Below are 55667 nucleotides of genomic sequence, written 5' to 3' on the forward strand. Positions count from 1 at the left end.
GAACTGGTGGCCACCCCGATCTGGTGGAAGGGCACGGCGTTCTGCACCGCCAGGCCGAACAGGCTCTGGCCGGGGCCGAGGCCTATGCCCACGATCAGCAGCCGCCAGGCCAGGTCCAGCGTCGAGGTGTCGGGGCCGATGAAGCACATCAGGAAGACCCCGAGGATCAGCACGCAGCCGCCGCCGATCATGAAGGGCTTGTAGCGGCCGGTCTTGGTGACCAGCTGCCCGTTGATGGTCGATGAGGCGATCATGCCCCCCATCAGGGCCAGCATGGTCAGGCCGCTGGTGGTGGCGGGAATCCCCTGGCCCACCTGCATGTAGAGGGGCAGGAAGCTGGTGACCCCCATGAAGGCCATGGAATAGACGAAGGCCGCGCCGTTGGCGGTGGTGAAGGTGGGGTTCTTGAACAGCTCCAGGGGGATGATCGGGTCGCGGACCTGCTTCTCCACGAAGACGAAGGCGGTGAGCGCCGCGACCGCGAAGACCAGCATGCCGACGATCAGGGGCGAGGCCCAGGGATACTCCCGGCCGCCCCAGGTGATGGCCAGCAGCAGGGGGACGAAGCCGGCGATGATCAGGCCCGCCCCGCCCCAGTCGATGCGTCCGGTTCCGCGGATCGGCAGGGTCGGCATCTTCACCAGGATCATGGCCACGGCGGCCAGCGCGAAGGGGATGTTGCAGTAGAAGACCCAGCGCCAGCCGGCGATGACGTGGCCGAACAGGGTCACCGTCCCGTGGTCGGTGAAGAAGCCCCCCACCACGGGGCCGAACACGCTGGCGATCCCGAACACCGATCCGAACAGCCCGGAGAACTTGGCCCGCTCGCGGGGCGCGAACAGGTCGGCGATGATGGCGAAGGCGGTGGTGAACAGGGCCCCGCCCCCCAGGCCCTGGACGGCCCGGAAGACGATCAGCTGGGTCATGCCGCCCCCCAGCAGCGGCAGGTCGCCGAACTCGCCGGCCAGGCCCGCCAGCCAGGAGCCGGCCAGGAAGATGCCGATCCCGGCCAGCAGGATCGGCTTGCGCCCGTAGAGGTCCCCCAGCTTGCCCCAGATCGGCACCATGACCGTGGAGGCCAGCAGGTAGGCGGTGGTGGCCCAGGCGTAGAGGTGCAGGCCCGAGAGTTCGGCGATGATCCTGGGCATGGCCGTGCCGACGATCGTCTGGCTCATGGCCGAGAGCAGGAAGACGATCATCACCGATATGAGCGTCAGCCGGCGCTCGTCGTCGCTATAGACGTGGGGCTCGTTCAATTGGCGTTTCCCGGCGGCGAAATGGGCCGCCCCTAATGATCTAATTTTATGGTCGCAGCGCCCGGGGGCGGCGGGAAATGCCGCCGCCCCCGTATCCGATGTTACGGAACGCTATCAGACTTTTCCACCGGCGCGGCCTGGGCCTTGCGCTGCTGGGCGCGGCGCGAGGCCATGTTCAGCCCCTCGACGAGGCCCGAGAAGGCCATGGCCGCGTAGATGTAGCCCTTGGGCACGTGCACCCCGAAGCCGTCGGCGATCAGGGTGGCGCCGATCATCAGCAGGAAGCCGAGCGCCAGCATCACCACGCTGGGATTGGCGTTGATGAAGTTGGCCAGCGGGTTGGCCGCCACCAGCATCAGGGCCACGGCCACGATCACCGCGGTGACCATGATCGGCAGGTCGTCGGTCATCCCCACCGCCGTCAGGATCGAGTCGATGGAGAAGACGATGTCCAGCAGCAGGATCTGGATGATGGCCGCGCCGAAGTTGATGGCGATCGGCGCCTTCTTGTCGAGGACGTCGTGGCTGGGGGTCGGATCCATGGTGTGGTGGATCTCGTTGGTGGCCTTCCAGACCAGGAACAGGCCGCCGGCGATCAGGATCAGGTCGCGCCAGGAGAAGGCCAGCTCGAACGCCGGGTGCCCGTCCGCGCCCACCGGCCCCGTCCAGGGCAGTTCGAACACCGGGGCGGTGAGGCCGACGATGAAGGCGATGGTCGAGAGCAGGACCAGCCGCATGATCAGGGCCAGGCCGATGCCCAGGCGTCGGGCCTTGGCCTGCTGCTCGGGCGGCAGCTTGTTGGACAGGATGGAGATGAAGACCAGGTTGTCGATGCCCAGCACCACCTCCATGACGATGAGGGTGATCAAGGCGGCCCAGGCGGCCGGGTCGGCGGCCAGGGTCATAAGGCTCTGCATGGGGGTCCTCTATGGGTTTCCCCACTTTTCTAGACTATCCCGCGCCAGCACCTACTGCGAATGGTTCTCAAAGTCGCGTGAGTCGGCCGGGTCGCCGTGACGGGCGCCCCTACGGCGCCGCTTTTCAGGGCGCTGCGCGGTCGATGCCCGAAATGTGACCTGCCGCTAGGGCCGGCGTCTCTTCTTGGGCGTGGTCGCGCCAACCGGCGCCGAGGTCTTGGAAGGCCGCCCGTTCGTCTGTTTCGGTTTGTTTCAGGCGCCGGGGTTCTAAGTATCGGCGTGTCGATCTTTGGTATCCATGAATGACGCCGTCATGGCTTGCCAGCTTAACAACAGGAATTTCACGCGAATCGCGTGGTTAGTTTCCTTGTCGTTAAGGGTTTGATTTCCAATTTTCTGGCGTCGACTTGCCTGCGGGCGGCCTAACGGCCCCATGAAGCTGTGGATGGATCGGTGGGCGACTCGGCGACCTTCCGACGCACACGCCGAAAAGCTCTTTGCTTTCGCGCCGAGGGTGAGTATCCCTAATCGCAGTTCGCGTGGGGAGTTCCTCTTAACATGCTAAAACGGACCAGAACCGTTCTCGGTTCCCTGGCCGCCGCGGCGGTTATGACGCTCGCGCCCGTCACGGGCGCTGTGGCCGACACCTACTGGCAGTGCGTGCCCTTCGCGCGCCTGGTGTCCGGCGTCCAGATCTTCGGCGACGCCTGGACCTGGTGGAAGCAGGCCGCCGGCAAGTACGAGACCGGCTTCTCTCCCAAGTCCGGCGCGGTGCTCTGCTTCAAGCCCAACGGCAAGATGCAGCTCGGCCACGTCGCCGTGGTCAGCCAGGTGCTCACCGACCGCGTCATCCAGATCACCCACGCCAACTGGTCGCGCATCGGCGGGACCCGCGGCCAGGTGGAGAAGGACGTCACCGTCATCGACGTCTCCCCGGCCGGCGACTGGTCCCAGGTCAAGGTCTGGTACGATCCGGTCCGCGACCTCGGCTCCACCACCTATCCCACCTACGGCTTCATCTACCAGGACTCCGCCGCCCAGCGCATGGCGAACTCGGGTCTGAACGCCGCCGGCAACACCGCCATCGCCATGGCCCAGGGCGCCGCCAGCCAGATGGCCTCGGCCGTCCGTCCCGGCGCCGGTCCCTTCTCCATGCTGAGCCAGGCCGCCGACTCCACCGACAAGATCGCCGCCCTGATCATGGCCGCGACCTCGCAAGGGTCCTCCGAAGCCAAGTAGGCCCCATGCTGACCCTGATCCGCCGCGGCGCTTCGGCCTCCACCCCCGAGACGCCGGGCCCGGGCTGGGTCCTGCCCCCCGACACCCTCTGGATCGACCTGCTCAACCCCACCCGGGAGGAGGAGCTGGCCGTCGAGCGCGCGCTCTCCGTCGACCTGCCGACCCAGGAGGAGATGGCCCAGATCGAGCCCTCCTCGCGTCTCTACCAGGAGGACAAGGCCACCTTCCTCACCGCCACCCTGCTGTCCCACAGCCAGGAGGACCGGCCCGCCGGCACGCCGGTCACCTTCGTCCTGGCCCGCGGCGTCCTGGTCACCCTGCGCTACGCCCCGCTGAAGGCCTTCACCGTCTTCGCCGCCCGCGCCGCCGACAACCGCGACCTCACCACCGGCGCCGAGGCCCTGCTGGAGCTGCTGGACGCGGTGGTGGAGCGCCTCGCCCACGTGCTGGAGGCCTGCTCGGCCTCGGTGCAGGAGAGCTCCAACGCCATCTTCGACCGCCCCCGCGGCGGCGCCTTCGAGCCCCTGCTGACCGGCCTGGCCCGCACCCAGTCGGTGACCTCCATGGCGCGGGCCAGCCTGGTGAGCCTCGGCCGCCTGGCCAGCTTCGCGACCCTGGCGCCCGAGATCGCCGCCGCCCCGGCCTGCCAGGCCCACCTGGTCTCCCTGCAGCACGACCTGCAGTCGCTCACCGAGCATTCCGGCTCGCTCTCCTCCCACATCGCCTTCCTGCTGGACGCGGCGCTGGGCCTGATCAACATCGAGCAGAACGGCATCATCAAGTTCTTCTCGGTGGTCTCGGTGGTGCTGATGCCGCCCACCCTGGTGGCCTCGATCTACGGCATGAACTTCCACCACATCCCCGAGCTCTCCTGGGCCCTGGGCTACCCCTGGGCGCTGGGCCTGATGCTGCTCACCGGGATCGGCCCCTTCCTGTGGTTCAAGAAGAAGGGGTGGTTCTGACCGCCCCCGGGCTCGGGGCGTCTCGGAAAATCCTGGTCTTCGACAAGAATCGGCCTCTGTGGCGGATTGTCGCAACGGTTCCTTAAGCGCGCTCGGCGAACCTGTTGGCTTCCACGAGTTCTCCGCCCCACATGCCCGCTCCGGCCCTTCTCCTTCGTCCGCTCGACTCCGATGGCCTGCGCCTGGCGCTGGACAAGCATCGGCGATTCCTCGAGGGGCGCAGCGGCGGCCGCCGGGCCAATCTGGCCTATGTCGACCTCACCAACCGTCCCCTGGACGGCGCCGACCTGCGCGACGCCGACCTCACCGGGGCGCGGCTGAACGGGGCGTCCCTGGCCGGCGCCAACCTGGCCGGGGCGGTGCTGTTCGGCGCCGACCTGCGCGACACCGACCTGCGCAACGCCAACCTGGCCAAGGCCGACCTGCGCGGCGCCTGCCTGCGCGGCGCCAACCTGGCCCATGCCGACCTGTCGGGCTGCGACCTGCGCGAGGGCCGCATCGCCCTGCAGGACAAGGCCGAGGGCTTCCGCATCCTGCAGCATGAGGACCGCCCCGGGGAACTGACCTTCGCGGTGCTCTCCGGCGCCAACCTGGCCGGCGCCCACATGCACGGCCTCTCGGCCATGGCCGCCGACTTCACCGACGCCGACCTGTCGGGGGCCACCCTGGGGGGCGCCCGGCTGGTGAAGGCGGTGCTGGACGGGGCCAACCTCACCGGCGCGGACCTGGCCGGCGCCGACCTGTCGGGCGCCTCGCTCAAGCGCGCCATCATGGTCCGCTGCGACGTCTCGATGTCCAACATCAAGGGCGCCGATCTCACCGGCGTGCTCCAGGCCCCGGCGGTGGCGGTCTATATCGACGACCAGCCCCTGGAGAAGATCCTCGCCGCCCACGAGGCCTTCTGCGACTCCGCCGGCAGCAGCGGCCAGGTCGCCCGCCTGCCGGAGACCGACTTCCGCTCCGCCGGGGCGCTGAAGGGCCGCAAGCTCAGCGGCCTCTCGGCCCCGGGCTCCATCTTCTTCGGCATGAACCTGCAGGGGATCCAGCTCCAGGGCGCCGATCTCTCCGGCTGCGACCTGCGCGGCGTCAACCTGCGCCAGGCCGACCTGCGCGGCTGCCGCCTGGCCGACGCCCTGCTCACCCGCGCCGACCTGCGCGGCGCCAAGCTGGGGCCCCTCACCATCGACGACGGCCGCATGGTCCGCACCGACCTGTCGCGCGCCATCCTGCGCGGCGCCGACCTCACCGGCGCCTCGGCCCCCCGCGCCCGCTTCTTCGACGCCGACCTCTCCGGCGCCAAGCTGTCGGGGGCGAACCTCAAGGGCGCCGAGCTGGAGGCGTAAGAACCCCGCTCCTCCCGGCGAAGGCCGGGACCCAGATTCATCCTGGGCGGTAAGAGGTGATCCGCAGTCCGATTTCCGGCTTCTCATCAGATCGGAGTGGGTTTCACCTGGGTCCCGGCCTTCGCCGGGATGTGCGGATTTGGTCCCTACATCCCGTGCTTCAGCGGCTGCAGGTCCTGGAACACCGCCTCGCGCTTCTCGGCCTTGGCCTTGAAGGCCTCGCCCATGTGGGCGCCGGAGAACATGCCCGTCTGCCAGACGGCGATATAGTCCAGCCCGTCCTTGATGGTGTGGTCGCGGGCGTAGTTGATCATCACCTTCGAGCCGGTCACCGCCAGGGGCGCCTTGGACGCGATCTCGCGGGCCGTCACCAGGGCGTGGTCGAGACAGGCGGCGTGGTCGGGGAACACCTCGTTGACCCAGCCGATCTCCTTGGCCTTCCGGGCGGGCATCCGGCGGCCGGTATAGGCCATCTCGCGCACCCAGCCCTCGGGGATCAGCTTGCAGAGCCTGGGGAAGGTGCCGACATCGGCGGTCATGCCGATATTGATCTCCTGGATGCAGAAGAAGGCGTCCTCGGTGGCGTAGCGGATGTCGCAGGCGCTGGTCATGTCCACCGCCCCGCCGATGCAGCCCCCCTGGATCGCCACGATCACCGGGATCCGCGCGTCGTCCAGGCAGCCGAAGCAGTCCTGCAGCCACGCGATATGATGCCGCTGCTGCTCGGCGTTGATGTGCCGGTCCTGGTTCTGGGTGGCCGAGGTCGACCCCCCGCCGCCGAACACCGCCAGGTCCATGCCGGCCGAGAAGTGCTTGCCCGTGGAGCTGATCACGATGCAGCGCGCCCGGGCGTTGTGGTCGATGTCCTTCACGATCACCGGCAGCTCGTTCCAGAACTCCCGGATCATCGAGTTCATGGCCTCGGGGCGCTTGAGCTGGATGTGGGCGACCCCGTCCTCGATGGTGACGGCGAAGCAGGTGAAGTCGGTCTTGGTGACGTCGGTCATGGGGTTTCCTCTCGTTGGAAACATCATCGTCCCGTGACGCGGGGAAAGGGAAGGCCTTGAACTAGAGTGTCATCCCGCATGCAGCGCCGCAGGCGCGGAAGTGCGGGACCCAGAAGCACCGAACTTTCCGGCACGCCCCGTGCGTCTGGGTCCCGGTCTTCCGCGTGCCGCGGAAACCGGGATGACACCCAGGGCTCATCCGTAGCGCATCTTGCCCAGCGCGGCGGCCACGTCCCTCAGCAGGTCGCCGCCCTTCAGGCCGGCCTTCCACTTCTCATAGGCCATGACGTTCTCGATCCGGCTGTCGACGAAGGCCAGGGCGTCGGCCCGGCCCGACCCCAGCCGGATCGCCAGGGCCGAGGCGAGGATGCCCGAGAGGATGGCGCGCTTGGAATAGTGGTTCTCGTCGGTGGCGGTGTCGCCGGCCCAGCGCCACAGGACATCGGCGCTCTCCCACAGCAGCCGCAGGGCGAGCGGAATGTTCAGGGGCAGGGCCAGCCAGCCGGCCCAGCGGCGCACGGCGGCCTCGTCGGCGGCCGCGGCGTCGAGCCGGGCCTCCACCGCCGCGCGGATGCGGGCGCGGATCTTCAGGGTCTGCGGATCGGTCCCCGCCAGGCGGGCCAGGGCGGCTGCGTCATGGCGCCGAGACAGCAGGGCCGCCAGGTCCGCCGGCCCATGCGGGACCAGCAGTTCGGTCTCCGGCCCGCTCAGGCCACAGGCCTTGCCGGCGGCCCGCGCCATGGGCCAGGTCCAGCCCTGGGACGGGGCGAGCTTGAGGGCCGCGTCCAGAATCTGTTGTTCGGTGGCCTCAGCCCAGTCGGTTTCGTGCGCCATGGCCCACAATAACGCGGTCGAAGGCCCCTGTCCGCCGTGGACATCACCCTCCGTCTCTGGTATTTCGCCGCCCTCATCCCGGAGGCTCTTGGCTTCTGGGGGCAAGGCTATTGTCCGTTCGCCGCCGCCTGACCCCAGGACTGGCCGAGCGGGAACGGGTAACAGGAGAGATAACTCTGGTTCAGATTTTCGTCCGCGACAACAACGTCGATCAGGCCCTGAAGGCGCTGAAGAAGAAGATGCAGCGCGAGGGCTCGTTCCGCGAAATGAAGCGGCACGTGCACTATGAGAAGCCCAGCGAGAAGCGCGCCCGCCAGAAGGCCGAGGCCGTTCGCCGCGCCCGCAAGCTGGCCCGCAAGCGCGCCCAGCGCGAAGGCCTGATCCCGGCCCCGAAGAAGGCCCCCGGCGCCCGGTAGGGAGCTGAGCCTCTTCGAAGCTTAAGTATTTGAAAGGCCGTGCGGATCACCGCGCGGCCTTTTGCTTTTGCCGAAATCCCATGCTCACGCTGCGAACTTCCGTCGCGTGGCGCCGTGCTTGCTGGTGAAACCGCGTCCGGCCTCCTATCTTGAGGTCTGACGGACAAATTCCGGAACGGTCTGGACCAAAATGAACCTGCGCAATCTCGCCATCTGGGGCGTCATCGTCGTCGTCCTCATCGGCCTCTACAGCATGATGACCGGCGGCGGCCACGCGGCCGGCTCGGGCCAGATCACCTACAGCCAGCTGCTGTCCAAGGTCGCCTCGGGCGAGGTCAAGCAGGCGACGATCCGCGGCGCCAGCGTCGACATCAAGGATGCGGCAGGCAAGACCTTCTCGGCCATCACCCCCAACAACCAGGACGACCTGGTCAAGCGCCTGGAGGGCCAGGGCGCCGACATCGAGGTCAAGCCGATCGGCGGCGGCCTGGTGGGCCTGCTGGTCCAGAGCCTGCCGATCCTGCTGCTCGTGGGCGTCTGGATCTTCTTCATGCGCCAGATGCAGGGCGGGGCCCGCGGGGCCATGGGCTTTGGCAAGTCCAAGGCCAAGATGCTCACCGAGAACAAGAACCGCATCACCTTCGACGATGTGGCGGGCGTCGACGAGGCCAAGGAGGAACTGACCGAGATCGTCGAGTTCCTCAAGGACCCCCAGAAATACCAGCGCCTGGGCGGCAAGATCCCCAAGGGCGCCCTGATGGTCGGCCCCCCCGGCACCGGCAAGACCCTGCTCGGCCGCGCCGTCGCCGGCGAGGCGGGCGTGCCCTTCTTCTACATTTCCGGCTCCGACTTCGTGGAGATGTTCGTGGGCGTCGGCGCCAGCCGCGTGCGCGACATGTTCGAGCAGGCCAAGAAGAACAGTCCCTGCATCATCTTCATCGACGAGATCGACGCCGTCGGCCGCCACCGTGGCGCGGGCCTCGGCGGCGGCAATGACGAGCGCGAGCAGACCCTCAACCAATTGCTGGTGGAGATGGACGGCTTCGACCCCTCCGAGGCCATCATCGTCATCGCGTCGACCAACCGTCCCGACGTGCTGGACCCGGCCCTGCTGCGTCCCGGCCGCTTCGACCGCCAGGTCGTGGTGCCGAACCCGGACATCGGCGGGCGCGAGCGCATCCTGCGCGTCCACATGAAGAACGTGCCGCTCGCCGCCGACGTCGACGTCAAGACCATCGCCCGCGGCACCCCCGGCTTCTCCGGCGCCGACCTGGCCAACCTGGTGAACGAGGCCGCCCTGATGGCCGCGCGCAAGAACCGCCGCATGGTCCTGCAGCGCGACTTCGAGGACGCCAAGGACAAGGTCATGATGGGCGCCGAGCGCAAGTCCATGGCCATGACCGAGGAGGAAAAGCGCCTCACCGCCTATCACGAGGGCGGCCACGCCCTGCTGGCCCTCTCGGTCCCGGCCACCGATCCGGTGCACAAGGCCACTATCATTCCGCGCGGCCGCGCGCTGGGCATGGTCATGCAGCTGCCGGAACGCGACCAGCTCTCCATGTCCTATGAGCAGATGACCTCGCGCCTGGTCATCCTGATGGGCGGCCGCATGGCCGAGGAGATCATCTTCGGCAAGGAGAAGATCACCTCGGGCGCCTCGTCCGACATCGACCAGGCCACCCGCCTGGCCCGCGCCATGGTCACCAAGTGGGGCTTCTCCGACAAGCTGGGCGTCGTCTCCTACGGCGAGAACCAGGACGAGGTCTTCCTCGGCCACTCGGTCTCCCGCACCCAGAGCGTCTCGGAAAAGACCGCCAACCTCATCGACGAGGAGGTCAAGAAGCTGGTCCAGACCGCCTTCGACGAGGCCCGCCGCATCCTGACCACCAAGCTGGACGACCTGCACACCCTGGCCAAGGCCCTGCTGGAATACGAGACCCTGTCCGGCGACGAGATCATCGCCGTCCTCAAGGGCGTCGCCCCCAACCGCGACGACAGCGATAGCAAGCGCCCCATGGGCCCCGCCGTCTCCGTCCCCCTCTCCCCCCGCGCCGACCCCGAACCGGCCTGAGGCCCAGAGGCCTGACCTACCCGAAGGGGAGCCCACGGCTCCCCTTCGTCATGTCTGGGGACGTCCTCCGAACATCCTCGTCCCCGGGCTTGTCCCGGGGACCTACGATCTCCGTCTAGGTCCGGATCGCACGACCCTGGTGCGCGCGCCGTTCGTGTGGTTCGTGGTTCAACGCTTTCGACCGCGCCGTCGCTGGCGCCTATCAGGCGGTCCACGAACCCCACGAACAAGGACGGCTCCAGATGCTCCCCCACTGGGGGAGCTCCCGGCCGAATGGCCGGGTGAGGGGGACTTTCACTCTTGTTTGGAAGCGTCCGGCCGGCCGCCCCCGCGTCTATCGACGCGCGCCACCTCCCGCGCTTCGCGCTGGGTCGTGATGACACTGTATGAAAGAGCCCAACCCCATCGCCGTCAGGGACCGCGTTCGGCTTGGGCCGCGTCGGCCAGTGTCGGGGACGATCCATTTCATACAGCGTCACCGCTATTCTCAGATGGGCTCCGGAAGGCGCTCTGGATGCAGCCTGAACCCAAGGGCTCCAGCCACCTTCAAGACGGTGTCAAACTCCGGATGCCCCTCGGCGCTGAGCGCCTTGTAAAGCGCCTGACGGGATAGTCCGGTCTCTTCCGCCAGTTGTGACATCCCCCTGGCGCGCGCCACGACCCCCAGCGCATGGGTGATGAGGGACGGATCGCCGGATTCGAAGGCGTCCTCCAGGAACGCTTCGATGGCTTCAGGCGTGTCCAGAACTGCGGCTGCGTCAAAGCGGCTCGTCTTCAGGGGCATCAGATCACGTCTCCAGTTCCCGGGCCATTTCCTTGGCGCGTTTGATATCCCGATCCTGCGATGACTTGTCGCCACCGCAGAGCAGGATCACGAGGACTTCGCGTCGTTGCACAAGGTAGGCGCGATAGCCGGGTCCATAGTGGATCCGGAGCTCGGAGACGCCTTCGCCGACCGGCTCGGCATCGCCGAAGTTTCCAAGTTCGAGCCGCGCGAGGCGGGCCGCGATCTTGGCCACCGCCCTGCGGTCACGCAGCGTCTCGAGCCACGTCCGGAACACCTCGGTCTGGCGCACCTCGATCATGTGTCAACTATAGGCGACGAAAAGCCGCTCCTGTCAAGCGCGTGTCTCTTATGGGCGACAGTCCATGGCGGGGTCCGCTCTCGACCCGTTGCGGACCCTCGCGGGATCAACCACTCTCTTGCCCGGATACGAGGACCGATCTGTGAACCGAGCCGACGCCCTTCGCGCGAAGCAACCCCAGCTTTACGCCGACGTGCGGCTGTACCCGGCGTCTGAGGGCGGGCGCGAGGTCGACGCTCGCATGGGTTGGAGCTGCCTGTGCACGCCACACAACGATCAGCCCTCTGGCTTCGGAGGCTGGCCAGTCCTCGGAGATGATCCACTTGAGCCAGAGAGCGAACGTCGCTTGGGCTTCGTCTTCTTGACTGATGACGCCGCCCCGGCCCTGCGGGCGCTCGGGAAGTTCTACCTCTGGGAAGGGCGTTTCATCGGCGAGGCCGTCGTCGTCTTGCCTTGAACAGCGGAAGTCCTCGTCTTGGCCCCAGCGCAAGGTCTGCAACCCACCCATCTCGGACCTCGACGAGGTCCGCTTCTGGCCGCGGGCGAGTGGCGGCGATCACCCCCCTGCGGAGTTTTAGCTAGGTCCGCACGGAGTGGCACGTCATCGTCGTTCGGCTGTGACCGCTGCCCCGGGGCGGAAGGTGTTTGACGCCCAGACCTTCCTCACCATCTTGCCGCTCGAAAGTCGCCGCACATCGCAATGTCGCGGGAGCGTCTTCCCCGAGCACCTTCACCGCACCACCGTCGCGAAACAGCGCGAAGGTGCATTGGTAGCCGCGCCCCCGGGTGCGGCATGCCAAATCTTGGATGTGGAGGTCTGGGGCATCTGCGTTGCCTTTGCTGGCGTTGTACCAGAGTGAGCCGACCCAGTTGCCGTTGCCGATCAGCGCGTTCATCTCAAGGTCGTTCCAGATCGCCGCGCGAACCTCCCCCGCCGTCTCATCAGGAGGTGGCGACAAGGAAACGGCCGCCAGCAAAGCCAATAGTCTTAGCATCCAGCGATGCTACCCCAGCGGGGTCCGCTTTCCACCCGTCTCAGACACCGACAGGGTCCGGTTTGGGGCGATCTCGGGGAACGTGGCGGCGACCGCGCTTGGGTCCGCATGCGACCCCGAGCCGAGGTTCAACCTCAGCTCTGCCTACGGGCTCCAATAGGTGATGTCGCAGGTGCCGTCTGGCCTCAGCTTGACGCCTACATCCAGCGAGTCGGCGGCGTCATCACAGGCCGCGACATCCCCTTCTCGACGCGTCTCGCCATAACGAGGTGGCCCATGGGCGCAGCCGGCCAGCAACAGGGCGGGCAGAAGCGCGGCGGGGACTAGAAGCCTCTTCATCGGAGGAATCTTAACCCTCCAACGTCGGGTTTCCACCCCTTTTCGACATCCCGACCGTCCGCCGCGAGGCCGCCCCCTTCACGACCCCCAGGACATCGCCAGGGCGGAATCCAGTCTCTGGGCGAGGGCGGGGCTGACCGGCGTCATGGGAAGCCGGACCTCCGGACTGTCGATCAATCCCCTTCGCCAGAGGCAGTGCTTCAGCGGCGCCGGATTGGGCTCGGAGAACAGCAGCTCGGGGATCTGCGAGAGCAGGCTCCAGGCCTGATCGATGGTGGATCTGTCGAGGTCCAGAAGCCCCCGGAAACCCTGAGGATCGATGTGGGCCGAGGCCAGGACCCCGCCGTCCGCCCCGTCCCCCAGGGCGACCCCGAACCGCGCGTCGTCCCCCGCCAGCACGGCGAAGCCCGGCGGCTTGCAGCCGATGAGATCGCGGCTCTGCGCGAAGTCCGCGCAGCAGTCCTTGACGCCCCTCAGGTTCGGTCGCTCCGCCAGGCGCAGCAGGGTGTCGTTCTGCAGGTTCACGCCGGTCCGATAGGGGATGTTGTAGACGAGCAGGTCCGCCCCGGTGCTGTCGGCGAGCGCCTCGAAGTGGAGCCTGAGCCCCTCCTGGGAAGGACGGACATAGTGCGGGCAGCTGACCAGGACGGCGTCCGCCCGCCAGCTCTCGACGGCGCGCAGGGCCCGGGCGACGGCCGATGTCGATACGCCATGCAGCCCGAGCATGATCAGGGTCCCGGCGTCCGCCGCCGCGATCTCCTCGGCCACCGTGCGCACGACCCGCTGGGCCTCATCGGCGGACAGGGCCATGCCCTCTCCGGTGGTGGCGCAGAGGACAAAGCCGTCGACCTTGCCGACATAGGCGCGCGCCAGGCGGCGCAGGGACGCCTCGTCGAGCCTGTCGTCCTTGAACGGGGTCACGAACGGAAGCCAGAGGCCGGCATACCGGGGACGGGGATGGGTCATGATCGTCTCCATTGGCCGGAGACGAAGCACCTGGACCCCGTCGCGCCGGCGGGGTCAGTGAGGGTGTGATTGGCGCGTCAGATGGCGCGCGAAGACCAGCCCAGACCCCTGTGGAGGGGCTGTTTTTTCGCAACGGCCTTGGCCAGGGCGGCGGTCATGGGCCCACATCACGCAATCGCTCGGCCAAGGTCAAGCCGGAACCCAGACCCAGCGCGTCGCCCCATCCGCGCTTCGCGAGAGGGCGGCCGCCCTCAGACCGGCGACTTCTCCAGCATCTTCACGGCCTGCTGCATGATCCGGCGGCCCCAGCTGGAGAGGTCCTCGCGGGCGAGCTTGGCGCGGGCGGCCTCGAGGGCCGTGGAGCCATAGCGGCGGCGAAGCATCTGAGCTTCCTCCAGCGCCTCCTGGTTGAGACGCCGCCAACGCTTATAGAGACGCACCGGATTAACGATCATGGCGACCCCGCTCGATCCCGTGCTGCATAGCACCATCTCGTGACGGAATGGAGGCGAAACCCAAATTGGGCCACAAGTCTGGCGTGGAATCCCTGACGCTGCACGGTATTCGAGCGTTGCGCCCGCCTGGCGGGTGGATCGGCGCGCATCTTTCCCGGGGCCTTGTCCTTGCACCCCACCCTGGCGTCTGTCCTGATTGGGGAAACCGCCATGACCCGTCTGTTCACCCTGTTGCTGGCCGCCCTGGCCTTCGCGCCGCCGGCCCTGGCCGCCCCCTATGGCGAGGCCCGGGTGCTGCCTGTGCGCAGCCAGGCCCAGGCGCGCCCCGGCTATCACCTGGCCCGGCCCGACCTGCTGGCCACCGCCTCGGGGGTCCGCGCCCATGGCATGATCTGCCGCCAGGCGGGCCATGCGGGCCTGCCGGTCCGCCGGGTGCGGGTGCAGCATCTAGACCCCGCCGGCCGCGTCCTGGGCGCCGTCGAGGTGCGGGTGGACTTCGACTCCGTGCGCCGGTCTGCTAGCTGCACGGCCTATGACCTCGCCACCGCCTGGAAGATCGACCCCGCCGACACCGTCCTCGCCTCCGCCCTCTAGCGGAGCCCGGCCCGTGCGGGTGATGGGGATCGTCAACGCCACCCCCGACTCCTTCTCCGACGGCGGCCTATTCCTGGATCCGCAGGCGGGCCTCGACCACGCCCTGCGCCTGGTGGGCCAGGGCGCCGATATCCTGGACATCGGCGGCGAGTCCTCCCGCCCCGGCGCCGAGCCGGTGGGGGAGGGCCAGGAGATCGCCCGGGTCGCCCCCCTGATCGCCCAGGTCCGCGCCCGGTCCAGCGTGCCCATCTCCATCGACACCGTGAAGCCGGCCGTGGCCCGCGCGGCGATGGCGGCCGGCGCCTCGATCTGGAACGACATCACCGCGCTGGCCGCCCCCGGCGCCCCGGAGCTGGCCGCCGAGCTGGGGTGCGAGGTGATCCTCATGCACATGCAGGGCGAGCCCCGCACCATGCAGGCCGCCCCGCGCTATGACGATGTGGTCGCCGAGGTCTGCGCCTTCCTGACCGCCCGCGCCGAGGTCGCCCTGGCCGCCGGGGTGGCCCGCGACCGCATCTGGCTCGATCCGGGGATCGGCTTCGGCAAGACCCTGGCCCACAACCTGGCCCTGCTCTGCGCCCTCGACAGGATCGTGGCCCTGGGCTTCCCGGTCCTGCTGGGAGTCAGCCGCAAGAGCTTCCTGGCCCGCCTCGACCCCGCCGCGAAAGATCCCGCCCACCGCCTCGGCGGCTCCCTGGCGGCCGCCCTCATCGGCGCCGCGGCCGGCGTGGCGGCCGTCCGGGTCCACGATGTGGGCGAGACGGCGCAGGCGTTGCGGGTGTGGGAGGCGGCCCGCTGAGCTTTTAGATGCTCCCCCTCTGGGGGAGCTCCCGGCCGACCGGCCGGGTGAGGGGGACTTTGACTCTTGTTTCCAGCGGTCTTGCGAACCGCCCCCTCCGTCACGCGTCTGCCGACGCGCGCCACCTCCCCCAAACCGCGCTGCGCGCTGGGGGAGGATCTTCGCCGCGCCTACCCCCGCCCGATGAACGGCATCTTCGTCGCCATCACGGTCATGAACTGGACATTGGCCTCCAGCGGCAGGCTGGCCATGAACACCACCGCGTCGGCCACGGCCTTCACGTCCATCATCGGCTCGGGCGAGAGCGTCCCGTCGGCCTGGGGCACGCCGCGCGCCATGGCCGCGGTCATCTCGGTGGCGGCGTTGCCGATGTCGATCTGGGAGCAGGCGATGTCGAAGGCCCGGCCGTCCAGGGCCGTGGACTTGGTGAGCCCGGTGATGGCGTGCTTGGTGGCGGTGTAGGCGACCGAGCGCGGCCGGGGGCTGTGGGCGGAGATCGAGCCGTTGTTGATGATCCGCCCGCCCCGGGGGTCCTGGGCCTTCATCAGCCGGAGGGCGCCTTGGGTGCAGAGGAAGGCGCCGGTGAGGTTCACATCCACCACCCGCCGCCATTGGGCGAGGGTGAGGTCCTCCATCGGCACGGGCGGGGCGCCGGTCCCGGCGTTGTTGAACAGCAGGTCCAGCCGGCCAAACCGTTCCCGCACCTGGGAAAACAGCGCCAGGACCTGGGCCTCGTCGCTCACATCGGTGGCGATCGTCGTGCACATGTCGGCCTTGGTTCGTCGGGCCGTCTCCTCCAGCTCGCCGGGTCGGCGCCCGGCCAGGACAACGTGAAACCCGGCGTCCACAAGGGCTAGCGCGCTCGCCCGGCCGATCCCGGACCCGGCTCCGGTGACGATGGCGGTCTTGATGTCGGTGCTCATGGGGCGAGACCACCCGAGTCTTCCATCCACGACAACCGACGAATCCTGTATTTCCTCGAGGATGGCCGAACATCGCGGACGCGTCCTCATCATCGCCGGCTCGGACTCCGGCGGCGGGGCGGGCATCCAGGCCGACATCAAGACCGTCACCGCGCTTGGGGGCTACGCCGCCACCGCCGTCACCGCCATCACCGTCCAGAACACCCTGGGCGTCACCGGCGTCCACCCGATCCCGCCCGCGGTGGTGGAGGCCCAGGCCCGCGCCGTCCTCGACGACATCGGCGCCGACGCCCTGAAGACCGGCATGCTCGGCGACGTGGAGATGGTGGAGCGGGTGGCCGCGATCCTTGATTCCACAAGGGCTCCGGCCGTCGTCGACCCGGTCATGGTGGCCAAGGGCGGGGCCAACCTGCTGGCCGAGCGGGCCATCGCGGCGGTGCGGTCCCTGATGGTCCCCCGGGCCTTCCTCCTGACCCCCAACGCCCCCGAGGCCCAGGCCCTGACCGGCCTGGCGGTGGAGACCCCCGACGACCTGCGCCGCGCCGGCGATGCCCTGCTGGCCCTGGGCGCCAAGGCGGTGCTGATGAAGGGCGGCCACGTCGAGGGGTCCCGGGTGATCGACATCCTGATGACCCCCCAGGGCGAGACCAGCTTCGAGGGCGAGCGCCTGGAGACCCGCCACACCCACGGCACCGGCTGCACCCTGGCCTCCGCCGTGGCGACCGGCCTGGCCCAGGGCCTGGACCTGCCCCAGGCCGTCGCCCGGGCCTGGGCCTATGTCCACGAGGCCATGCGCCAGGCCCCCGGCTTCGGCGCCGGCCACGGCCCCCTCGACCACGCCTGGCCCTTGCGGGGCAAGGCGTGAGACACCGCGACGACCTCGAAGCCATCCTGCGGGCCACGCCGGGCCTGATGCACGTCATGGAGACCGCCCGGGCCCTGGACCTGCCCGACTGGCTGGTCTTCTCCGGGGCCATCTACCAGCCGGTCCTCAACCACCTGACGGGCCGCCCGGCCGACCACGGGATCAAGGACTACGACCTGGCCTATTTCGACCCCGACACCGCCTATGAGGCCGAGGACGCGGTGATCCGCAGGGTGGCGCAGGCCTTCGAGCCGCCCTTCCGGGAGATGGTGGAGGTGCGCAACCAGGCCCGGGTCCACCTGTGGTTCGAGGCCAAGTTCGGCGAGCCCTACGGCCCCCCCTTGGTCTCCAGCGCCGACGCCCTGTCCCGGTTCGCCAGCCCGCTCAACGCCGTGGCCGCGCGGCTGGAGGCCGACGGGTCCATGACCGTCCTGGCGCCCTTCGGCCTGGAGGACCTGTTCTCCATGACCTACCGCGCCAATCCCAATCGGCGGGTCAGCGGTTTCGCCCTCACCTCCGGCGCGGCCCAGAGGCGCTGGCCCGAGCTCACCGTCATTCCTCAGGAATAGGTCTTGCGGATCTCCATCCAGCGGTCGACGCCGGTCAGCGGTCCGAAGCCGTACTGGGCGTAGAGGCCGTGGGCGTCGCGGGTGGCCAGGTGCATGCGCCGGAAGCCCTGCAGGTCCGGATGGTCGCCGATGAAGGCCATGATCGCCTTGCCCAGCCCCGCCCCGCGATGGGCGCCGTCCACATAGACGTCGCACACCCAGCCGAAGGTGGCCCGGTCGGTCACCACCCGGGCCATGCCGGCCATGCTCCCGTCGGGGGCGTAGACGCCGATCGTGAGGCTGCCGGCCACCGCCTTCTCGAAGGTGGCCCGCGGGATACCGGTCCCCCAGTAGCTCTCGGCGGAGATCCAGTGATAGGCGCGCGCGATATCGAACCGCGCCGGGTCGTCGCTGACCGTGTAGCCGCTGGTGTGCAGGGTCTCCATGACCGCCTCCCTCCGCTGGAAAGCCGGCTGTTAGGAGAAATCGACCCGCCGCGCTAGGCCACCGCGGCCACGGTGGTGTCGGCGTCCAGCACGTCCTCGATGGCGCGGAACAGCTCGGCGGCCTCGACGGGCTTCATGACGAAGGCGTTCATCCCGGCGGCCAGGCACAGATTGACCTCGGCGCGGCCGGCCGAGGCGGTCAGGGCGATCACCGGGGTGCGCTGGTTGGGTCCGGGGGCGGCGCGGAGGATTCCCACCGCCTCCAGCCCGCCCATCCGTGGCATGTTGAGGTCCATCAGGACCAGGTCGAAGCGCTCCAGGGCCAGGGTATCCAGGGCCTCCTGGCCGTCCTGCGCCGTGGCGATGGTGTCCACCGCCCCCTGCAGGATCAGGGTGAAGGCGCGCCGGTTGATCTCGTGGTCGTCGACGATCAGCACCCGCAGCGCCGTCTGGGCCGGCGCGATGTCCGGGGTCTGGACCGGCGCCTGGGCGGCCCCCAGCCCGAGGGCCAGGCGGAAGGTCGAGCCGTGGCCCGGCGCGCTTCTGGCCGTCAGGTCGCCCCCCATCAGGCGGGCCAGTTCGCGGCTGATATTGAGGCCCAGGCCGGTGCCGCCATGGGTGCGGGCGACGCTGTCGCTGGCCTGGCCATAGGCGGTGAACAGGCCGCCCATCTGCTCGGCCGTCATGCCGGCGCCGGTGTCGGCGACCTCCAGGGCGAGGTCCCAGGTCCCGTCGGCGGCGGGGGCGGCGACCATGCGCAGGGTGATGGCGCCGGCCTCGGTGAACTTGAGCGCGTTGGAGAGCAGGTTGTTGAGGATCTGGCGGACCCGGGTGGGGTCGCCCGCCACCCAGGCCGGCAGGCGGTGGGCGCCCTCCAGGCGGAAGGCCAGGCCGCGGCCGCGCGCCACCGGCGCCCAGAACCGCACGGTCTCCAGCATCAGGCGCCGCAGGTCGAAGGCGATGGTCTCGACCCCCATGCGGCCGGCCTCGATCTTGGAGAGGTCCAGCAGGTCGTCCAGCAGGGCGCGCATCATCCGGCCGGAGGAGGCGATCAGCTCCAGGTTCGAGTCCCGCGCGCCCTCGGAGCGGGCGCCGCGCGCCTCGGCGGCGCCGGCAAGGATGGCGCTGATGGGCGTGCGCAGTTCGTGGCTGACCATGGCCACGAAGGCCGACTTGGCCGCGTCGGCGGCCTCGGCCCGGGCGCGGGCCTCGCTTTCGGCGGTGAGCGCCCGGGCGGCGGCCCGCCAGATCATGTGGGTGAAGACGACGATCAGGACGGCGGCGGCGGCCAGGGCTATGGCCTGGTGGATCTGCGCGCCCAGGGCGAGGGCGACGAAGGGGGTGGTGGCCAGATAGACCGCGAAGGGACTCGAGGCGGCCAGGAAGGCCAGGCGCGACTTCTGGCTGGTGAGGGCCGAGTTGAGCTGGCCGCCGCACAGCAGGCAGATCCAGCAGGCCAGGCCGAAGGCGCCGTCGCGCAACGGCCCGGCGGCGGCGAAGGCGCCGAACACCACGCCGTTTGTGACCAGCAGGGCGATCGCGGCCCAGGTGGGCGGGGTCCGACGGCCGAGGAGGAAGTATTCCACCGCCTGCAGGCCGCCATAGAGGGCCAACCAGACCAGGGCCCAGGGCCAGCCCGTGATGGTCCCGAAGCCCAGGGTCAGGCCGACGGCGAGTCCGGCGCGCATCCGCGCCTGGGACCGGCGCGCCGCGATGACCTCCATCAGGTCGGACGAAAGGGTCCCAGCCGCGGGCGGCATGTGGTGAGTCTCGGCGAATGGCGTTACGCCAATAGACGCTCGCCCAAGCTAAGCTTGGATGAATCCCGGCGGGATCGGTGGGCGGCGCGGCGGAATGTCGCGCCGCCCGGGATCCTATCGGCGATAGCCGTAGCCGTAGCGATCATAGTCGTTGGCCTCGACCCGGATGCGGGCCGAGAGGGTGTCGAACCGGCGATCGAGGTCGGCCCGCTCCCAGTTGGAGAGCCCACCCGCCCGATAACGGCTTTCCAGTCGGGCCAGGGCGGCGAAGTCGGCGCGCAGGCGGTAGGCCTCGGCCCGCGTGATCTTGCCGGTGCGGACGCCGCGATCGATGCGGCGATCCAGGTTGGCCTGGCGCTGATTGATGTTCATCCAGGCGCCGCCGTGGTTCCAACCGTCACGGTCGTTGTTCCAGCCGTCGCGGTCGTGGCGCTCATAGCGGATGCGGCTGGACAGGGCGTCGAAGCGGCGGTCGAGGTCGCTCCGTTCCCAGTTCGACAGGCCGTTCACCCGATAGTTGGCCTCCAGCCGGGCCACGGTGCGGAAATCGTCGCGCAGGGCGATGGCTTCCTGGCGGGTCAGGTCGCCGCTGCGCACGCCGGCGTCGATGCGGGCGTCGATATTGGCCTGGCGCTCGTTGATCGACATCCAGGTCTGGGCCGAGGCGGCCCCGGCCGAGAGGGCCAGGACGGAGGCGGCGGCGAGCATGGTGAGAGTCTTCATGGGATCATCTCCTTGGTGGTCTTCGTGTCCCTCGGTCGTGTCCCCCGATCGGCGATTTCAACGGCCTTCCGCCCAAAGGGTTCTGGCCAAGCTTGGCGCCGCCCCCGCGGAGAGTCCCCGCGGGGGCGGCGCCCGGACCTAGCGGCGATAGCCGCCGTAGCCCGCGCCGTAGTCCCGATCGTTGCGCTCGTAGCGCAGCTGCATCCGGATGGAGTCGAAGCGGCGATCCAGGTCGGCGCGCTCCCAGCGGGTCACCACGCCGTCGGCGCGGTAGCGCCAGGACAGGCGTTCGGTCACCCGGAGCTGCTCGCGCAGGCGGAAGGCTTCGCGACGGCTGATCTGGCCCGAGCGCTCGGCGCGGTTGATGCGCACCTGCAGGTCGTCGCCGCGCACGATGCCCTGGGGCCCGGCGCGATCGTTGTAGCCGCCGCCGCGCTCGTCGTAGCGGCCGCCGCGATCCTCGTAACGGTCGCCACGATCATAGCCGCCATAGGTCTGGGCGGCGGCGGGGGTGACAGCCGCGGCCAGGGCGGAAGCTGCCGCGATCGAAATCAGAATCTTCTTCATCTTCCATCCTCCTTGGATGTCCAGCGGCGCCGGAGGGCGTCGTTGAGGAGGAGAAGACCATTTCGAACCTGAAACCGATCTGAGGCCGCCGTTGTCTGGCGTTCAGCTTGGCTGGGGCCGGTCGGTCACGCCCTAGGCGGCGGCGGAATCCGCCGTCGTGGCCGCCGCCGCGTTCTGGGCGGCCTCGTTGAGGGCGCGGCTGATGGCCTCGTAGAGCTTGGCGATCTCGATGGGCTTGGCCACGTGGCCGTCCATCCCGGCGGCGAGGTATTCCTCCACCTGGTGGGACAGGGCGTTGGCGGTGAGGGCCACGATGGGGGTTCGCGGCCGGCCCTGTTCGCGTTCGGCGGCGCGGATGGCGCGGGCGGAGTCGATGCCGTCCATGACCGGCATCTGGATGTCCATGAGGATCAGGTCGTAGGCCCCGTCGCGCCAGGCCTCGAAGGCCTGCTTGCCGTCGGCGACGATGTCGATCTCCAGGCCCAGGGAGCCCATGACCGCGGCCAGGACCTGCTGGTTGGTGGGATTGTCCTCGGCGGCCAGCAGGCGCAGGGCGCCGTCCTCGGCGGTGTCGGCGGCGGCGGTCTGGGCGGGGGCGTCGGCGACCGCCTCGCCACGTTCCAGGGGCAGCTCGACGGTGAAGGTCGAGCCCCTGCCCTCGCGGCTGTCGACCCAGATCGCACCGCCCATCATCTGGGTGAGCTCGCGGCAGATGGCCAGCCCCAGCCCGGTGCCGCCGAACCGGCGGGTGGCGGAGTTGTCGGCCTGGACGAACTTCTCGAACAGATTGGCCAGCTTCTCGGCGGCGATCCCCAGGCCGGTGTCGCGCACGGTCAGCTTCAGGGCGCCGGTCTCGGGATTGAGGTCGAAGGCCGCGGCCACCTCGCCGGAGGGCGTGAACTTCACGGCGTTGGACAGCAGGTTGCCGACGATCTGGCTGAGGCGGTCGGCGTCGCCGCGCCAGGCGCCGTGGGCGGCCTCGGACACCTCGAACTTGAAGTCGAGGCCCTTCTTCTGCGCCATCACCGCGAAGCTCTCGCGGGCCGGGGCGATGGCCGTCTCCAGGTCGAAGTCGTCCATCAGCAGGGTCAGCTTGCCCGCCTCGATCTTGGAGAGGTCCAGGACGTCGTTGAGCACGGCCAGCAGCAGGCCGCCCGACTGGCGGATGACCTCCAGGCGCTCGCGCTGCAGCTCGCTCATCTCGCCCATGGACATGACCTCGGCCATGGCCAGGACGCCATTGAGCGGGGTGCGGATCTCGTGGCTCATATTGGCCAGGAACTGGGACTTCAAGGTATTGGCGGCGTTGGCCGCGTCGCGGGCCTCCACCAGTTCCTGCAGGGTCCGCTGCAGGGCCTGTTCGCGGGCGTCCAGCTTCTCCAGCAGGTGGTTGAAGCTGGCGGTCAGGCTGCGGAACAGGGCGTCCTGGGCCTCCACCTGGACGGGGGCGAAGCTGCCGCTCGCGGCCACGTCGTGCATGGCGTCCGAGAGTTTCTGCACCGGGGCGATGACCCGGTGGGCCAGGCCGCGGGCCAGGAACAGGGCCACCCCGACCCCGCCGAAGAACAGGGCGCCGGTCAGGGCGATGAACTGGGGCAGCATGGCGCCGAGCGCCGGCGGAGCGACCTTGACCACCAGTTCGCCGACCCGCAGGCCCTGGATCTTGACCGCGGCGTGGATCACGTCGGTTCCCGGGCTGGCGGCGCCGGCGCGGCGATAGACGGCCACGGTCTGGCCGGTTCCGTCCATCAGCCTGGCCTCGGTGACCGACTGAGCCTGGGCCAGGGCCGAGATGGTGGAGCGGGCGGCGGCGAAGTCCTGGACCGAGAGGGCCGGCCCGGCGGCGCTGGCGGTGATCTGCGACAGGGCGGTGTGGCTGAGGTGGCTCTGCTCGCGGGCGACGGCCCACTGCTGGAGCATGAAGGTGAGGCAGGCGGCGACCAGCACCACCATCGTGGTGACGAGCGCAATACCCGCCACGCGCGCATGGAACGTTGCGTTGTGTGCCGTTCCCGCCGCGCGAAGATGTTGGGTCATGAGGTGCGAAGTCCCGTCCAGCATTCGCGTTTAGGCCAATTCTCCTAACGCTTCGCTTCCAAGTACTCGCCCCTCAGGAGAATCTGTTGCGTCGTCGACACAGTCGCAACTTGTGCGCGTAGTTGTCGCAGTTAACGAAGCGTGAATCCCATGGACCAAGCTTAACCTCTGGTTTACCTTTGCTACGTTGAGTTAATCCTCTGGAAGGGGCTCCCCCATGGAAAAGGCCTTTGTCGCGCAACGCGTGGCGACCAAGTTGTTCACGACGGAAGCCGCGGTCGACGCGGCGATGATCGAAGCCACCGAACTGATGGCGGACCTGCTCAAGGCCCGCTCCGACGTGGGCACCTCGCTGGTGTTCGCCGACGACGTTCAGGTGAAGATGGTGGAAGCCATCCAGGCCCTGGGCGCGGCCCGGACCGCCATGGTCGGCGTTCACAATGAACTGACCGAGGCCAAGCTCCGCCTCGGCATCCGCACCACCCTCGGTGGCGTGGAAAACAAGCCCTCCTTCATGCGTAAGGCGGACAAGACCGCCATGCGCGAGGTCGGCTGACCCTCACGGGTTGCAATAGTTTAACTGTTTTTGCGCCCCTAATGTCTGTTAGGGGCGCAAATCATGCCGACAACACTGACGACGCAAATCATCTGGGCCGCCGTGCTGGTGGTTTGCATGTTCGGGCTCCTCAAGGGGGGGCCCGCGGAGCGATTTGGCGCCGGCCTGACCGTCGGGATCGCCATCGCCTTCCAGATCGTCAACATGGTCCTGCCGGATGAATCGCGCCCCGTGCCGCATCTCGTCCTGGACGGAATCCTCGCCCTCGGCTTCCTGGGTCTCGCCGTGCGCTACGCCAGTCTCTGGCTTGGCGGGGTGATGCTGCTCCAGGGGGTGCAGTTCAGTCTCCACGCCTATTTCTTCGTCACCAAGCTGACCCCGGGCCTCACCTATGCGGTGGCCAACAACCTGATCACCTGCGGGACCTTGCTTGGCATCCTGCTGGGCACCGTCGCCTTCCTGCGCCAGAGCCGGGCGGCGTCCCCCGAGAAAGCCACCCCTTCCGCCTAGGGCGCCGTCCTTGGCCGCGGCTCCAGGGTCGCCAGGGCCACCCCGCCGAGGATCAGGGCCAGGGCCGCGAAGGCCGTCCAGTTGAGCCGCTCGGCCAGGAACAGAACCCCCACCGCCGTCGCCCACAGCGGCGCCATGTAGATGGCCATGGACAGGAACAGCGGGCCCCGCCGCTGGATCAGATAGACATAGCCGATGGTGGCCAGCGCCGTGGGGAACACCCCCTGGGCGGTCACCGCGATCACCGAGGACAGGGGCGGCCAGGCCGGCAAGGGTCCGGTGAACACCGCCGCGATCGTGGCGAACACCGCGCCCCAGGCGCACATCATCAGGGCGCCCACCGCCGAGGGCACCGGCGGCGCCCGCTTGGTGACCACATTGGAGACCGCATAGAGGGCCGCTCCGGTCAGGGCGCCGATCAGGGCCAGGGCTTCCAGGGTCATGCCCCCGGTCAGGCGCGGGCCCACCAGCACCAGCAGGCCGACAAAGCCCAGGCCCACCCCGCCGGCCTTGCGGGCGGTGAGCTGTTCGCCGGAGACGAAGGCGTGGGCCAGGGCCGCGGTGAAGATCGGCGAGGCGCCGTTGCAGATGGCGTTGACCGCCGAGGGCAGGCGCTCGGCGGCGAGCGCGAAGAGGGCGAAGGGGACGGCCATCCCCACCAGGCCGTTGAAGGCGTAGAACCGCCAGGCGCGGTCGCGCCAGCCGGGCAGGGCCTGGCGCTGGAGCCCGAGGACGACGCCCAGGGTCGCCACCGCGATCCATAGCCGCAGGGCGGTGTTCCAGAACGGCGGGATGTGGGCCACGGCGATCTTCAGGGCCGCGAAGGCCGATCCCCAGGTGACCACCAGGGCGGCGAGAACCAGCCAGTCTATGGGTTTGGGGCGGGTCATGGCGGCTCCGGCGGCGGGGGCCGCGAGGTCAGGAATCACGCCTTGGCGCCCAGGCCAAGCCCGGGCGTTCCCAGCCCCGCTCAATCTGTCTTTCGAAAAATTACGCTTGCCCTGGCCGACAAACCGGCGTTTTTGCGCGCCGGGCCACGCCCCCCCAACGGGGCGCTGCTCATCTGTAAGGATGGGAGACATCGCTATGAACACCCTCGCCAAGCCGGCCATGCGTCCGGCTCGCCCCGAATTCTCTTCCGGCCCCTGCGCCAAGCGCCCCGGATGGAATCCCCAAAATCTCCAGAACGCGGTCCTCGGCCGTTCGCACCGCTCCAAGCTGGGCAAGGCGCGTCTGAAGGAAGCCATCGACCGCACCCGCGAGGTGCTTCAGGTCCCCGACGACTATCTGATCGGCATCGTCGCCGGTTCGGACACGGGCGCGGTGGAAATGGCCCTGTGGTCCATGCTCGGCCCCAGGCCGGTGCAATTGCTGGCCTTCGAGAGCTTCGGCAAGGACTGGGTCACCGACGTGGTCAAGCAGCTGAAGCTGCCCGCCGAGGTGCTCGACGCCCCCTATGGCGCCCTGCCCGACCTGACCAAGGTGCGCAAGGACGCCGACCTGGTCTTCACCTGGAACGGCACCACCTCGGGGGTGCGGGTTCCCAACGCCGACTTCATCGCCGCCGACCGCGAGGGGATCGTCATCTGCGACGCCACCAGCGCCGCCTTCGCCCAGGCCCTGGACTGGGCCAAGCTCGATGTCGTCACCTTCTCCTGGCAGAAGGCGCTCGGCGGCGAGGGCGCCCACGGCGTCCTGATCCTCGGCCCCCGCGCCGTGGCCCGGCTGGAAAGCTACACGCCGGCCTGGCCGATGCCGAAGCTGTTCCGCATGACCAAGGGCGGCAAGGTCAGCCTCGACATCTTCGAGGGCGCCACCATCAACACCCCCTCCATGCTCTGCGTGGAAGACGCCATCGACGCCCTGAAGTGGGCGGCCTCCATCGGCGGCCTCACCGAGATGCAGCGCCGCGCCGACGCCAATCTGGGGGCGCTGGCCGACTGGGTCGCCAAGACCCCGTGGGTGGAGTTCCTGGCCGCCGATCCGGCGACCCGGTCCAACACCTCGGTCTGCCTGAAGGTGGTCGATCCCACCGTCACGGCCCTGTCCGACGACGCCCAGGCCGACTTCGCCAAGAAGCTGGCCGCCCTCCTCGAAAAGGAAGGCGTGGCCTTGGACATCGGCGGCTATCGCGACGCGCCGGCGGGTCTGCGGATCTGGTGCGGCGCCACGGTGGAGACCTCCGACCTGGAGGCCCTGACGCCGTGGCTCGACTGGGCCTTCGCCTCCATCCTCGCCGACCTGCAAGCCGCCTAAGGCCTTAGCGCTCCCGCCGCCCGGACCGCCGCACGCGCCGGCGCCGGGAGCGCACACCCAAATCTCAAGGACACCGCCCCATGCCCCGCGTTCTCATCGCCGACAAGCTCAGCCCCGCCGCCATCGACATCTTCAAGCAACGCGGCGTCGACGCCGACGTGAAGACCGGCCTGACCAAGGACGAGCTGCTCAAGATCATCGACCAGTATGACGGCCTGGCCGTCCGCTCGGCCACCAAGGCCGACAAGGACGTCATCGCCGCCGCCACCAACCTGAAGGTCATCGGCCGCGCCGGCATCGGCGTGGACAATGTCGACATCCCCGCGGCGACCTCCAAGGGGATCGTGGTGATGAACACCCCCTTCGGCAACTCGATCACCACCGCCGAGCACGCCATCGCCATGATGTTCGCGCTCGCCCGCCAGCTCCCGGCCGCCGACGCCTCCACCCAGGCCGGCAAGTGGGAGAAGAACCGCTTCATGGGCGTGGAGCTCTACGCCAAGACGCTGGGCCTGATCGGCGCCGGCAATATCGGCGGCATCGTCGCCGACCGCGCCAACGGCCTGAAGATGAAGGTGGTGGCCTATGACCCCTTCCTCTCGGCCGAGCGCGCCGTGGAGATCGGCGTCGAGAAGGTGGAGCTGGACGAGCTGCTGGCCCGCGCCGACGTCATCACCCTGCACACCCCCCTCACCGACAAGACCCGCAACATCCTGTCGGCGGAGAACCTGGCCAAGACCAAGAAGGGCGTGCTGATCGTCAACTGCGCCCGCGGCGGCCTGGTGGACGAGGCGGCCCTGCGCAAGGGCCTGGATTCCGGTCACATCGGCGGCGCGGCCTTCGACGTCTTCGTCGACGAGCCGGCCAAGGAGAACGTGCTGTTCGGGGCCGAGAACTTCATCGCCACCCCGCACCTGGGGGCGTCCACCATGGAGGCCCAGGAGAACGTGGCCCTGCAGGTGGCCGAGCAGATGAGCGACTACCTGCTCACCGGCGCGGTCTCCAACGCGCTCAACAGCCCCTCGGTCACCGCCGACGAGGCGCCGAAGCTGCGGCCCTTCGTGGCCCTGGCCGAACGCCTGGGCGCCTTCGCCGGCCAGATGGTGGACGTCGAGGTCAAGGCCGTGGACATCGCCTATGAGGGCGAGGTCGCCAACCTCAACACCCGGCCCCTCACCGCCGCCGCCCTGGCCGGCGTCCTGCGGCCCATGCTGGAGGACGTCAACATGGTCTCGGCCCCGGCCGTGGCCAAGGACCGCGGCATCACGGTCTCGGAGAGCAAGCAGGACGACAGCCCCATCTATGAGAGCCTGGTGCGGATCACCGTCACCACGGCCATGGGCAAGCGCTCCTTCGCCGGTTCGGTGATGGCCGGCACCCCGCGGATCATCGAGGTCAAGGGCATGGACCTGGACGCGCCCTTCGGCTCGACCATGCTCTATGTGAACAACCTCGATAAGCCGGGCTTCATCGGCAATCTGGGCGCCATCCTGGCCGACGCCAACGTCAACATCGCCACCTTCAACCTGGGCCGGGTCTCCGCCGGCGAGGACGCCATCGCCCTGGTGGGGGTCGACCAGGAACCGTCGGAAGCCCTGATCACCAAGATCCGCGCCCTGCCGCACGTGAAGGAAGCCCGCACCCTGCGGTTCTAGAGCTTGATGGGCGGCCGCCTCCCTGCGAGGCCGCCGCCTAGCCCCCGCTGAGAGCCCCGAAGATCAGCACCTCGTCGCCGTCGCGCAGCGGTGTGGTCAGGTCGGCCACCGGCTGGCCGTTGGCGAAGACCCGCATGTGCCGGCGCACCCGGTCCTGCTCGTCGATCACCCGGAAGCGCAGGCCCGGGAAGCGGCGGTCCAGATCCTCCAGCACCCCGTTCACCGTGCCGCCCGTCGCCTGCAGGCGCGCGACGCCCTCGGTATAGGACTGCAGCTGGCTGGGGATCAGGACGGAGATCATCACAGCGGCGCGGCGGTGACCGAATAGATTTCCGGCAGGTGGGCGGCGATGGACCGCCAGGTCTCGCCCTCGTCGCCGCTCATCCAGACCTCGCCGTTGGTGGCGCCCAGATAGAGCCCCACCGGGGTGTTGGCGTCGGCGCAGAAGGCCTGGCGCTTGACGGTGAACCAGGCCTGGTCGGCGGGGAAGCCGCGATCCTGCCGGGTCCAGCTCCCCCCCGCGTCCGCCGTCCGATAGACCGCCGGCCTGCCGCCGGGGCTGGTGCGCGGCCAGACGTCGGTCCCGTCCATGGGGAAGACCCAGGCGGTGTCGGCGTCGCGGGGATGGGGGATGATGGTGAAGCCGATGTCGCCGATCTCGGCCGGCATGGCCTTGCCGATCCGCTCCCAGACCACGCCCGGCCGGTCGAGCCGGTAGATCCCGCAGTGGTTTTGCTGCCAGATCCGGTCGGGCTGGGTCGGGGCCAGCGCGATGTAGTGGGCGTCCTGACCGTATTCCGGATAGGGGTCGGGCATGAAGTTGGCCTCCACCCCCTGGTTCAGGGGCGCCCAGGTCGCCGCCCGGTCGGTGCTCTCGAACACCCCGCCGCTGGAGGTCGCCACATAGATGTGGGCCGGGTCGCGGGGATCGATGACGATCTGGTTCAGCAGGGAGCCGTCCGGGGTGCCGGCCTCGGGGGGCGCCCACTTCCAGTACATCGGGTGCTCGTTGAAGCCCTCGACGCTGTCCCAGGTCTCCCCGGCGTCGTGGCTGACGAACAGGCCCGGGGGCGAGACCCCGGCCCACCAGACATCGGGCTCGCTGGCATGGCCAGGCTGGAGCCAGAAGGTGTGGTCCACCGCGCGCGCGGTGGCCGGGTCGGCCGACTTGGGGAAGGCCGGCGGCCGCCGGGCCTCGGTCCAGGTCGTCCCGCCGTCGACGGACTTGAAGATGGTGGGGCCCAGATGGCCGGTCTTGGCCGCCATCAGCAGGGTGCGCCCGTCCCGGGGATCGAGCACCAGGTGGTTGACGATCTGGCCCAGGAAGATCGGACCCTGGGCCGACCAGGTCCGCCGCCCGGCGTCGCTGCGATAGATCCAGGCGCCCTTTCGGGTGCCGATGAGAAGCTGGATGGCGTCGGACACGGGAGCCCCCGTTCTGGTCAGGAAACACGATCATACGCCGCCGCGCCGATTGGGCGAGTCCCTGGGTCCGGGTTGGAAGGGGGAACCGGCTCCACCCTGGGGTGATTGACTCTTCCGCGCTCAAGCCTAGAACAAAATAGGAACAAAGGAACAGGAAGCCATGTCCGGTTTTCGCGATGAGCGGCTCGCCGCTCTCAAGGCGAAGATCGCCACCCTCGAGGCGGGCGGACGGGCGGACTCTGAATCCCTGTCCCTCGGCGATCCCCGTCTCGACGACTGCTTTCTCTCAGGCGGCCTGCCGCTCGGCTGCTGGCACGAGTTCGGGGCCGAGGGGCTGGAGGCCGAGACCGCCGCCTGTCCCGCCGGCTTCGCCGCCCTGCTGGCCGCGCCCCTGGCCCGGCGCGGAGAGGCGGTGTGGATCCTGCGCCGCGACGACCTCTTCGCCCCGGGCCTGGTGGGGCTGGGCTTTCCGGCCGAGCGGCTGATCCAGGTCTGCGCCCGGGACGAGGCCGAGGCCCTGGCCGTGGCCGAGGACGCCCTGTCCACCCCCGGCGTCGCCGCGGTCTTCGCCGAGGTGGAGGCCGTCAGCCTGACCGCCGGGCGACGCCTGCAACTGGCCTGCGAGAAGCGCGGCGCCACCGGCTTCGTCATCCGCCGGCGGCCCTATGGCGGCAAGACCAGGGCCGCGAGTGGCTCGGCGGCGGCCAGCCGCTGGCGGGTCGCCCCCGCCGCCAGCGAACCGGAGCCGGGGGAATTCGGCCTGGGGCCTCCCCGTTGGGCGGTGACCCTGGAACGCTGCCGCGGCGGCCGCACCGGCGCCTGGCTGTTCGAGGCCGGCGACGCCTTCACCTATGAGGCTTCTGATGGGACGCATCCTCTGCGCCTGGTCGCCCCTCTGGGCGATCTCCAACTGGCGCCGGCGCAACCCCTCCGCCGCATCGCCTAGAGCGCTTTCAGGCGAAGTGGGAACCGGTTCGCCGTCCGAAAGCGCGACCAGAAAAGAGTCTCCCCCGTTCGCGCTCATTGAGCAGGCCCGGGGCACGCGCCGGCTGTCCGCCGTGGACCGCGCGGGGCGGAAGCTCGGCCTGTTCGTGGGGCAGAAGGCGACCGACGCCGCCGCCATCGCCCCGGAGCTGGTCACCGCCGAGGCCGAGCCGGAGGCCGACGCCCAGGCCCTGTCGGCCCTGACCGACTGGTGCGTGCGCTTCTCCCCCGCCGTCGCGGCCGACGAACCCGACGGCCTGTTCCTCGACATCAGCGGGGTCGCCCATCTGTGGGGCGGGGAAGCGCGGCTGCTGGCCGACTTCCAGGCCCGGCTCACGGCCAATGGCCTGGCCTTCCGCTGCGCCATCGCCGACACCCCCGGCGCGGCCTGGGCCTTGGCCCACTATGGACAGGACGGCGCCATCGCCGAACCCGGCCGGCAGATCAGCCTGCTGGCGCCCCTGCCGCCGGCGGCCCTGCGGCTGGCGCCGGAGACCGCCGCCCAGATCGATCGTCTGGGACTGAAGGCCCTGGCCCAGCTCTTCGTCATCCCCCGCGCGCCGCTGGCCCGCCGGTTCGGGATCGAGACCCTGACCCGTATCGACCAGGCCCTGGGGCGGTCGAAGGAGGCGCTCAGCTTCCGCCGCCCGCCCAATCCCTGGTTCGCCAGGCTGGCCTTCGCCGAACCCATCAGCACGCCGGAGGACCTGGCCCGGGTCGCCTTCGACGTCGCCGCCAAGCTCTGCAAGCGGCTGGAGACGGAGGGGCAGGGGGCGCGGCGCTTCGAGCTCTGCTTCCATCGGCTGGACGGCCATGTGGCGCCGCTCACCGTCGGCCTGTCCCTGGCGGCCCGGGACCCGGCCCGCATCGCCAAGCTGTTCGCGCCGAAGCTGGAGACCATCGACCCCGGCTTCGGGATCGAGGTGGTGACCCTGGAGGCGGCCGAGGTGGAGCCGGTCTCCGGCCGCCAGGCGCGGCTGGATTCCCTGCTCGAGGCCACCAGCGCCGAGGGCCTCGCCCCCCTGATCGACCGGCTGGTCAACCGGCTGGGGGAGGACCGGGTCTGGAAGGCCCGCGCCGTGGAAAGCCACGTGCCCGAACAGTCCGCCGCCCCGGGGCCGCCGATGGCCACGCCGCTCGCCGGCTGGGACCCCGAGCGCCCCCGGCCCTTGCGCCTGTTCCGCCGCCCCGAGCCCCTGGAATTCGTCTCCGCCCCGGTCCCCGACGACCCGCCCCTGCAGTTCCGCTGGCGGGGCCAGCTGCACCGCGTGCGCCGCGCCGAGGGGCCCGAACGGATCGGCGAGGAGTGGTGGCGCGGGGCCATCGACGAGGTCCGGACAGATCATGTCCGCGACTATTACCGGGTGGAGGACGAGGCCGGCGGCCGCTTCTGGCTGTTCCGCGCCGGCCTCTACGCCGAGGGGGTGGCGCCGAAATGGTGGCTGCACGGGCTGTTCGCATGACCCGCTATGTCGAGCTCCAGGCCACCACCAACTTCTCCTTCCTGCGCGGGGCCTCCCACCCGCACGAACTGGTCCAGACCGCCGCGGCCCTGGGCCTCGACGCCATCGGCATCGTCGACCGCAACAGCCTGGCCGGGGTGGTGCGCGCCTGGTCGGCGGCCCGTGACCTGGGGCCGGGCGCGGGGTTCAAGGCCTTCACCGGCTGCCGCCTGGACTTCGCCGACGGCGCCCCCTCCCTGCTCTGCTATCCCAGCGACCGCGAGGCCTATGGCCGCCTGACCCGCCTGCTCACCGTGGGCCAGAGGCGCTCGATCAAGGGCCAGTGCGAGCTGCACTGGGAGGACTACCTGCAGCACGCGCAGGGCCAGCTCACCCTGGTGGTCCCGCCGCTCCGGCTGGACGACGCCTTCGCGGCCGATCTGGCGCGGATCGCCGGGGCCCTGAAGGGCGCGGTCTGGCTGGCGGCCTCGCGGCCCTATGGCGCCCGCGACGTCCACCGGCTGTCGAGGCTGGCGGCCCTGGCGCACGCCAGCGGGGCGCCGATGGTGGCCACCAACGACGTCCTCTATCACGGCCCCGAGCGCCGGGCCCTGCAGGACGTGGTCACCTGTATCCGCGAGACCTGCACCATCCAGGAGGCCGGCCTGCGGCTGGAGGCCAACGCCGAGCGCCACCTCAAGGGGCCGGCCGAGATGGAGCGCCTGTTCGCCCGCTTCCCCGGGGCGGTGGCGCGCAGCGCCGAGATCGCCGACCGGATCAAGTTCGATCTCGGCCAGCTCAAGTACGAATATCCCGACGAGCCGGTCCCCCCCGGCAAGACCGCCATCCAGCACCTGCGCGACCTGGCCTGGGAGGGCGCCAAGTGGCGGTTCTCCACCGGCATGGGGGAGAAGGAGCGGGCCACCATCGCCCACGAGTTGGACCTGATCGAGAAGCTGGGCTTCGCCAACTACTTCCTCACCGTCCACGACATCGTCAAATGGGCCCGGGACCAGGACATCCTCTGCCAGGGGCGTGGCTCGGCGGCCAATTCCTGCGTCTGCTTCTGCCTGGGGATCACCGCGGTGGATCCCACCAAGGCCGACCAGGACCTGCTCTTCTCCCGCTTCATCTCCGAGAAGCGCGGCGAGCCGCCGGACATCGATGTCGATTTCGAACATGAGCGGCGCGAGGAGGTGATGCAGTACGTCTATCGCCGCTACAGCCGCGAGCGGGCGGCCATCGTCGCCACCGTCATTCACTACCGCCCGCGCATGGCCATCCGCCAGGTGGGCAAGGCGCTCGGCCTCACCGAGGACGTCACCGCCGCACTGGCCGGCACGGTCTGGGGCAGCTGGGGCGACATGGTTCCCGACGACCACATCCGCCAGGTGGGGCTGGACCCCGCCAACCCGGAGATCCGCCGCGCCACGGCGCTGGCTCAGGAACTGCTGAAATTCCCCCGCCACCTGTCGCAGCACGTGGGGGGCTATGTGCTCACCAAGCGGCGGCTGGACGAGACCGTCCCCATCGGCAACGCCGCCATGAAGGACCGAACCTTCATCGAGTGGGACAAGGACGACATCGACGCCCTTCAGCTGATGAAGGTCGACGTCCTGGCGCTGGGCATGTTGACGGCGCTCAAGCGCAGCTTCGCGATGCTGCCGCCCCGGGAGGACGGGACACCCATCACCGACATCGCCCACATCCCCCAGGAGGTTCCCGAGGTCTACGACATGCTCTGCAAGGCCGACTCCATCGGGGTCTTCCAGGTGGAGAGCCGCGCCCAGATGTCGATGCTGCCGAGGCTGCGGCCGCGGAAGTTCTACGACCTGGTGATCGAGGTGGCCATCGTCCGGCCGGGGCCCATCCAGGGCAACATGGTCCATCCCTATCTGAAGCGGCGGGCCGACCCGTCCCAGGTGACCTATCCGCGCCCGTCGCCGGAATTTCCCCAGGACGAGCTGGAGAAGATCCTCGGCAAGACGCTCGGGGTGCCGCTCTTCCAGGAACAGGCCATGCGGATCGCCATCGAGGGCGCCCGCTTCACCGAGAACGACGCCGACGGCCTGCGCCGGGCCATGGCCACCTTCCGCCACCATGGCAATGTCGGGGAATACGGGACCAAGTTCATCGAGGGGATGCGGGCCCGGGGCTACGAGCCCCAGTTCGTCGAGGACTGCTTCCACCAGATCGAGGGTTTCGGCTCCTACGGCTTCCCCGAAAGCCACGCCATCAGCTTCGCCCTGCTGGTCTACGCCTCGGCCTGGGTGAAGTGGAAATGGCCCGACGCCTTCTGCGCCGCCCTGCTCAACAGCCAGCCCATGGGCTTCTACCAGCCGGCCCAACTGGTCCGCGACGCCCGCGAGCACGGGGTGGAGGTCCGCGCGCCCGACGTGATGTCCAGCGACTGGGACTGCACCCTGGAGCCTCTGGAGGGCCACCGCCTGCGGGCGGTGCGCCTGGGGCTGCGGCAGATCAAGGGCTTCAAGGAGGCCGACGCCCTGACCTTGACGGAGATGCGCGCGGCCGGCGTGCGCACCGTGGAGGGCTTCGCCCGCGGACTCTCGCGGCGGGCCATGGAGCTGCTGGCCGAGGCCGACGCCTTCGTGTCCCTGGGGCTCGACCGCCGCCAGGCCCTGTGGGCGGTGAAGGGCCTGCTGGGGGAGGCCAGGGTGGAGACCGAGGCGCCCCTGCTGGCCGGGATGGGCCGCCCGGAGGTCCAGGTGGAGCTGCCCCTGATGAGCCTGCCCATGAACGTCACCGAGGACTACCGCACCACGCGCCTGTCCCTGAAGGCCCACCCCTGCGCCTTCTTCCGCGACGAGCTGGCCCAGGCCGGCGCGGTCCCGGCGGCGGCCCTGAAACACATGCGCGACCGGCGCTGGACCTCGGTGGCCGGCATCGTCCTGGTGCGCCAGCGGCCGGGCACCGCCAAGGGGGTGGTGTTCATGACCCTGGAGGATGAGACCGGCATCGCCAATATCGTCATCTGGAAGGACGCCTTCGACGCCAACCGCCGCCTGGTGATGACCGCCGCCTTCCTGCAGGTCCACGGCCAGCTGCAGATCGAGGGCGACGTGGTCCACCTGGTGGCCAAGAGCTTCACCGACCTCTCCCACTACACCGCCCGCATGCGCGACGAGGGGCCGGCCGCCGACTCCGGCCGCAAGGCCGGCGGCCTGATCCACAGCCGCGATTTCCACTGAACCTAAATGCTCAAGCTTGACCGGACCCCGCGCCCGGCGAATGGTTCGCCCCATAAGCAGACCGGCCAACCGCATTTTCAGGCCACCGCCATTTCGGGGGATTCCATGAAGCTCGCCGTGCTCTCCGCGATCCTGGCGCTGCTTGCCGCCCCCGCCCTGGCCGATCCGGTCAAGGTCACGGTGGAGGGCGGCGCCGTCCTCGGCGTCGAGACCGGCCAGGTCGACGCCTGGCGCAACATCCCCTACGCCGCCGCCCCGGTGGGCGCCCTGCGCTGGGCGCCGCCGGCCCACGCTCCGGCCTGGAGCGGCGAGCGGGACGGGACCAAGGCCGGAGTCTCCTGTCCCCAGCCCATGCGTCCCGACGGCGCCCCGAACATGGCCGGCGCCAATGGGCCGGTGAGCGAGGACTGCCTGCAGCTCAATGTCTTCGCCCCCAAGGGCGCCAAGCGGGCCCCGGTCATGGTCTGGATCCACGGCGGCTCCCACCGCTACGGGGCCGGCTGGATTTTCGACGGCTCCAACTTCGCCCGCGACGGGGTGGTCCTGGTGACCATCAACTATCGCCTGGGGCCCCTGGGGTCCTTCGCCCACCCCGCCCTCACCGCGGCGGCCAGGCCCGGCGAGGCGGTGGGCAATTACGGCCTGATGGACCAGATCGCCGCCCTCGAATGGGTCCGACGCAACATCAGGGCCTTCGGGGGCGATCCCCGCAACGTCACCGTCTTCGGCGAGAGCGCCGGGGGCGGCAGCACGCTGGCCCTGCTGGCCACGCCTCGGGCCAAGGGGCTCTACCAGAAGGCGGTGGTGCAGTCGGGCGGCGGCTGGTCGGCGCCCGTCACCCTGGCCGCCAAGGAAGCCGAGGGGGTGAAGGCCGCCCAGAGCCTTGGCCTCTCCAGCCCCAGCGCCGACCAGCTCCGCGCCGTGCCGGCCGACGAGCTGGTCGCCAAGGTCGACGGTAGCTTCGGCCCCTTCGTGGACGGCCGGCTGATGAGGGAGACGCCCGCCCAGGCCTTCGCCGCCGGCCGGGCCAATGACGTGCCCCTGATCATCGGCTCCAACTCCGGCGAGGACTCGCTGATGGCCGAGTTCGGCCAGGACCCGGCCAAGCTGGGAGCCGCCCTGCCGGCCGGGGTGCGCGCCCTCTATGCCGAGGAGGCCGCCCAGGGGGACGCGGCCCTGGCCCGCGCGGTCTTCACCGACCGCGCGATGGGGGCGCCCGCCCGCTGGATCGCCGCCCGCGCCTCGGGGGGCAAGCCGGCCTGGCTCTATTACTTCTCCTATGTGGGCTCGCGCTTCCGCCCGATGGTGACGCGGGCCTTCCACGCCGCGGAGATCCAGTACGTCTTCGAGTACTGGGGCCGCCGCACGCCCATCAGCCTGATCAAGCCCGACGACCAGGCCATGGCCACCCTGATGCACGGCTGCTGGGTCACCTTCGCCAAGACCGGCAAGCCCGGCTGCGACTGGCCCGCCTATGATTCCAGGACCGACCGGCTGATGGAGTTCGGCGCCGCCAGCGGCGTACGCTCCGGCTTCCGCAAGTCGCGCCTCGACGCCCAGGAGGCCTTCGTCCTCCCCACTCTTGCTCTGAGCCAATGATGTCCAAGCGCCCGCCCAACTTCATCGTCATCCTGGCCGACGACCTCGGCTACGGGGACATCGGCTGCGACGGCGGCGCCATCATCCGCACCCCCAATCTCGACCGCATGGCCGCCGAGGGGGTGAGGTTCACCGACTTCTACGCCTCGGCCAATGTCTGCACCCCGTCCCGCGCCGGCCTGCTCACCGGGCGTTACGCGATCCGCTCGGGCCTGGCCCACGAGGTGATCCAGCCGGCCGACACCACCGGCCTGCCGCTGAGCGAGATCACCATCCCCAGGGCGCTAGGGGACGCCTATGCCAGCGCCCTGATCGGCAAGTGGCACCTGGGCCATGTGGCGCCCCACTGGCCGCCGACGGCCTATGGCTTCGACCGCTTCTACGGCCTGCCCTACAGCCACGACATGCGCCCCCTCTCCCTCTATGCCGGCGACGGTGCGGCGGTGGAGGTCACCGAGGCCAGGGTCGACTTCGCCCGGCTGACCCAGAACTTCTTCGAACAGACGCTGGCCTTCGCCGAACAGAACCGCGACCGGCCCTTCTTCGCCCTCGTGGCGCTCACCGCCCCCCATGTGCCCCTGCGCCCCAATCCCGACGACCTCACCGGTTCGCCGGCGGGCGCCTATGGCGAGGTGGTGGAGGAGATCGACCTCAATGTCGGCCGGCTGCTGGCGCGCCTGAAGGCGATGGGCCTCGAGGAGGACACCCTGGTGATCTTCACCTCCGACAACGGCCCCTGGTTCGAGGGCTCCTCGGGGCCGTTCCGCGACCGCAAGGGCGGCTCGGCCTGGGACGGCGGCTTCCGCGTGCCCTTCATCGCCCGCCAGCCGGGAACCCTGCCGGCCGGGGTGGTGACCGACGCCCTGTCCAGCAATCTGGATCTGCTGCCGACCCTGCTGGCCATGGCCGGAATCGCCGCGCCGGCCGATCGCGAACTGGACGGCGCCGACCTCAGCGCCGTGATGATCCAGGGCGCGGCCTCGCCGCACGACCAGATCGTGCTGTTCGACAACACCCACGTGGCGGCGGTGCGCACGGCGCGCTGGAAATATGTGGCGCGGTCCTACTACCGGACCATGGACATCCCTCTGGACCGCTATCCCCTGCTCTTCGACATGAGCCTCGATCCGGGAGAGACCTACAGCGTCGCGGCCCTGCATCCCGAGGCGGCCGCCGACATGGTCGCCCGCGTCGAGGCGGCGCGCGCCAAGTACGGCCCGATCGGCCAGGCCTTCCCGCCCCACGTCGCCCCGGCCAGCGCCGCCGACCACCCCGACTGAGGCGACCGCCTAGCTGGCGAGCGCCGTGTGGACCTCGCCGATGTCCTCGAGGGCGCTGACAAAGGCGTCGCGCCAGGCGCTGACGTCCTCGCGGCGGACATTGTCGAACATCATCCGCCAGCGCTCCTTGCGCTCGGCCAGCGGCATGGCGAGCGCCCGCTGCAGGGCGTCGGCGATCTCTTCGGGGCTGTTCGGATTGACGATCAGCGCCTGCTTGAGCTGGTTGGCCGCCCCGGCGAACCGCGACAGGATCAGCACCCCGGGGTTCTCGGGATCCTGGGCGGCGACATATTCCTTGGCCACCAGGTTCATGCCGTCGCGCAGGGGGGTGACCAGGGCCACTCGAGCGGCGCGGTAGACGCCGGCCAGTTCGTCGCGGCGGTAGTTCTTGTTCACGTAGCGGACCGGGTTGCGGTCGATGTCGGCATATTCGCCGTTGATCCGGCCCGACAGGGCGTCAAGCCGCGCGCGGATCTCCTGATAGGCCTCGACTCCCTCGCGGCTCACCGGGGCGATCTGCAGCATCAGCACCTCGCGCACCATCTCCGGATGGGCGGCCAGGAAGTGCTCGAACCCGATGAACCGCTCCTCAAGCCCCTTGGAATAGTCCAGCCGGTCGACGCCGACGATCAGGCTGCGGAAGGCGGTGTGGGCCATCATCACGTCATAGGTGCGCCAGGCCCGGTCGCTCTTGGCCATCTCCGCGAACTCGGCGGCGTCGATGCCGATGGGGAAGGCGCCGACCTTGACCGTGCGGCCGAAGGCCCGCAGGTCGTTGGGGCCCACCGCGGCGCCGCGGGCCTCGGTCAGGACGTATTCCTCGAAGGCCTGGCGGTAGTCCGGGGTCTGGAAACCCACCAGGTCGTAGTCGAACAGCGACTGCACCAGCTTCTGGTGGCCGGGCAGGGTGACCATCAGCTGATGGGCCGGCCAGGGGATGTGCAGGAAGAAGCCGATGCGGTTCTTGATCCCCAGCTTGCGCAGCTCGCGCGCCAGCGGGATCAGGTGGTAGTCATGCACCCAGATCAGGTCGTCGGGCTGGATCAGCGGCGCCAGGGTCTCGGCGAAGCGCTTGTTCACCCGCTCATAGCCCTCGCCATAGGACCGGTCGTAGGCCGTCAGGTCCTGGCGGTAGTGGAACAGCGGCCACAGGGTCTTGTTGGCGTAGCCGTTGTAGTACTCGCTGAGGTCGGACTCCTCGAGGTCGATGGTGGCCACCGTCACCCCGTCACAGCGCTCGACGTTCAGATGACCGGTGAATTCCGGCGTGGTCTTGCCGCTCCAGCCGAACCACAGGCCGGAATATTCCCGCAGCGCCGCCGACAGGGCCATGGCCAGGCCGCCGACGGTCTCGTCCCCCTTGCCGGTGGGCGGGTTGACCCGATTGGAGACGACGATCAGCCGGCTCATCGCGCGGCCTCCAGCCAGGCCAGGGCGGCGTCCACGCTGTCCAACCGCAGGCGCGCGGCGGTGGTCCGGGCGGGGCCCACCAGCACGCCGAAGCCGCCCAGGGCCTGGGCGGCCTTGAAGCCGTCCTCGTCGGTGAGGTCGTCGCCCACGAAGACCGGCTTGGCGCCGGCGAAGGGCGGGTGGGCCAGGAAGGCGGCCACGCTGTCGCCCTTGGTGGCGCCGGGGGTGCGCAGCTCCCACACCATGTCGCCGGCCTGCAGGGCCAGGCCCGTCGCCGCGGCGATACGCTCGGCCTCGGCGCGGGCGGCGGCGGCCTGACCGGGGGCGCCGCGATAGTGCAGGGTGGCGCTGACCTGCTTGTCCTCCACCAGCAGGCCAGGGTGCGCGGCGGCGAAACGGCGCAGCTCGACCAGGGCCTGCGGCAGGGCGGCATGGGGGATGGCCTGGGCCACCTGGCCGTCGGCGTCTCGGCGCACCAGGCCATGGACGGCGGCCACGGCGGGGACCCGGCCCTCGAGGATGCGGTCGACGTCGGCCAGGGTCCGGCCGCTCACCACCGCCAGCCGGCCGCCCAGGGCGCCCAGCAGGGTTTCGAGGATGCCGGTCCGTCGCGGATCGGGGGTGACGTCCTGCGGCCGCGCCGCGATGGGGGCCAGCGTTCCGTCCAGGTCGAGGAACAGGGCCGTGTTCGCCAGGGCCAGGGGCGCGGGCGGCGCGTCAGGTCGGAGGTCGAGTTCGGCGATGGCCATGAAATCCCTAACCCCAGTCACGCCGACAAAACGCCTGGCGCGGGGGATCGATCCTTTCGTTGCAGCGCTAGAACGAATGAGCAGGGCTTGACGTTGCAGGGGCGAACGCCGCTATGCGCGGTTTGAACCCCCGGCTCCGCGAAAGGTGACGCGATGGCGAAATCCCCCCTGGCCGACGTGATCGTCCTGTTCGGCGGCACGGGCGACCTGGCCCAGCGGATGCTGTTCCCCTCGCTGTATTTCCTCGACGCCGACGGCTTCCTGCCCGCCGAGTTCCGGATCATCGCCACCGCCCGGGCCGAGATGACCCGCGAGGCCTTCGCCGACCAGGTGCGCGAGACGGTGAAGTCCCGCGCCGGCGGCGTCGACGACAAGGTCTGGAGCCGCTTCGCCCAGCGCCTGGACTATGTGGGCGGCGACGCCACCCAGCCGGCGGGAACCGAGGCCCTGAAGGTCGCCATGGGTCCGGCCAAGACCCCGATCTTCTACCTGGCCCTGTCCCCCAGCCTCTATGGCCGGGTCTGCGGCGCGCTGGGGGCCGCGGGCCTGGGCGGACCGTCGGCGCGGATCGTGCTGGAAAAGCCCATCGGCCGGGACCTGGAAAGCTCCAAGGTGATCAACGACGCCGTCGGCGCGGTCTTCCCCGAGGAGAGCGTCTTCCGCATCGACCACTACCTCGGCAAGGAGACGGTGCAGAACCTCATCGCCCTGCGCTTCGCCAACACCCTGTTCGAGCCGCTGTGGAACAACCTGACCATCGACCACGTGCAGATCACGGTGGCCGAGACCGACGGGGTGGGGGACCGCTGGCCCTATTACGACGAGTACGGCGCCCTGCGGGACATGGTGCAGAACCACATGCTGCAGCTGCTCTGCCTGGTGGCCATGGAGCCGCCCTCGGACATGGCGCCGGAGTCCCTGCGCAACGAGAAGGTCAAGGTGCTGCGCTCCCTGCGGCCCTTCACCCGCGCCGATGTCGCCTCCATCAGCGTGCGTGGCCAGTACACCCCCGGCGTCGTGGGGGGCGCCTCGGCGGCGGGCTATGAGACCGAGCGCGGCCAGGCCAGCAACACCGAGACCTTCGTGGCCCTGCGCGCCGATATCGACAACTGGCGCTGGGCGGGCGTGCCCTTCTTCCTGCGCACCGGCAAGCGCCTGCCCGAGCGGCGCACCCAGATCGCCATCCAGTTCAAGCCGGTGCCCCACTCCATCTTCGGCGACGGCGCCAAGGCCGACCTGGTGGCCAATCGGCTGGTGATCGACCTGCAGCCGGACGAGGACATCGAGCTGACCCTGATGAACCAGGCGCCGGGCCTGACCCATGGGGGCATGCGCCTGCAGTCCCTGCCGCTGTCCCTGTCCCTGCTGCGCGCCTATTCCGGCCCCAACGCCCGGCGGCGCATCGCCTATGAGCGGCTGCTGCTGGACGTCATGCACGGAAACGGCACCCTGTTCGTGCGCCGCGATGAGGTGGAGCAGGCCTGGACCTGGATCGACGGCATCGAGGCCGCCTGGGCCGACAGCGGCATGGCGCCCCGGCCCTATGCGGCGGGCAGCTGGGGTCCCTCGGGCGCCTTCGCCCTCATCGAACGCTCCGAGCGGGCCTGGTACGACTAGGGGCCGGCTCCTAGCCGCAGGCCTCGGCCTCCCCCGACCCCAGGTCGATGCGGAAGCAGTGGCGTTCGCCGGTTTCGGTGTCGGTGACCACCACCTCGACCTCGCCGTCCTCGTCCGGGGCGGGATGCCAGCGATCGACGAACTCGAAGGCGGCGGTCTCGAAGTCGGGGCCGGTCACGTCGAAGGCGTGCTGGCGGCCCTCGGTGGCGGCGCGGGCGGAGAAATGACGGTCGGGCATGGGCGGCTCCTGAGATGACCTAACGCCGACGCCGGCGAAAGGATTCACCGGCGCGCCGGTCACCTGACGCTGGTCCAGGGCTTGCTCAGCATGTTGGCGCAGTTGATCAGGCCCACCAGTGAGTAGGTCTGGGGATAGTTGCCCCAGAGCTCGGCGCCGTCGAGGGTGATGTCCTCCGACAGGAGCCCCGCGGCCGTCCGCCGGCCCAGCATCTCCTCGAACAGGTCGCGCGCCTCCTGGGCGCGGCCCGACATGTGCAGCACCTCGATCAGCCAGAAGGTGCAGATGTTGAAGGCGGTCTTCGGCTCGCCGAAGTCGTCGGGCACGGCGTAGCGCAGCATGTAGGGGCCGCGCCGCAGCCCCTCTTCCACCGCCTTGATGGTGGCGGCCATGCGGGGGTCGTCAGGCGCCACGAACCGCACGTCCACCAGCTGCAGCAGGGAGGCGTCCAGCTCGTCGCCGCCGAAGGTGGCGGCGAAGCGGCCGAGCGTCTCGTTCCAGGCGCCCGTCTCGATGGTCTGCCGTACCTTGGCCGCGCGGTTGTTCCAGAAGTCGGCCCGCTCCATCAGGCCCAGCTGCTTGGCCGCATTGCCCAGCCGGTCGCAGGCGGCCCAGCACATCACCGCCGAATAGGTGTGGACGTTCTCGCGGCCGCGGAACTCCCACAGCGAGGCGTCGGGCTTGTCGTGCAGTTCGAAGGCGCGCTCCCCCACCGGCTCCAGGGCGCGGAAGTCCTCCACCGTCGCCGGCCGGAACAGCCGCTGGTCGAAGAAGGCCTGGACGGTGGAGAGCACGATCTGGCCATAGACGTCGTGCTGCAGGTGCTCGTGGGCCTGGTTGCCCACCCGCACCGGCCCCATGCCGCGATAGCCCGGCAGGTGCTCGGCGAACCGCTCCACCAGGGACGGCTCCAGCCCCACCCCATAGAGCGGCTGGACGTGGCCGCCCCTGGCCGAGTCGATGACGTTGCGCAGATAGACCAGGTAGTTTTCCAGCATATCGGCGGCGCCCAGCCGGTTCAGGGCCTGGACCACGTAGTAGGCGTCCCGCAGCCAGCAGTACCGGTAGTCCCAGTTGCGCTGGGAGCCCTCGTGCTCGGGGATCGAGGTGGTGAGCGCCGCGACGATGGCTCCGGTCTCCTCGTGGGCGCAGAGCTTCAGGGTGATGGCCGCGCGGATCACCGCCTCCTGCCACTCCAGCGGCACGGTCAGGGTCCGCACCCAGGTGCGCCAGTAGTGGGTGGTCTCGCTCAGCATCCGCTCGGTGGTGGCCGCCACGTCGGCGTCGAATCCCTCGTCGGGGCCCAGGAACATGGAGAAGGGCTCCTCCAGCCGGAACAGCCGCTCGTCATGGATGTGGGAGACCGGCGCCTCGGTGGTCAGCCTCAGGGTCATCTCGCCGCCGACATAGCGCAGGTGGTTGGAGCCGGTGGTCACCGCCGCCGGAGACTCGCCCCAGTTGACCATCGGCCGCATCCGGATGCGCAGGCGCGGCACGCCGCTGATGGGACGCACCCGACGGATGAAGGCCATGGGCCGGTAGATTCGCCCGAACTGCCGGTAGCGCGGGCAGAAGTCGGTGATCTCCACCACCCCGCCGGACTTGTCGGTGATCTCGGTCACCAGGATCGGGGTGTTGCGCAGATAGCTCTGCCGAACGCTGGCCATGTCCTCCACCTCGATGGCCCAGAATCCCTGGTCCTCCGACTTCTCCCCCGACAGCAGGGCGCAGAAGGCCGGATCGCCGTCGACCCGGGGGGCGCAGGCCCAGACAAACCGGCCGCGACGGTCGATCAGGGCGCTGGCGGCGCAATTGCCGATAGGAAAGAGGTCGAGAGTCTGGGTCATATGGGCCGAATCCTCGAGGGTGGTGATCGGTTCGCGGCGCCCGCCGCAGATGCGCCCTGACCACAGGAACGTCTTTTGATAGTCATCGATCTCATGAGCGCAACGCGATTTGGCAGGGAGGCCCGATGATCCGCGCCCGACACGCCCGCATTGTGGCGACCCTCGGTCCCGCCAGCCGCGAGCCCGCCCAGATCCGCGCCCTGGCCGAGGCCGGCGCCGACGTCTTCCGGGTCAATTTCAGCCATGGCGGCCACAGGGACCATGCCCGCACCATCGCCAATGTCCGGGCCGTCGAGGCCCTGGTGGGCCGGCCGCTGGCGGTGCTGGCCGACCTGCAGGGCCCCAAGCTGCGGCTGGGGGAGTTCGCCGACGGCCGGGTGCGGCTGAAGACCGGCCAGGGTTTCCGCCTCGACCGCAAGACCGTCGACGGCGACGCCAGCCGGGTCTGCGTGCCCCATCCTGAGATCTTCGCGGCCCTGAAGCCCGGCGCCGACATCCTGCTGGACGACGGCAAGGTGCGGCTGCGGGTGGAGAAGTGCGGCGCCGACTTCGCCGACACCGTGGTGGTCTCCGGCGAGGCGCTCTCCAATCACAAGGGGCTCAACCTGCCGGGCCTGGCCATCCCGATCCCGGCGCTCACCGCCAAGGACCTGGAGGATCTCAACTTCGCCCTGTCCGAGGGGGTCGATTGGGTGGCGCTCTCCTTCGTCCAGCGGGCCTCGGACATGGCCGAGCTGCGCCAGATCGTGCAGGGCCGCGCCGGGGTCCTGGCCAAGATCGAGAAGCCCGCGGCCCTGGAGGCGCTGGACGAGATCCTGGACCTCTGCGAGGCGGTGATGGTGGCCCGTGGCGACCTGGGGGTGGAGCTGAACCCCGAGGACGTGCCGGTGGTCCAGAAGGCCCTGATCCGCGCGGCCCGGACCCGCGGCATCCCGGTGATCGTCGCCACCCAGATGCTGGAGAGCATGATCAAGTCCCCCAGCCCCACCCGGGCCGAGGCCTCCGACGTGGCCGGCGCGGTCTATGAGGGCGCCGACGCGGTCATGCTCTCGGCGGAGACCGCGGCCGGCGACTATCCGGTGGAGGCGGTGACCATCATGGACCGCATCCTGACCCGGGTTGAGAAGGATCCCCGCTGGCCCGAGCTTATGCGGGCGGAATACCCGGTGGAGGACGCCGACGCCGACGCCCTGGTGGCCGCGGCCCGCCGGGCGGGGGAGGCGGCGTCCACCGGCTGCCTGGTGGCCTTCACCACCACCGGCCAGACCGCCCTGCGCCTGTCTCGGGAGCGCCCGCTGCAGCCGATCCTGGCCCTGACCACCCGCCTGGCGGCGGCGCGCCGCCTGGCCCTGGCCTGGGGCGTGGAGGCCCGGGTGATCGACGAGGTCACCGATCCGGAGGACCTGGTGAAGGTGGCGGTCAACATGGTCACCGACCTGGGCCTGGCGCCCCCCGGCCACCGGGTGCTGATCCTGGCCGGCCTGCCCATGGGCTCGCCGGGCGCGGCCAATATCCTGCGCCTGGCCCACACGCCGATGAAGCGCCAGGCGACGAGTCGTTCAAGCTTGAACGATATCGGCCCTAGCGGATCTTGACCGGCACGCCCGAGCGGCTGTGGGCGTGGACCGTGACCTTGCCCGAGGACCGCTCGAACAGCAGGTTGACCCGGGCCTCCCCCAGCCTCAGTCCGTCCACGGACAGCCGGTCGATGCCGATGGGCAGGCGCGGATCGACGATCTCGATCTCGCCGTCGGCCCCGTTCACGCAGATCCCCAGGCAGGCCTGCAGCATCATGAACACCGAGCCCGCCGCCCAGGCCTGGGGCAGGCAGGCGACCGGATAGTTCACCGGCGGCTCGCCGGCGTTGCGCGGGAAGCCGCAGAACAGTTCGGGCAGCCGCATCTCGAAGCTGGCGGCGGTCTCGAACAGGCCCGAGGTCAGGTTCACCACCCCGTCGCGTTCGCCATAGCGCGACAGGCCCATGGCGCAGACCGCCGTGTCGTGCGGCCAGACCGAGCCGTTGTGATAGCTCATCGGGTTGAATCGGGCCTCGCCGGTGGCCAGCGTCCTCAGGCCCCAGCCGGACTCGAACCGCGCCGAGAGCAGCTGCTCGGTCACCTTCTGCGCCCGCTCCGGCGAGGGCAGGCCGCAGAACAGCAGGTGGCCCGGATTGGTCGTCCGTGTACGGCACAGCTCGCCGTCGCCGTCGATGGCGATGCCGTAGAACTGCTGGTCCTCCATCCAGAACCGGGCCTCCACCGTCTCGCGGATGTGCTCGGCCCGGCCGGCCCAGCGGTCGTGGCTGTCGTCGTCGCCGCGCAGGCGGGCGAAGCGGGCCATGGCCCGGTAGGCGGAGAACGCATAGCCCTGAACCTCCACCAGGGCGATCGGCCCGTCGGGGAAGCGTCCGTCGGCATGGAAGACGCTGTCCTGGCTGTCCTTCCAGCCCTGGTTGGCCAGGCCGCTCTCCTGGCCCCGGGCATAGTCGATCAGGCCGTCGCCATTGGTGTCGCCGAAGTGCTCCATCCAGGCCGTGGCGGCCATCAGGGCCGGCCACAGGTCGTCGATCAGGGCCATGTCGCCGGTGCGTTCGGCATAGGCGCCGGCCAGGGCCACGAACAGCGGGGTGGTGTCGACCCCGCCGTAATAGCGGCCGAAGGGCACCTCGCCGAGGGCCGGCATCTCGCCCTTGCGGGTCTCGTGCATGATCTTGCCCGGCGCGGAGTCGCGGAAGGCCGAGACCTCCTCGGCCTGGTGGGCCGCCAGATAGGTCAGCACCCCCTTGGCCAGGGAGGGTTCGAACCACAGGATCTGCCAGGCGGTGATGATGGCGTCGCGGCCGAAGGCCGTGGAGAACCAGGGGATGCCGGCATAGGGATAGGGGCCGGTCTCCATGCGGGTGGTGAGCAGGGCCAGGTCCGCCCGGGACTTCTCCAGCCATTCGTTGAACAGCCGCCCGGAACTCTTCAGCCGCGCCCCGTGCCGGCGCCGGGCGCGCATGTCCCAGCGGGCGCGGGCCGCCCCGTCCCGGAACCGCTCGCGGCTGGGGACGTGGCCGTCGGTGGCGCCGATCTCCAGATAGAGCTCCAGCCTTCCCTCGGGGGCCAGGGAGTACATGAACTCCGCCCGATGGGCGCTCAGCCGGCCGGGCGGGTCGGAGAAGGCGATGACGCTGGCCCGCTCCACCTGGTCGAGCCCGACATAGCCGAACCGCACCCGGCGCCCGTCGATCTGCGGCGGCAGCATCTGGCCGCGCCGGGCGCGCTTCATGCCGCGCACCTCGAACATGTCGTGGAAGTCGGCCCCGAACTCGACCGATAGGGGCAACAGCACCACGTCGCGGCTGTAGTTGGTGCAGGAGATCCGCTCATAGAGCCGCTCCTCCCACAGGAAGCGCTTGCGCTCGATGTGCAGCACGCCGGGGGGGCCCACCGGGCCGCCGGGATAGGGCAGGGCCTGGTTGGCGCCGTTGAAGGTGAAGAACACATTGTCCTGGGCGATGGCCGCCGACAGCAGGGACGGCGGCTTGCCCCCCAGCAGCACGCGGAACCGCGACAGGATGCGGGTGTCGTTGTGGAACAGGCCGTCGCCGGACCCCAGGATGTCGCCATAGGAGTCGGCCACCACGAAGGTGTCCTTGTCCTTCAGGGCGTGCAGCCGGTGCGGGGTGCGCGGTTCGACCGACTCGCCCAACTCCACCGGCGCGTCCTGGGCCGGCGCGAGATCGTCCATGTCTTGGTGCCTCAGGCGGTGGCGGCGAAGGCGAAGTCCTGGCTGAGCGGTGCGCCCAGCCGGGCGTAGAGGTCAAGATAACGCCGGGCCATGGCGGTGGCCGAGTACCTCAGTTCGAACTGCTGGCGCACCTTGCGGCGATCCAGGGCGTCCAGCCGGCGGACGGCGTCCACCGCCTCGTCGTCGGTGCGCACGATATAGCCGGTCACGCCGTCCTCGATCACCTCGGGCACCGAGCCGCAGGCATAGGCCACCACCGGCGTGCCGCAGGCCATGGCCTCGATCATCACCAGGCCGAAGGGCTCGGGCCAGTCTATGGGGAACAGCAGGGCCCGCGCCCCGCCCAGGAAGGCGGATTTCGCCTCGTCGCCGATCTCGCCGATGAACTCGATCAGCGGCTCCCCCAGGATCAGGGGTTCGATCTTCTCCTGGAAATAGCGCTGGTCGGCGGCGTCCACCTTGGCGGCGATCTTCAGCTTCAGGCCCAGCCGCTTGGCGATGGCGATGGCGCGGTCGGGCCGCTTCTCCGGCGAGATCCGGCCCAGGAAGGCCAGATACCCCTGCGAGGTGGGATGGAAGTCGTAGATGTCGGTGGTCATGCCGTGATGGACGGTGCCGGCCCAGTTGGCGAAGGCGAGCGGCCTGCGCTGGTCGTCGCTGATGGAGACTAGGGGGTATTGCGGCCAGCGCCGGTAGACCCCGTCCAGGTCCTTGAGGTCGAGCCGCCCGTGCAGGGTGGTGATGGTCTTGTCGGCCATGTCCTCGAAGAAGGGGAAATGGATCATGTCGGTGTGGAAGTGGATGACGTCGAAATCGGCCGCGCGGCGGCGAACCTCCGACAGCATCGACATGTGGGCGGCCAGGTCGGATTTCAGCGGGGCCGGGTCCAGGCGGATGGCCTGGTCGCGCACGGTGACCACCTTGGCCTTGGTCCGCGCATCGGCGCTGGCGAACAGGGTGACGTCGTGGCCCAGTTCCACCAGGGCGTCGGTCAGGTGAGAGACCACCCGCTCGGTCCCGCCATAGAACCGCGGGGGAACGGCTTCATACAGAGGCGGAACCTGGGCGATTCTCATGGCGAAATCCTGGACTGGGGGCGAGTCTCCGCCGGCGCTGGAAGAGGCCGCGCCTGCAAAGGCATAGCTCCCGAGCTCGCGGGAAAGTTCCGCATCCGAACGCTGTTTTTGCGATCCGTCCGCCGCGCGCCGCGTTATGGGCGGGTATGATCGAGTCCTTCCCCGACGAGGCGGCCCTGGCGGACGCCGCGTGCGCCGCCACCGTGGCCGCCCTGAGCGCGGGCCTCGCGGCGCGCGGCCACGCCAGCCTGATCGGCACCGGCGGCCGCTCGCCGGCGCCGGTCTATGACGCCCTGAGCGGGGCCGACCTCGACTGGGGGCGGGTCACGGTGAGCCTCTCCGACGACCGGTTCGTCCCCGCCACCTCGCCGGACTCCAACGCGCGCCTGGTCCGTGAGCGCCTGCTGCGGGGCGCCGCGGCGGCGGCCACCTTCCTGCCCCTCTACGCCAGCGTCCCGACCCCGGACGCCGCCGCCGACCTCGCCGACCCCCGTCTGCGGGCGCTGGCCCCCTTCGACATGCTGTTCCTCGGCATGGGGGAGGACGGCCATATCGCCTCCCTGATCCCCGGCAGTCCGGTGATGGCGGCCGGTCTGGATCCGACCGGCGACCGCTTCGTGATCGGAGTTCCGGCGGGCGTCGGCTCGCCGCCGATCGCCCGCATCAGCCTCACCCTGCCGGCCCTGCTGCAGGCCCGCGCCACCCTGGTCCTGATCCGCGGCGCGGTGAAACGCCAGATCGTCGAGGCGGGCTCCGGACTGCCGGTGCACGCCTTCCTCAAACAGGCTAAAGCGCCCGTGCGCGTCCTCTGGACGCCGTGAGTTTTAGGAGCAATCCCATGCATCCGGTCACCGCCGCCGTCACCGCGCGCATCGTCGAGCGCAGCCGCGAAAGCCGCGCCGACTATCTGGCGCGCATGGAGGCCGCCCGCCACGCCGGGCCCGGCCGCGCCAAGCTGTCCTGCGCCAACTGGGCCCACGCCTTCGCCGCCTCCCCCGACGGCGACAAGCAGCGGATGCGCAACCCCAATGCGCCCAACGTGGCCATCGTCTCGGCCTATAACGACATGCTTTCCGCCCACCAGCCCCTGGAGCGGTTCCCCGACATCATCAAGGCCGCCGCCGAGTCGGTGGGCGGCACGGCCCAGTTCGCCGGCGGGGTGCCGGCCATGTGCGATGGCGTCACCCAGGGCCGACCGGGCATGGAGCTCTCCCTGTTCAGCCGCGACGTGATCGCCATGGCCACCGCCGTGGCCCTGACCCACGACGCCTTCGACGCGGCCCTGATGCTGGGGATCTGCGACAAGATCGTGCCGGGCCTGACCATCGGGGCGCTCGCCTTCGGCCACCTGCCGGTGATCTTCGTTCCCGGCGGCCCCATGACCTCGGGCGCCTCCAACGCCGACAAGGCTCGCGTTCGGGGCCTCTACGCCGAGGGCAAGGCGACCCGCGACGAGCTGTTGGACATGGAGATGAAGTCCTATCACGGGCCGGGGACCTGCACCTTCTACGGCACCGCCAACTCCAACCAGATGATGATGGAGATGATGGGCCTGCACCTGCCCGGCGCGGCCTTCGTCACCCCCAACACCCCCCTGCGCGACGCCCTGACCGCGGCCGCGCCCCGCCGCGCCATCGAGATCGCCGACGGGACCAACGCCTATGCGCCGATGTCGGCGGTGGTGGACGAGAAGTCGATCGTCAACGCCATCGCGGGCCTGTTGGCCACCGGCGGCTCCACCAACCACACCCTGCACATCGTGGCCATGGCGCGGGCCGCGGGCGTCATCGTCGACTGGAGCGACTTCGACGAGCTCTCCAAGGTCACGCCCCTGATGGCGCGGGTCTATCCGAATGGCAGCGAGGACGTGAACGCCTTCCACGCCGCCGGGGGCATGGCCTATGTGGTGCGCGAACTGCTGGACGCCGGCCTGGCCCACGAGGACGTCACCACCATCGCCGGCCCCGGCCTGCGCCGCTATCAGCAGGAGCCCTTCCTGGAGGACGGCAAGCTGGTCTGGCGCGAGGGGCCGACGACCTCCCTCAACCCCGACATCCTGCGGCCGGCCAACGACCCCTTCCAGCCCGAGGGCGGCATCCGCCTGCTGTCCGGAGGTCTGGGTCGCGCGGTCATCAAGACCTCGGCGGTGAAGGACGAGCACCTGATCGTCGAGGCCCCGGCCATCGTCTTCGAGGATCAGGACGACCTGCTGGAGGCCCACAAGAACGGCGAGCTGAACCGCGACTTCATCGCCGTGGTCCGCTTCCAGGGCCCCCGCTCCAATGGCATGCCCGAGCTCCACAGCCTGACGCCCGTGCTGGGGGTCCTGCTGGACAAGGGGTTCAAGGTGGCCCTGGTCACCGACGGGCGGATGTCCGGCGCCTCGGGCAAGGTGCCCGCCGCCATCCACGTCTCGCCGGAGGCGGCCATGGGCGGGCCCCTGGCCTTCGTCCGCACCGGCGACCTCGTGCGGCTGGACGCCCATGCCGGGGTGCTGGAGATCCTGGTCCCCGCCGCCGAGCTGGCGGCCCGGCCCGAGGCGCCCGGGCCTACCGCCGCCTTCGGCTACGGCCGTGAACTCTTCGGCGCCATGCGCCGCGCCGCCGGACCCGCCGAGGCCGGGGCCTGCACCTTGTTCGGGGACGCCGCGTGAAGACCAACTATACCGGCCTGGTGGGCGACGTCGGGGGCACGAACGCGCGCCTGGCCCTGGTGGACGACGCGGGCCACATCCGCCACCCCAAGACCTACGCCGCCGCCGACTTCGGCGCCCTGGGCGAGGTGATCGCCCAGTACCTGGAGACCACCGTCGGCCGCCGCTGTCCGCCACGCGCCGTCCTGGCCGTGGCCGGCCCGGTGGTGGACGGGGAGATCGAGTTCACCAACCTGGCCTGGCGGATCTCGGAGGGCGAACTGGTGGGCACCTTCGCCTTCGAGGCCGCCCAGCTGCTCAACGACTTCGCCGCCCAGGCCCTGGCCGCCCCGGCCCTGGACGCCGATGACCTCAAGCCCCTGGGCCCCGTGCTGAAGGGGACCGAGGGGGCGCCCCTCGTCGTCCTGGGGGCGGGCACCGGCTTCGGGGTGGCGGGTCTGGCCCGCTCCGACCGCGGCGACGTCCCCATCGCCACCGAGGGCGGCCACGGCGCCTTCGCCCCCTATGACGAGCTGGAGGCCGAGGTTCTGGCCTGGCTGCGCAAGCTCCACGGCCGGGTCTCCATCGAGCGGGTGCTGTCGGGTCGCGGCATGTTCGAACTCTACAAGGCCCTGGGCGAGATCCGCGGCGTCCCGACCGCCCTGGCCGACGAGAAGGCGGTGTTCGCCGCCGGCCAGGCGGGCGACCCCCTCTGCTCGGAGGTCCTCGACCGCTTCTGCGGCATCCTGGGGTCTGTGGCCGGGGACCTGGCGCTCACCTTCGGCGCCCGCGCCGGGGTCTATGTCTCCGGCGGCATCGCCCCGCGCATGGTCGATCGCCTGAACGGCGGGGAGTTCCGCAGGCGGTTCGAAGACAAGGGGCGGCTTTCCGACTATACGCGCGATATCCCCACCTCCCTGATCGTCCATCCCTACGCGGCTCTGGTAGGGGCGGCCCGGGCGCTGAAACAGTTGGAAGGAAACCGGCTTTGACCCTGCAGGAGATCCTCAAGCTCGCGCCGGTCGTCCCGGTCCTGATCATCGAGGAAGAGGCCCACGCCGTGCCGCTCGCCAAGGCCCTGGTGGCCGGTGGGCTCTATGCGCTGGAGGTCACCCTGCGCACCCCGGTCGCCCTGGAAGCCATCCGCCGCATCGCCGGCGAGGTCGAGGGCGCGGTGGTCGGCGCCGGCACCATCACCACCGCCTCGGCCCGCCAGTCGGTGGCCGACGCCGGGGCCCGGTTCGGGGTCAGCCCCGGCCTGATCGAGGGCGAGGGCTTCGACGGCCCCGTCCCCCTGCTGCCCGGGATCGCCACGGCCACCGAACTGATGTGGGGCCTGCGGGCCGGCTACAGCCACTTCAAGCTGTTCCCCGCCAACATCGTCGGCGGGGTGGGCGCGCTCAAGGCCTTCGCCAGCCCCTTCCCCCAGGCCACCTTCTGCCCCACCGGCGGGGTCAGCCTGGAGAACGCGCCGGACTACCTGGCCCAGCCCAATGTCATCTGCGTCGGCGGCTCCTGGGTCGCGCCGGCGGACGCGGTGCGGGCGGGGGATTGGGGCCGGATCACCGATCTGGCGCGGGCGGCGTCGCGGCTGGGCCAGCCGGCGTAGGCGATCGGAGGCCCGCTCACCGCCAGGCCTCCGGCGTTAGGGCTTGTTCGGCTTTCGGCCGGTCCGGGCGTCCTGCCGCTCCCTCTGCCGATCGAGATGTTCGGCCAGCGGCTTGTCGGGCGACTTCGTCCAGCCGCCCACGCGGTCGATATCGTGCCGCGCGGAACTCTCCACCACGGCGGCGGCGGCCTCATCCAGCGCCGGGATGGCCGACAGGGCCTGATTGACCTTGCGCCTGACGCTTCTCGCCTCCTGCGCCTTGCGCAGGGGTATGAGTTTGCGTGAAGCCTTGTCGTTCTCGCCATAGCTGTTGCGCCGATCGCTGGCGTAGCTGTGCTGCTTCTTCTCCTGCGGCGATTTCTGGGGAGGCGGGCGACCTTTCATAGGTCTGATCTAAGCCCGCCCATCGATTTGGCAAGATGGCTCAGGCCCACGCCAGCACGCTCGCCGTCACCTCTCGACGGATGGCGAAACCCAGGGACTCATAGAGCCGAACCGCTCCGGTGTTGCTGGCGTAGGAGTGCAGGAACGGCGTCTCGCCGCGGCCCACAATGCGCCCGGCCACCACCTGCATCAGCCGCCCGGCATGGCCCTGTCCGCGATGGTCGGGATGGGTGCAGACCCCGCTGACCTCCGTGAAGCCCTCGGGCCGCATCCGCTCGCCCGCCATGGCCACCAGCCGACCGTCCTGCTTGATCCCGACAAAGGCGCCCAGGCGGTGGGTGGCCTCGAAGAAGGGACCCGGTTCGGTCAGGGTGGCGAGCGCCAGCATCTGGGCTGCGTCGGCCTCGGTGAGGTCCTCATAGGCGAAGTCCGCGTCGCCCGGCCTCGGCCGCTCGGCCACCATCTGGGCGCAGACCGCCGCCTTCACCACCGTGACGCCGGGGGGCGGGGTGAAGGGCTGGGCCTCCACCACCCACAGGGTCCCGTCCGCCGGGATCAGCTCGCCAAGCGCGGCCAGGTTCTCCGGCGATCCGTCGGCCGCCGCGCCGAACACGTTGTAGCGGGGGTCGAACCGCAGGGCCCGGTCGTCCCCCAGGGCCAGGTCCCGCTGGCGCGTGCTCAGCGTGCTCCAGACCGGCCGGTCCAGCGGGTGGGCCATCGCCCTAGCGGCCCTTGAAGTTTCCGACCCGGCGCTCGGACACCGCCCGCACGCCCTCGGCATAGTCCTCCGTGGCCCGCAGGATGGTCTGCTGGCCGTGCTCGTGGATCGTCTGGGCGCGGACGGCGGCGGCCAGGTCGCCGCGCAGGGTCTTGCGGGTGGCGATCACCGCCAGGGGCGCGTTCTCGGCGATCTCCAGGGCCAGGCGGCCGGCGGCGGCCCGCAGATCGGCCAGCGGCGCGACCTCGTCCACCAGGCCCCAGGCCAGCGCATCCTCGGCCTTCACCCGGCGCCCGGTCAGGAACATCAGGTTGGCCCGGTGCTCGCCGATCAGCCGGGGCAGGGTGTGGGTCAGGCCGAACCCCGGATGGAAGCCCAGCTTGACGAAGTTGGCGGTGAACCGCGCCTCGGGCGCGGCGACGCGGAAGTCGCCCACCAGGGCCAGGCCCAGGCCCGCCCCCACCGCCGCGCCCTGCACCGCCACCACGATCGGGGTCTCGATGGCGTAGAGCCGCACGGCCTGGTCATAGAGGCTGCCGATGCCCCCCATGCCGCTGCCGGCGATACCGTCGCTGGCCACCAGGTCGGCGCCGGCGCAGAAGGCCTTGCCCGCCGAGCACAGCACCACGGCCCGGGTCACCCCGTCGCCGTCGATCCGCTCCAGGGCCTCTGCCAGGTCGGCCATCAGCTCCACGGAGACGTGGTTGAAGGGCGGGCGGTCGATCTCCACCGTCGCCACGTGGCCGTCGTGGGTGACCTTCAGGTGGTCGTAGGTGGTGCTCATCGTCTCGTTCCCATCAGGTTGCGGGCCACCACCATCCGGTGGACTTCCGAGGGCCCGTCATAGATCCGCATGTTGCGTACCAGCGAGGCCATCAGCTGCAAGGGCATTTCCTTGGTCATGCCCATGGCGCCGAAGCACTGCATGGCGTTGTCGATGACCTCCCAGGCCATCTCGGTGGCGAAGACCTTGATCATCGAGATCTCGTTGCGCACGTCGCGGCCCTGGTCGAGCTTGGCGGCGCAGTCATAGGTCATCAGCCGGGCGGCGTGGATCTTGATAGCCGCGTCGGCGGCCCACCACTGCACCGCCTGGCGGTCCGACAGCGGCTGGCCGAAGGTCACCCGCTGCGGCGCGTACTCGCACATCATGTCCAGGGCCCGCTGGGCCAGGCCGATGCACCAGGCGGCCATCTCCATCCGCCGCGTGCCGAGCCGCACCTGCATGGGGGCGAAGCCCTGGCCCTCGGTCCCCAGCAGCTTCCAGCCCGGCACCCGGCAATTCTCCAGGATCACCTCATAGGTCATGGCCCCGCCGATCATCGGGATCTTGCGCAGCACCTTGAAGCCGGGATTGTCCCCGTCCACCAGGAAGGCGCTCATCCCGCCCCGGGCGCCCTTCTCCTTGTCGGTCACCGCCATGACGATGGTGAAGTCGGCCTCGGCGGCCCGGCTCGTCCAGATTTTTCTTCCGTCGATGATCCAGTCGTCGCCGTCGCGGACGGCCTTGGTGATCATGCCGGCCGGGTCGGCGCCCGCGCCCGGCTCGGAGATGCCGATGGCGCTGATGGTCTCGCCGCGCACATAGGGGG

At 70.0% G+C, this 55667-nt stretch carries 52 protein-coding genes (2 of these 52 cut by a window edge); 24 read left to right on the forward strand and 28 right to left on the reverse strand.

The features are described 5' to 3' along the window. Positions 1-1256 carry the 5' portion of an MDR family MFS transporter gene (locus AC1RN5_RS20110; protein WP_493043309.1) on the reverse strand. It extends 412 nt beyond the left edge of the window, so only the first 1256 of its 1668 coding nucleotides appear in the window; its start codon is at positions 1254-1256; the stop codon falls past the left edge of the window. A 101-nt stretch (positions 1257-1357) separates the two neighbouring features. Further along, positions 1358-2173, reverse strand: a complete 816-nt coding sequence (locus AC1RN5_RS20115) for a TerC family protein (RefSeq protein WP_493043312.1) — start codon at positions 2171-2173, stop codon at positions 1358-1360. 609 nt (positions 2174-2782) lie between these two features. Here AC1RN5_RS20115 and AC1RN5_RS20120 point away from each other — a divergent pair. The 3 genes from AC1RN5_RS20120 to AC1RN5_RS20130 all read left to right on the forward strand — a co-directional run bounded on the left by AC1RN5_RS20120 (position 2783) and on the right by AC1RN5_RS20130 (position 5717). Further along, positions 2783-3412, forward strand: a complete 630-nt coding sequence (locus AC1RN5_RS20120) for a CHAP domain-containing protein (RefSeq protein WP_421933415.1) — start codon at positions 2783-2785, stop codon at positions 3410-3412. Positions 3413-3417: 5 nt separating this feature from the next. Further along, a complete protein-coding gene (locus AC1RN5_RS20125; protein WP_493043315.1) occupies positions 3418-4374 on the forward strand; it encodes a magnesium transporter CorA family protein in 957 nt (318 codons plus the stop codon). A gap of 131 nt (positions 4375-4505) precedes the next feature. After that, a complete protein-coding gene (locus AC1RN5_RS20130) occupies positions 4506-5717 on the forward strand; it encodes a pentapeptide repeat-containing protein (protein ID WP_493043317.1) in 1212 nt (403 codons plus the stop codon). A gap of 146 nt (positions 5718-5863) precedes the next feature. On the opposite strand, the gene AC1RN5_RS20135 is transcribed toward AC1RN5_RS20130, so the two are convergent. Together AC1RN5_RS20135 and AC1RN5_RS20140 are read right to left on the reverse strand one after the other, a co-directional pair. Beyond that, on the reverse strand, positions 5864-6724 hold the full coding sequence (locus tag AC1RN5_RS20135; RefSeq protein WP_493043320.1) for a crotonase/enoyl-CoA hydratase family protein: 861 nt from the start codon (positions 6722-6724) through the stop codon (positions 5864-5866). Positions 6725-6919: 195 nt separating this feature from the next. Further along, the gene (locus AC1RN5_RS20140; RefSeq protein WP_493043321.1) at positions 6920-7558 is read right to left on the reverse strand and encodes a COQ9 family protein; all 639 of its coding nucleotides are present in this window, start codon (positions 7556-7558) and stop codon (positions 6920-6922) included. Positions 7559-7734: 176 nt separating this feature from the next. Between AC1RN5_RS20140 and rpsU the strand changes: the two genes are divergently transcribed. Together rpsU and ftsH are read left to right on the forward strand one after the other, a co-directional pair. Continuing rightward, positions 7735-7974: a 30S ribosomal protein S21 gene (rpsU, locus tag AC1RN5_RS20145; protein ID WP_215342650.1), complete on the forward strand. Its 240-nt coding sequence runs from the start codon at positions 7735-7737 to the stop codon at positions 7972-7974. A 190-nt stretch (positions 7975-8164) separates the two neighbouring features. Then, entirely contained in the window at positions 8165-10045 is a 1881-nt protein-coding gene (ftsH, locus tag AC1RN5_RS20150) for an ATP-dependent zinc metalloprotease FtsH (RefSeq protein WP_493043322.1), read from the forward strand. Between the two features lie 487 nt (positions 10046-10532). Here the strand turns inward: ftsH and AC1RN5_RS20155 are convergent, their stop codons facing one another. The 5 genes from AC1RN5_RS20155 to AC1RN5_RS20175 form a co-directional block, all read right to left on the reverse strand. Continuing rightward, positions 10533-10829: an addiction module antidote protein gene (locus tag AC1RN5_RS20155; protein WP_493043325.1), complete on the reverse strand. Its 297-nt coding sequence runs from the start codon at positions 10827-10829 to the stop codon at positions 10533-10535. 4 nt (positions 10830-10833) lie between these two features. Further along, on the reverse strand, positions 10834-11130 hold the full coding sequence (locus tag AC1RN5_RS20160; protein ID WP_493043328.1) for a type II toxin-antitoxin system RelE/ParE family toxin: 297 nt from the start codon (positions 11128-11130) through the stop codon (positions 10834-10836). 578 nt (positions 11131-11708) lie between these two features. Further along, positions 11709-12026 (reverse strand): hypothetical protein, encoded by a 318-nt coding sequence (locus AC1RN5_RS20165; RefSeq protein WP_493043331.1) that lies wholly within the window; start codon positions 12024-12026, stop codon positions 11709-11711. 516 nt (positions 12027-12542) lie between these two features. Further along, entirely contained in the window at positions 12543-13430 is an 888-nt protein-coding gene (locus AC1RN5_RS20170; protein ID WP_493043332.1) for a 4-hydroxy-tetrahydrodipicolinate synthase family protein, read from the reverse strand. 251 nt (positions 13431-13681) lie between these two features. Beyond that, positions 13682-13813 (reverse strand): hypothetical protein, encoded by a 132-nt coding sequence (locus AC1RN5_RS20175; protein WP_493043334.1) that lies wholly within the window; start codon positions 13811-13813, stop codon positions 13682-13684. Between the two features lie 282 nt (positions 13814-14095). Between AC1RN5_RS20175 and AC1RN5_RS20180 the strand changes: the two genes are divergently transcribed. Together AC1RN5_RS20180 and folP are read left to right on the forward strand one after the other, a co-directional pair. Continuing rightward, the gene (locus AC1RN5_RS20180; protein ID WP_493043335.1) at positions 14096-14479 is read left to right on the forward strand and encodes a hypothetical protein; all 384 of its coding nucleotides are present in this window, start codon (positions 14096-14098) and stop codon (positions 14477-14479) included. A gap of 22 nt (positions 14480-14501) precedes the next feature. Next, entirely contained in the window at positions 14502-15278 is a 777-nt protein-coding gene (folP, locus tag AC1RN5_RS20185) for a dihydropteroate synthase (RefSeq protein WP_493043646.1), read from the forward strand. A gap of 170 nt (positions 15279-15448) precedes the next feature. Here the strand turns inward: folP and AC1RN5_RS20190 are convergent, their stop codons facing one another. Next, entirely contained in the window at positions 15449-16201 is a 753-nt protein-coding gene (locus tag AC1RN5_RS20190) for an SDR family oxidoreductase (RefSeq protein WP_493043337.1), read from the reverse strand. 61 nt (positions 16202-16262) lie between these two features. On the opposite strand from AC1RN5_RS20190, the gene thiD reads away from it, so the two are divergent. Both thiD and AC1RN5_RS20200 read left to right on the forward strand, forming a co-directional pair. Then, positions 16263-17066: a bifunctional hydroxymethylpyrimidine kinase/phosphomethylpyrimidine kinase gene (thiD, locus tag AC1RN5_RS20195; RefSeq protein ID WP_493043339.1), complete on the forward strand. Its 804-nt coding sequence runs from the start codon at positions 16263-16265 to the stop codon at positions 17064-17066. A 47-nt stretch (positions 17067-17113) separates the two neighbouring features. Continuing rightward, positions 17114-17635, forward strand: coding sequence for a nucleotidyltransferase family protein (locus tag AC1RN5_RS20200; RefSeq protein ID WP_493043648.1), 522 nt, complete (start codon positions 17114-17116; stop codon positions 17633-17635). Here AC1RN5_RS20200 and AC1RN5_RS20205 read toward each other — a convergent pair. From AC1RN5_RS20205 to AC1RN5_RS20225, 5 genes are all read right to left on the reverse strand, one after another. Beyond that, complete coding sequence (locus AC1RN5_RS20205; protein WP_493043340.1) at positions 17626-18060, reverse strand: GNAT family N-acetyltransferase; 435 nt, start codon at positions 18058-18060, stop codon at positions 17626-17628. The two genes, AC1RN5_RS20200 and AC1RN5_RS20205, sit on opposite strands and share 10 nt — an antisense overlap. 53 nt (positions 18061-18113) lie before the next feature. Further along, entirely contained in the window at positions 18114-19820 is a 1707-nt protein-coding gene (locus tag AC1RN5_RS20210; protein ID WP_493043342.1) for a response regulator, read from the reverse strand. A gap of 114 nt (positions 19821-19934) precedes the next feature. Next, positions 19935-20543 (reverse strand): hypothetical protein, encoded by a 609-nt coding sequence (locus tag AC1RN5_RS20215; protein ID WP_493043344.1) that lies wholly within the window; start codon positions 20541-20543, stop codon positions 19935-19937. A gap of 138 nt (positions 20544-20681) precedes the next feature. After that, complete coding sequence (locus AC1RN5_RS20220; RefSeq protein WP_493043346.1) at positions 20682-21110, reverse strand: hypothetical protein; 429 nt, start codon at positions 21108-21110, stop codon at positions 20682-20684. Positions 21111-21242: 132 nt separating this feature from the next. Continuing rightward, positions 21243-23090 carry an ATP-binding protein gene (locus tag AC1RN5_RS20225; protein WP_493043348.1) on the reverse strand — a complete coding sequence of 616 codons (1848 nt, stop codon included), beginning with the start codon at positions 23088-23090 and terminating at the stop codon, positions 21243-21245. Between the two features lie 274 nt (positions 23091-23364). Between AC1RN5_RS20225 and AC1RN5_RS20230 the strand changes: the two genes are divergently transcribed. Together AC1RN5_RS20230 and AC1RN5_RS20235 are read left to right on the forward strand one after the other, a co-directional pair. Next, on the forward strand, positions 23365-23703 hold the full coding sequence (locus tag AC1RN5_RS20230; protein ID WP_421933399.1) for a hypothetical protein: 339 nt from the start codon (positions 23365-23367) through the stop codon (positions 23701-23703). 63 nt (positions 23704-23766) lie between these two features. Beyond that, a complete protein-coding gene (locus AC1RN5_RS20235; RefSeq protein ID WP_493043351.1) occupies positions 23767-24213 on the forward strand; it encodes a hypothetical protein in 447 nt (148 codons plus the stop codon). Here the strand turns inward: AC1RN5_RS20235 and AC1RN5_RS20240 are convergent. Continuing rightward, the gene (locus AC1RN5_RS20240; RefSeq protein ID WP_493043352.1) at positions 24210-25103 is read right to left on the reverse strand and encodes a DMT family transporter; all 894 of its coding nucleotides are present in this window, start codon (positions 25101-25103) and stop codon (positions 24210-24212) included. The two genes, AC1RN5_RS20235 and AC1RN5_RS20240, sit on opposite strands and share 4 nt — an antisense overlap. Positions 25104-25299: 196 nt before the next feature. On the opposite strand from AC1RN5_RS20240, the gene AC1RN5_RS20245 reads away from it, so the two are divergent. Beyond that, entirely contained in the window at positions 25300-26469 is a 1170-nt protein-coding gene (locus AC1RN5_RS20245; protein WP_493043354.1) for a phosphoserine transaminase, read from the forward strand. Between the two features lie 80 nt (positions 26470-26549). Further along, the gene (gene serA, locus AC1RN5_RS20250; protein WP_493043356.1) at positions 26550-28124 is read left to right on the forward strand and encodes a phosphoglycerate dehydrogenase; all 1575 of its coding nucleotides are present in this window, start codon (positions 26550-26552) and stop codon (positions 28122-28124) included. Between the two features lie 37 nt (positions 28125-28161). Here serA and AC1RN5_RS20255 read toward each other — a convergent pair whose 3' ends face one another. Both AC1RN5_RS20255 and AC1RN5_RS20260 read right to left on the reverse strand, forming a co-directional pair. After that, positions 28162-28425 carry a MoaD/ThiS family protein gene (locus tag AC1RN5_RS20255; RefSeq protein ID WP_493043357.1) on the reverse strand — a complete coding sequence of 88 codons (264 nt, stop codon included), beginning with the start codon at positions 28423-28425 and terminating at the stop codon, positions 28162-28164. Beyond that, positions 28425-29549, reverse strand: coding sequence for a WD40/YVTN/BNR-like repeat-containing protein (locus AC1RN5_RS20260; protein WP_493043359.1), 1125 nt, complete (start codon positions 29547-29549; stop codon positions 28425-28427). The genes AC1RN5_RS20255 and AC1RN5_RS20260 overlap by 1 nt, the downstream gene beginning before the upstream one ends. A 160-nt stretch (positions 29550-29709) precedes the next feature. Between AC1RN5_RS20260 and AC1RN5_RS20265 the strand changes: the two genes are divergently transcribed. The 5 genes from AC1RN5_RS20265 (at position 29710) to AC1RN5_RS20285 (ending at position 38063) form a co-directional block, all read left to right on the forward strand. Then, entirely contained in the window at positions 29710-30495 is a 786-nt protein-coding gene (locus AC1RN5_RS20265) for an ImuA family protein (RefSeq protein WP_493043360.1), read from the forward strand. Next, a complete protein-coding gene (locus tag AC1RN5_RS20270) occupies positions 30413-31996 on the forward strand; it encodes a Y-family DNA polymerase (protein WP_493043362.1) in 1584 nt (527 codons plus the stop codon). Before AC1RN5_RS20265 ends, AC1RN5_RS20270 begins: the two co-directional genes overlap by 83 nt. Further along, positions 31993-35184 (forward strand): error-prone DNA polymerase, encoded by a 3192-nt coding sequence (locus AC1RN5_RS20275; RefSeq protein ID WP_493043364.1) that lies wholly within the window; start codon positions 31993-31995, stop codon positions 35182-35184. The genes AC1RN5_RS20270 and AC1RN5_RS20275 overlap by 4 nt, the downstream gene beginning before the upstream one ends. A 105-nt stretch (positions 35185-35289) precedes the next feature. Continuing rightward, on the forward strand, positions 35290-36783 hold the full coding sequence (locus AC1RN5_RS20280; protein ID WP_493043366.1) for a carboxylesterase/lipase family protein: 1494 nt from the start codon (positions 35290-35292) through the stop codon (positions 36781-36783). After that, a complete protein-coding gene (locus tag AC1RN5_RS20285) occupies positions 36783-38063 on the forward strand; it encodes a sulfatase family protein (protein WP_493043368.1) in 1281 nt (426 codons plus the stop codon). Before AC1RN5_RS20280 ends, AC1RN5_RS20285 begins: the two co-directional genes overlap by 1 nt. A gap of 9 nt (positions 38064-38072) precedes the next feature. On the opposite strand, the gene otsA is transcribed toward AC1RN5_RS20285, so the two are convergent. Beyond that, positions 38073-39473 (reverse strand): alpha,alpha-trehalose-phosphate synthase (UDP-forming), encoded by a 1401-nt coding sequence (otsA, locus tag AC1RN5_RS20290; RefSeq protein ID WP_493043370.1) that lies wholly within the window; start codon positions 39471-39473, stop codon positions 38073-38075. After that, positions 39470-40222 carry a trehalose-phosphatase gene (gene otsB, locus AC1RN5_RS20295; protein ID WP_493043372.1) on the reverse strand — a complete coding sequence of 251 codons (753 nt, stop codon included), beginning with the start codon at positions 40220-40222 and terminating at the stop codon, positions 39470-39472. Before otsB ends, otsA begins: the two co-directional genes overlap by 4 nt. A gap of 153 nt (positions 40223-40375) precedes the next feature. Between otsB and zwf the strand changes: the two genes are divergently transcribed. Then, entirely contained in the window at positions 40376-41839 is a 1464-nt protein-coding gene (gene zwf, locus AC1RN5_RS20300; protein WP_493043374.1) for a glucose-6-phosphate dehydrogenase, read from the forward strand. Between the two features lie 10 nt (positions 41840-41849). Here the strand turns inward: zwf and AC1RN5_RS20305 are convergent, their stop codons facing one another. Next, positions 41850-42077: a DUF5961 family protein gene (locus AC1RN5_RS20305; RefSeq protein WP_493043376.1), complete on the reverse strand. Its 228-nt coding sequence runs from the start codon at positions 42075-42077 to the stop codon at positions 41850-41852. Positions 42078-42136: 59 nt separating this feature from the next. Next, entirely contained in the window at positions 42137-43924 is a 1788-nt protein-coding gene (locus tag AC1RN5_RS20310; protein WP_493043378.1) for a glycoside hydrolase family 15 protein, read from the reverse strand. A 125-nt stretch (positions 43925-44049) separates the two neighbouring features. On the opposite strand from AC1RN5_RS20310, the gene pyk reads away from it, so the two are divergent. After that, positions 44050-45519: a pyruvate kinase gene (pyk, locus tag AC1RN5_RS20315; protein ID WP_493043380.1), complete on the forward strand. Its 1470-nt coding sequence runs from the start codon at positions 44050-44052 to the stop codon at positions 45517-45519. Here pyk and AC1RN5_RS20320 read toward each other — a convergent pair. Both AC1RN5_RS20320 and AC1RN5_RS20325 read right to left on the reverse strand, forming a co-directional pair. Continuing rightward, positions 45506-47656 (reverse strand): amylo-alpha-1,6-glucosidase, encoded by a 2151-nt coding sequence (locus tag AC1RN5_RS20320; RefSeq protein ID WP_493043382.1) that lies wholly within the window; start codon positions 47654-47656, stop codon positions 45506-45508. The two genes, pyk and AC1RN5_RS20320, sit on opposite strands and share 14 nt — an antisense overlap. Positions 47657-47667: 11 nt before the next feature. After that, the gene (locus AC1RN5_RS20325) at positions 47668-48732 is read right to left on the reverse strand and encodes a glycosyltransferase family 4 protein (protein WP_493043384.1); all 1065 of its coding nucleotides are present in this window, start codon (positions 48730-48732) and stop codon (positions 47668-47670) included. A gap of 146 nt (positions 48733-48878) precedes the next feature. Between AC1RN5_RS20325 and pgl the strand changes: the two genes are divergently transcribed. The 4 genes from pgl to eda are packed head-to-tail and all read left to right on the forward strand — an operon-like array spanning position 48879 to position 52973. Next, complete coding sequence (gene pgl, locus AC1RN5_RS20330; RefSeq protein ID WP_493043386.1) at positions 48879-49553, forward strand: 6-phosphogluconolactonase; 675 nt, start codon at positions 48879-48881, stop codon at positions 49551-49553. A gap of 17 nt (positions 49554-49570) precedes the next feature. After that, on the forward strand, positions 49571-51385 hold the full coding sequence (gene edd, locus AC1RN5_RS20335; RefSeq protein ID WP_493043388.1) for a phosphogluconate dehydratase: 1815 nt from the start codon (positions 49571-49573) through the stop codon (positions 51383-51385). Further along, positions 51382-52356, forward strand: coding sequence for a glucokinase (glk, locus tag AC1RN5_RS20340; protein WP_493043390.1), 975 nt, complete (start codon positions 51382-51384; stop codon positions 52354-52356). The genes edd and glk overlap by 4 nt, the downstream gene beginning before the upstream one ends. Then, on the forward strand, positions 52353-52973 hold the full coding sequence (eda, locus tag AC1RN5_RS20345) for a bifunctional 4-hydroxy-2-oxoglutarate aldolase/2-dehydro-3-deoxy-phosphogluconate aldolase (RefSeq protein WP_493043392.1): 621 nt from the start codon (positions 52353-52355) through the stop codon (positions 52971-52973). Before glk ends, eda begins: the two co-directional genes overlap by 4 nt. Positions 52974-53009: 36 nt before the next feature. Here eda and AC1RN5_RS20350 read toward each other — a convergent pair whose 3' ends face one another. The 4 genes in view from AC1RN5_RS20350 to AC1RN5_RS20365 are tightly spaced (at most 40 nt apart) and all read right to left on the reverse strand, a layout consistent with a single transcriptional unit that may run on beyond the window. Next, positions 53010-53357, reverse strand: a complete 348-nt coding sequence (locus AC1RN5_RS20350) for a hypothetical protein (RefSeq protein ID WP_493043394.1) — start codon at positions 53355-53357, stop codon at positions 53010-53012. A 40-nt stretch (positions 53358-53397) separates the two neighbouring features. Next, complete coding sequence (locus tag AC1RN5_RS20355) at positions 53398-54075, reverse strand: GNAT family N-acetyltransferase (protein WP_493043396.1); 678 nt, start codon at positions 54073-54075, stop codon at positions 53398-53400. A gap of 4 nt (positions 54076-54079) precedes the next feature. Beyond that, entirely contained in the window at positions 54080-54859 is a 780-nt protein-coding gene (locus tag AC1RN5_RS20360; protein WP_493043398.1) for an enoyl-CoA hydratase/isomerase family protein, read from the reverse strand. Beyond that, on the reverse strand, positions 54856-55667 hold the 3' portion of the coding sequence (locus tag AC1RN5_RS20365) for an acyl-CoA dehydrogenase family protein (protein ID WP_493043399.1). Its footprint extends 355 nt past the window's final position; 812 of the gene's 1167 nt are visible here — the last part of the coding sequence; its start codon lies off the right edge, out of view; it ends in the stop codon at positions 54856-54858. Before AC1RN5_RS20365 ends, AC1RN5_RS20360 begins: the two co-directional genes overlap by 4 nt.

It is taken from the genome of Phenylobacterium sp. GW821-FHT12F10, from assembly GCF_058806695.1.

Coding starts and splice junctions, on each gene's coding strand:
- AC1RN5_RS20205 (WP_493043340.1), bottom strand. CDS start 18,060: ATGGAGACCCTGCACACCAGCGGCTACACGGTCAGCGACGACCCGGCG.
- pgl (WP_493043386.1), top strand. CDS start 48,879: ATGATCGAGTCCTTCCCCGACGAGGCGGCCCTGGCGGACGCCGCGTGC.
- AC1RN5_RS20270 (WP_493043362.1), top strand. CDS start 30,413: ATGGGACGCATCCTCTGCGCCTGGTCGCCCCTCTGGGCGATCTCCAAC.
- otsA (WP_493043370.1), bottom strand. CDS start 39,473: ATGAGCCGGCTGATCGTCGTCTCCAATCGGGTCAACCCGCCCACCGGC.
- AC1RN5_RS20160 (WP_493043328.1), bottom strand. CDS start 11,130: ATGATCGAGGTGCGCCAGACCGAGGTGTTCCGGACGTGGCTCGAGACG.
- AC1RN5_RS20165 (WP_493043331.1), bottom strand. CDS start 12,026: ATGAACGCGCTGATCGGCAACGGCAACTGGGTCGGCTCACTCTGGTAC.
- ftsH (WP_493043322.1), top strand. CDS start 8,165: ATGAACCTGCGCAATCTCGCCATCTGGGGCGTCATCGTCGTCGTCCTC.
- AC1RN5_RS20350 (WP_493043394.1), bottom strand. CDS start 53,357: ATGAAAGGTCGCCCGCCTCCCCAGAAATCGCCGCAGGAGAAGAAGCAG.
- AC1RN5_RS20220 (WP_493043346.1), bottom strand. CDS start 21,110: ATGAAGAAGATTCTGATTTCGATCGCGGCAGCTTCCGCCCTGGCCGCG.
- folP (WP_493043646.1), top strand. CDS start 14,502: ATGGGGATCGTCAACGCCACCCCCGACTCCTTCTCCGACGGCGGCCTA.
- AC1RN5_RS20265 (WP_493043360.1), top strand. CDS start 29,710: ATGTCCGGTTTTCGCGATGAGCGGCTCGCCGCTCTCAAGGCGAAGATC.
- AC1RN5_RS20175 (WP_493043334.1), bottom strand. CDS start 13,813: ATGCTTCGCCGCCGCTATGGCTCCACGGCCCTCGAGGCCGCCCGCGCC.
- serA (WP_493043356.1), top strand. CDS start 26,550: ATGCCCCGCGTTCTCATCGCCGACAAGCTCAGCCCCGCCGCCATCGAC.
- pyk (WP_493043380.1), top strand. CDS start 44,050: ATGATCCGCGCCCGACACGCCCGCATTGTGGCGACCCTCGGTCCCGCC.
- AC1RN5_RS20255 (WP_493043357.1), bottom strand. CDS start 28,425: ATGATCTCCGTCCTGATCCCCAGCCAGCTGCAGTCCTATACCGAGGGC.
- AC1RN5_RS20235 (WP_493043351.1), top strand. CDS start 23,767: ATGCCGACAACACTGACGACGCAAATCATCTGGGCCGCCGTGCTGGTG.
- AC1RN5_RS20325 (WP_493043384.1), bottom strand. CDS start 48,732: ATGAGAATCGCCCAGGTTCCGCCTCTGTATGAAGCCGTTCCCCCGCGG.
- AC1RN5_RS20115 (WP_493043312.1), bottom strand. CDS start 2,173: ATGCAGAGCCTTATGACCCTGGCCGCCGACCCGGCCGCCTGGGCCGCC.
- AC1RN5_RS20125 (WP_493043315.1), top strand. CDS start 3,418: ATGCTGACCCTGATCCGCCGCGGCGCTTCGGCCTCCACCCCCGAGACG.
- AC1RN5_RS20285 (WP_493043368.1), top strand. CDS start 36,783: ATGTCCAAGCGCCCGCCCAACTTCATCGTCATCCTGGCCGACGACCTC.
- AC1RN5_RS20135 (WP_493043320.1), bottom strand. CDS start 6,724: ATGACCGACGTCACCAAGACCGACTTCACCTGCTTCGCCGTCACCATC.
- AC1RN5_RS20280 (WP_493043366.1), top strand. CDS start 35,290: ATGAAGCTCGCCGTGCTCTCCGCGATCCTGGCGCTGCTTGCCGCCCCC.
- AC1RN5_RS20170 (WP_493043332.1), bottom strand. CDS start 13,430: ATGACCCATCCCCGTCCCCGGTATGCCGGCCTCTGGCTTCCGTTCGTG.
- edd (WP_493043388.1), top strand. CDS start 49,571: ATGCATCCGGTCACCGCCGCCGTCACCGCGCGCATCGTCGAGCGCAGC.
- AC1RN5_RS20120 (WP_421933415.1), top strand. CDS start 2,783: ATGACGCTCGCGCCCGTCACGGGCGCTGTGGCCGACACCTACTGGCAG.
- zwf (WP_493043374.1), top strand. CDS start 40,376: ATGGCGAAATCCCCCCTGGCCGACGTGATCGTCCTGTTCGGCGGCACG.
- AC1RN5_RS20130 (WP_493043317.1), top strand. CDS start 4,506: ATGCCCGCTCCGGCCCTTCTCCTTCGTCCGCTCGACTCCGATGGCCTG.
- AC1RN5_RS20200 (WP_493043648.1), top strand. CDS start 17,114: ATGCACGTCATGGAGACCGCCCGGGCCCTGGACCTGCCCGACTGGCTG.
- AC1RN5_RS20310 (WP_493043378.1), bottom strand. CDS start 43,924: ATGACCCAGACTCTCGACCTCTTTCCTATCGGCAATTGCGCCGCCAGC.
- AC1RN5_RS20210 (WP_493043342.1), bottom strand. CDS start 19,820: ATGCCGCCCGCGGCTGGGACCCTTTCGTCCGACCTGATGGAGGTCATC.
- AC1RN5_RS20140 (WP_493043321.1), bottom strand. CDS start 7,558: ATGGCGCACGAAACCGACTGGGCTGAGGCCACCGAACAACAGATTCTG.
- AC1RN5_RS20240 (WP_493043352.1), bottom strand. CDS start 25,103: ATGACCCGCCCCAAACCCATAGACTGGCTGGTTCTCGCCGCCCTGGTG.
- AC1RN5_RS20305 (WP_493043376.1), bottom strand. CDS start 42,077: ATGCCCGACCGTCATTTCTCCGCCCGCGCCGCCACCGAGGGCCGCCAG.
- AC1RN5_RS20155 (WP_493043325.1), bottom strand. CDS start 10,829: ATGCCCCTGAAGACGAGCCGCTTTGACGCAGCCGCAGTTCTGGACACG.
- AC1RN5_RS20355 (WP_493043396.1), bottom strand. CDS start 54,075: ATGGCCCACCCGCTGGACCGGCCGGTCTGGAGCACGCTGAGCACGCGC.
- AC1RN5_RS20320 (WP_493043382.1), bottom strand. CDS start 47,656: ATGGACGATCTCGCGCCGGCCCAGGACGCGCCGGTGGAGTTGGGCGAG.
- AC1RN5_RS20180 (WP_493043335.1), top strand. CDS start 14,096: ATGACCCGTCTGTTCACCCTGTTGCTGGCCGCCCTGGCCTTCGCGCCG.
- AC1RN5_RS20215 (WP_493043344.1), bottom strand. CDS start 20,543: ATGAAGACTCTCACCATGCTCGCCGCCGCCTCCGTCCTGGCCCTCTCG.
- thiD (WP_493043339.1), top strand. CDS start 16,263: ATGGCCGAACATCGCGGACGCGTCCTCATCATCGCCGGCTCGGACTCC.
- AC1RN5_RS20360 (WP_493043398.1), bottom strand. CDS start 54,859: ATGAGCACCACCTACGACCACCTGAAGGTCACCCACGACGGCCACGTG.
- AC1RN5_RS20190 (WP_493043337.1), bottom strand. CDS start 16,201: ATGAGCACCGACATCAAGACCGCCATCGTCACCGGAGCCGGGTCCGGG.
- otsB (WP_493043372.1), bottom strand. CDS start 40,222: ATGGCCATCGCCGAACTCGACCTCCGACCTGACGCGCCGCCCGCGCCC.
- AC1RN5_RS20230 (WP_421933399.1), top strand. CDS start 23,365: ATGGAAAAGGCCTTTGTCGCGCAACGCGTGGCGACCAAGTTGTTCACG.
- AC1RN5_RS20245 (WP_493043354.1), top strand. CDS start 25,300: ATGAACACCCTCGCCAAGCCGGCCATGCGTCCGGCTCGCCCCGAATTC.
- AC1RN5_RS20275 (WP_493043364.1), top strand. CDS start 31,993: ATGACCCGCTATGTCGAGCTCCAGGCCACCACCAACTTCTCCTTCCTG.